Source organism: Halarchaeum grantii (genome assembly GCF_014647455.2).
In the GTDB taxonomy this organism is placed as follows: Archaea; Halobacteriota; Halobacteria; order Halobacteriales; family Halobacteriaceae; genus Halarchaeum; species Halarchaeum grantii.
In genome coordinates this window covers 438,416-494,490 of record NZ_BMPF01000001.1, presented here as the reverse complement: position 1 = coordinate 494,490, position 56,075 = coordinate 438,416, and the positions used below count along the sequence as shown (strand labels likewise).

Here is a 56,075-nt window from a genome sequence, read left to right as displayed (position 1 = left end):
TGCCGGTGACGCCCTGATTCACGAGGGCGTTGTAGATGCCGTTCACGCCGTGGAACGTCGCGGCGGCGAGGAACAGCACCATCGTGACGAAGTAGATGGGGACGCTGTAGCGCCCGGCGCTGCCCGCGAAGGTGATCTCCGGCGCGTGGTTGACGAAGTGGAGGAGGTAGAAGTGGAAGGCGAGCGTGACGACGAGGAACACCGCCGTGACGCGCTGGAGGAACCAGCGGGTGCCGCCGCGGTTGAACGAGGAGTAGCGTTCCGCCATGTCAGAACGCCCCCTCGATGAAGACCGGCACGCTCGCGACGACGATGATCCCGGTGAGGATCAGCGACGCGTAGAAGCTCTTCTCCTGCGTTTCGAGATCGAGACCGACTCCGAGGTCGACGAAGAGGAGTCTGATCCCGTTGAGGATGTGGAAGACGGCGACGGCGAGGAGGCCGATCTCCAACACCCGGACGATCGCGATCGCTTCGAGGCCCTGAAGCGTGTTCGTGTAGGCTGCCTGCCCGCTCAGCGCGGAGCTGAGCACGGCGATGTGGGTGAACAGGTACCCGATGAGTACCCATCCCGTGAATTTGTGGAACACCCAGGCCCACATGCCGGCGGAGAACTCCCGCCACCGGCCGAAGTCCTCGACGAGGCCCCGGTCGTACGACTGACTCATACCGTTCGCACCTCCTTACCGGGCGCACATAGAAGTTTCTAAGCGAGCACGATGGGACGGTATCACGAACGCCGTCGAAACGGCCGCCCTCGGGGTCTATTGCGCCTCGTCTCCGCCGTCGTCGCCCCGTGCGCGTTCGTACGCGCGGATCGACGCGTCGTCGAGCTCGACGAGGTGGCAGAGCGGATTGCCCGGGTAGACGACGGGGTTCTCGAGGACGCCGACGAGCACGCCGTCGAACGGCGCGGTGATGCGCACCGTGTCGGTCTTGAACGGGTTGGTGATGGTGGCGACGACGTCGCCCTCCCGGACGAGGTCCCCGCGGTCGTGGAGGAGCTCGACGATGCCGCCGGCGTCCGCGCGGAGCCACGTCTTCTCGTCGCGGTCGACGACCGTCCGCCAGCCCGGCCAGCGCACGAGGTCCGTGGGGTGGGCGCCGTACTCGGCGAGGACGGACGCGACGCCGTCGAGCGCGCGGTCGATGAAGCCGCGCTCGAAGCGGTGGGCTTGCCCCATCTCGACGGTGATGGTCGGCGTTCCCGCCTCGCAGGCGGCGCCGCGGAGCGACCCGGACGGGCCGGCGCTGTCGATGATGACGTTCGAGCCGAACGCGCGCGCGAGTCGGCCGGCGGCGTCGTCGTCCATGTCCGCGCGGACGTGGAGCATGTTCGTCCGGCCGCGCGTCGACGTGTGGAAGTCGAGGCCGTAGTCGCAGGGCTCGATGAAGTTCGAGAATATCTGGGCGGCCATCCGACTCGCGCTCGTGCCCTCCGCGCTCCCGGGGAACGAACGGTTCAGGTCCCGGTCGTAGACGGGGAGGTAGCGCTGCTGGGCGATGAACCCGGGGACGTTGATAACGGGGAGGCAGACGAGGGTGCCCCGGAGGTCCGCGTGCGACCAGTCCTGTGCGACCGTCCGCACGACCTCGATGCCGTTCAGTTCGTCGCCGTGGATGGCCGCCGAGAGGAAGACGGTCGGCCCGGGTTCCGCCCCGTTCAGGATCGAGACGGGTATCCGGATCGGGTCGCCGAGATAGGTCTCGCTGATGGAGTACCGGAGGTTCTGTGCCTCCCCCGGATCGACCCGGCCGCCCTGATAGGTGAACGCGCCGTCTGCCATACGCGCCTTCGGGCCGGCGTGCGTATAAATGGGGCGGGGAAACCGCCGGAGGCGACGACCGGCGGCGCGGGCGTTCGGCCGTCGCTCGCGCGGCGACGAATCCCGGCACCGTTTTGCCGCGGCGTCCCCGACTGCGACTAATGACTGACGAGCCCGTGAGCGTCGGGGTGCTCAGCCTCCACACGAGCAAGGAGTCGAAAGCCATCCTGAACGCCGTCGAGGACCTCGGCCATCGCGGCGTCTGGCTCCGCGAGGAGAACCTCAGCGTCTCCATCGAGGACGGCGAGGCCGTCCTCGACCCCGACGTCGACATCGTCGCGAACCGGATGTTGCTCTCGAACACCGAACAGCCCTGCGAACTCCTCGGCATCGTGAACACGCTCTCGCAGCTTCGCCCGACGCTGAACGAGCCACAGCACGTGCTGACGGCGTTCCACAAGTTCTCGACGGCGGCGGCGCTCGCCGAGGCCGGCGTCCCGGTGCCGGACGCCCTGCTCGCGCTCGACGCGGACAACCTCAACGGGGGGCGCGAGCGCTTCGGCGAGGAGGCCGTCTACAAGACGGCCATCGGGACGCACGGCGGCGGGACGTGGAAGGTGGGCCGCGACGAGGACGTCAACCCGGTCGTCGGGGAGCGCTATGCCTTCCTCCAGTCGCTCATCGAGCGCGACGGCGAGAAGCACGCTGACCTCCGCATCTACGTCGTGAACGGCGAGGTCGTCGGCGCGATGCGGCGCTACGCGCCCGAGAACGACTGGCGGACGAACGTCGCGCTCGGCGGGAGCGTCGAGGGCGTCCCGGACCTCCCGGAGGAGGTCGAGGAGATGGCGGCCGAGGCCGCCGAAGTCGTCGGCCTCGACTACGCCGGCGTCGACATCGTCGAGGGCGAGGACGGCTGGTTCGTCCTCGAAGTGAACCCGACCGCGGGCTTCAAGGGCCTCTATCAGGCGACCAACATCAGCCCCGCGCCCCACATCGCGAAGCTCGCGATCGAGACCGCCGGCGGCGAGGTGGACGACGCCCGCGTCGAGGAACTCGCGGGCCGTCTCGACACGTCGACGCCGCGCGGGATGCCGCGAAAGGCCACGGAGTCCGTCGAGCCGAATCAGGTCGTCGGCTACACGGAGGAGGTGCTGGTCTCGGGGACGAGCGGCACCGAGCGCATCGTCGCGAAGTCCGACACCGGTGCCTCCCGCACGTCGATCGACACGAAGTTCGCCGCGAAGATCGGCGCCGGCCCGATCAAGTCGATGACGAAGGTGAAGTCGGGGAGCGTGAAATCCGGGAAGTCCCGGCCCGTCGTCGACATCGTCGTCGCCGTCGGCGGCGACCGCCACACCGTCGCCGCGAGCCTCGAGGACCGCTCGCACATGGACTACCCGCTCCTCCTCGGGCGCGACATCCTCAAGCACTACCAGGTGGACGTCACGCGGCGCTTCGAGGAGGCGGAGACGCTCGACGCCGATGAGGAAGAGGAGGAACCGCTGGAGTAAACGCGGCAACCGAGCGCTAGCGAGGGCGCCGCGAAAAGGCGAGCGCTGAACGGAGTGAGGCGCGAGTAACCGTGGTTCCGCAGGAACCACGAAGAAGCGAGCGGCGATAGCCGCGAGTAACGCGATTCCTGTGGAATCGCGGAACGGCGAGCGGGAGCGAACGAACGTGAGCGACCCGCGAGTAACGTGGTGCCGCCCTACTGCGCCTTCCAGACGTAGCGGGTCGCGTAGCTCCGGTAGGGCGTCCAGTTCGCGGCGTGCTCGCGCATCTCCGCGCGCGACTCGTGGCCGTAGAGGGTCTGCATGCCCTTCCGAACGCCCAGATCGCCGACGGGGAAGACGTCCTCGCGCCCGAGCGCGAAGAGGAGGAACATGTCCGCCGTCCAGTCGCCGACGCCGTAGACGTCGCCGAGTTCGGCGCGCACTTCGTCGTTCGAGTGGTCGGCGAAGTCACCGTGGTCGATTCCCTCCGGATAGCGTTCGGCGAGACCGTTCAGCGCGCGGACCTTCGTGTCGCTGAGGCCGGCGTCCCGAAGCGCGGCGTCGTCGGCGGCGCGGATGCTGGCGGGGTCGAAGTCGACGACGTCGCGGAGGCGCTCGCGGACGGCGGCCGCGGAGTCCATGGAGACGGACTGGTTGGTGACGGCGACGACGAGCCGCTCGAAGGGGTCGTCGGCGCGCTCGGGTCCGAGCTCGCCGTGCGTCTCGTAGAGCGGGCGGAGCGCGTCGTCGTCGCGGACGACCGCGTAGGGGTCCGTGGTGTCCGAGTCGGCCATACGGGGCGCAGGCGTCCCAGCGCCCTACGTCTGTCGGACGCCGGAGGAGGCACAACGTTCAGGGTGTCGGGTGGTGAGTGTCCGGCATGGACGCCGAGGACATCGAGCACGTCGCGGTTCTGGGTGCCGGGACGATGGGGCACGGCATCGCCGAGGTCGCCGCACTCGCGGGGTTCGACGTCGCCCTCCGCGACATCAAGGAGGAGTTCGTGCAGGCGGGCTACGAGGAGGCGCGCTGGAGCCTCGAGAAACTCGTCGAGAAGGAGGAGCTGACGACGGACGAGGCGGACGCCGCGCTCGAACGCATCGACCCCGTGGTGGACTTGGAAGCGGCGGTGAGCGACGCGGACGTCGTCGTGGAGTCGGTGCCGGAGAAGATGGACGTGAAGAAGAACGTCTACCGGGAGATGAGTCAGCACGTCCCCGAGGACGCGATCGTCGCGACGAACACGTCCGCGCTCTCGGTGACGGAGCTCTCGGAGGCTCTCGAGCGCCCCGAGCGCTTCTGCGGGATGCACTTCTTCAACCCACCTATCCGGATGCAGCTCGTCGAGATCGTGCCGGGCGCGTCGACGCACGACGGGACGGTGGCGGCGGCGACGGGGCTCGCGCGAGCGATGGGGAAGACCCCCCTCGAGGTCGGCCACGACACGCCGGGGTTCGTCGTGAACCGCGTCCTCGTCCCGCTGTTGAACGAGGCGGCGTGGCTGGTCCACGACGGCGTCGCGACGGTCGCGGAGGTGGATTCGACGGCGCGCTACGGAATCGGCCTGCCGAACGGGGCGTTCCGGCTCGCGGACCGGATCGGCCTCGACGTCGCGACGGACGTCCTCGACTACCTGCACGAGGAACTCGGCGCGGCCTACGAGCCGTGTCCGTCCTTCCACGAGCGCGTGCAGGCGGGCGACCTCGGTCGGAAGACTGGGGCGGGCTTCTACGACTACGGCGCGGAGTCCGGCTCGGACATCCCGACCGACGCGGTGCGCGAGGACGTCGAGCGCCGCTTGCTCGCGGTGATGGCGAACGAGACGGCGAAGCTCGTCGGCGAGGGCGTCGCGACCCCCGAGGAGGTCGACGAGGCGCTGACGCTCGGCGCGGGCTTCCCCGAGGGCCCGGCGAAGCTCGCGGACCGCGCGGGGCTCGTCGACCTCTACGAGGCGCTCGCGGAGCTACAGGGGGAGACGGGCGCGCCCCGCTACGCGCCCGCCGAGGAACTCGTTCGGCGGGCGGGCGGGGGCGAGAACTTCCACCACGAGGTCTCGGAGATCGAGGCGGAGACGGCGTTCAACGACATCGGTCTCGAGATACGGGACCGGGTCGGGCACGTGACGCTGGAGCGCGAGCACCGGATGAACACGATCACGGCCGAGCTCCTCGACGAGCTCGAGGAGGCGATGGACGCGCTCGCGGACGACCCGGAGGTGCGCGCGCTCCTCGTGACGGGCGCGGGCGAGGCGTTCAGCGCGGGCGCGGACGTCCAGCGGATCGCGGGGAGCGCGGACGCCATCGAGGCGGTGGAGCTCGCGCGAGCCGGCCAGCGCGCGTTCGCGCGCTTCGAGGAGTGCGACGTGCCGGTCGTCGCCGGGATCGGGGGCCACTGTCTCGGCGGCGGCATGGAGCTCGCGGCGTGCGCGGACCTCCGGGTGGGGAGCCACGACGCGGAGTTCGGGATGACTCAGCACGAGATCGGCCTCCTGCCCGGGTGGGGCGGCACGCAGCGCCTCCCCGAAATCGTCGGGGAGGGGCGCGCGACGGAACTGATCCTCACCACCGAGCGCTACTCGCCGGAGGAGATGGCGGAGTACGGCTTCCTGAACGAGGTCGTGGAGGCCGACCGCCTCGAGGAGCGGGCGTTCGAGCTCGCGCGCGACCTCGCGGCAGGCCCGCCGGTCGCCCAGCGCTACACGAAGCGCGCGATTCGCGCGGGCCGCGAGAGCCGCGACGCCGGCCTCGAGGTGGAGGCGCAGGCGTTCGGTCAACTGCTGAACACGGAGGACCTCATGGAGGGCATCACGGCGTTCATGGGCGAGCGCGACCCGGAGTTCGAGGGGAACTAACGCTCAGTCGGCGGTCACGGCGTCCTCGGGCGCGGCGACGGCCGCCCGCAGGGTGTCGCCGCGAGCGAGCAGGCCGAGAACCGCGAGGGCGACGGCGCCCGCGCCGAGGAAGAACGGCGTCTCGGCGCCGTAGGTGCTCCCGAGGTAGCCGGAGACGACGGGCGCGAACGCCGCGCCGAACCACCGGAGGGAGTTGTAGGAGGCCGAGGAGACCGAGCGCGAGTACGGGGAGACGTCGATCGCGAGCGTCGTCAGCACGGCGTTCGCGATTCCGCAGAGGAGCCCGGAAGCCACGACGAGGGCGAGCCGGCCTCGCGGGCCGACGACCCCCATCGCGGCGAGGACGAGCACGAAGCCGGCGAGCGTCGCGCCGATAGCGGTGACGGCGCCGTAGCGGGAGACGAGGCGGTGGGAGACGCCGATAGAGCCGACGGCGAGGAGCGCGCCCCAGCCGAAGAAGGTGAGGCCGAGGCCGACGGCTGAGAGGCCGCTGAGCGTCAGCGGCGTGTACGCGAGCACGACGAAGAAGCCGAACGTGTAGAGGAGGCCGACGGTGGCGTTCCCGACGACGGCCCGGTCGCGAAGCGCTCCGAGGACGTCCGCGACGGACTGGTCGCGCTCCTCGCCCTCGGGGGAGTCGACGGCGAAGTAGGTGATGCAGAGGCCGACGGCGGCCATCGTCGCCGCCGCGTAGAAGGGGTAGCGCCAGGAGAGCGACCCGAGGAACCCCCCGAGGAGCGGGCCCGACGCGATGCCGAGGCCGAGCGCGCCCTCGAAGAGCGTGATGGCGGAGCCGGTGTCGCCCCGGGAGAGGCCGACGACGATGGCGAGCGCGGTCGTCGTGAAGAGGGCGTTCCCGAGCCCCCAACCGCCGCGCAGGAGGGCGAGTACCTCGATGTTCGGCGCGAACCCGCAGAGGCCCGCGAAGACGGCGACGAACGCGACGCCGAGCGCCATCGTCCGCTTGTCGCCGATGCGCGTCGCCACCGCACCGGAGGCGAGCATCGCGAGCGACATCACGAGGATGTAGCTGGTGAAGAGCAACTCGACCATGGTGTGCGTCGCGCCCATCGACTCGGCGATGGTCGGGAGGACGGGATCGACCACCCCGATGCCGAGGAACACGACGTACGTCGCGAACGCCGCGGCGAGCACGCCGGGGCGGAACCGTCTGAGAGAGGGGAGAATCGTCATCTATCGGACGGTCCCGCGTGTCGAGTATAGGCCACCCGGAATCGGACGGCCTCGCCCGTTTGACCCACGATAGCGCGGTCCGTGACGCGCGGTGTCGCGGGCGAGAGCGACGTGCCGGACGCGCACACGCCCGAGATGTGGCTCCGTCAGCGCCGCACGCCACAGCCGACGAGACCGACAGCGAGGTCGGCCGCGCCGGGGAGACCCTGTGAACGGCCGACAGGGGGCGGGTCGGTTCGACGGGTTTATCATTTCCCCGGCGGAACAATGCAATGAGCTCGGTTGGTGTAGTCCGGCCAATCATGTTGGCCTTTCGTGGAACTTCAGCCGGCCTGAAACGAACTGGCTGGGTTTCGAAGACAGCCGACGACCAGGGTTCAAATCCCTGACCGAGCATCCATTTCCTCACAGCACTACCGGAGAGCGACGGCGTCGCGACCGTGACCGACAGGGATTAGCGACGGCGTCGTCCATTCACCCGTATGTCGCTGGAGGAGTTGCCCGAGGGGTGGGTGGTGTGGAACGACGACGGGGGTCGCGTCGTCCTCGTCTTCCGGCCGGACGTCTTCGAGGGCGCGACGTACGACGCGGCGCGCCTCCCGACGCTCTACGTCTCGACGCGCTCGCCGGAGGTGCCGATGCGTCGTGGGGACGAGTCTTCGGATGCGTGGCACGTCGCGTGCACGCTCGAACCGGAGGTCCGCGTTCGTGCGTTGGAGTCGACCCACGAGCTGCGCGCGGACGCGGTGGACGCGGCGGTGGCGGCGGCGCGGCGGTTCTCGCGGGGTGACGTCGACTTCGAGGGCGTGTACGCGGCGAATCCCCCGGAGGCGTACCTCCGTCGCCTCGCGGAGTTGACGGGGTGACTGCGCGCGGGGGCGCGACCGGGCGAGCGGTTCCTTCAGGTGACGGGACGCTTAACCCTGCGGAGGCCGAAACCGAGGTATGATCACCCTCCTCGGGACGGCGCTCGCAGAGGCGGGCACCGAGTTCGTCTATCGCGGCGAGTCGGACGCCTGCGCGGGCTGTCCGTACCGGAAGCAGTGCCTGACGCTCTCCGAGGGCGTCCGCTACGAGGTGACGGACGTTCGCGACGGCGGGCAGACGCTCGACTGCGCGGTCCACGAGGGCGGCGTGCGCGCCGTCGAGGTCGAGCCGGCGTCGATCACGGCGCAAGTGCGCTCGAAGGGCGCGTACGCGGGGAGCAAGGGGAAGCTCGCGGGGCCGTGCCCGCACGTCGACTGCCCCGGCCACGAGTACTGCGTGCCGAAGGGCGCGAGCCAGGACGCGGAGTACCAGATTCAGGAGATTCGCGGCGACCCGCCGCAGGACTACTGCGCGCTCGACCGGGAGTTGCGGCTCGTCGAGTTCGCGCCCTCCGAGGGCGACTGACCGATGTTCGGCGCGGGCTCGCCCCGATAGCCGAACTGGTCCTCGTAGCCGTACGGCGAGAAGAGCACCGGCCAGAAGTCCTCCTCGGCGACGAGCACCTCGCCGTCGGCGGCGGCGTACGGCTCGCCCTCCTCCACTTCGGTGAAGTTCTCCGCGAACACCTCGTACTCGTCGGCCTCGGGCTTCGGAATCGGGTCGCCCATCGCGAACGTCGGGAGCTCGCGCGAGACCGTATCGCCGGGGAGCACACCCGCCGCCGTGAGGAACTCGCGGGCGAGCGTGTAGGCGTTCTCGGTGGCGGTCTCCGTCCCCTGGAGGCCCGCCTCCACTTCGACGATGTCGGCATTCGCGGCGAAGAGTCGGCCCTCGCCGAAGTCCGTGGTGTCGACGAGCGCCGCGACCGAGAGCTGTGGGACGTAGCGCTGGACGTGCGCTTCGCGGCCGTCCGAGACCGCGAACGGGTCCGCGTGGCTCTGCGTCGAGTGAATGGAGAGCGCCGTCGTCCCCTCGACTGCCTCGGCGAGCGCCTCGGCGACGCGCCGCTCGTGGGCGTCGGCGGGGGTGTCCTCGCCGAACGCCCGATTCAGGTCGGCGTCGACGTACCGGACGCCCCGGTCGAGCGCGAGTTCGTTCGCGACGACGAGTTTCACCGGTCGCTCGACGTCCGGGTCGTCCGCTTCGAGGCGCTCGATCGCGCGCGCGCTGCACGGCTCGTCACCGTGGACGCCGCCCACGACCGAAATCTCGGGCGTACCGTCGCCCAACTGGACTACGCGCATTCGCCACCGGCTAGGCGGCGCACGCTCAAGTCGGCTTCGGCGGGCGCCGGCGCCGGCGGTGGGGTTAGGTGGGTGCGCCGACAACGCGAACGCGTGAGCGAGCACACCCGCGACGACGCCGTCGCCCCGCCGACGAGCGGGTCGCCGACCGGCTGGCGTCGCGAGCGCGCCGCGTCGAACGGGTGGGCGCACGGCACGCTCCGGCGCGCCGTCGTCCACGGCGTCCGCCTCCACAACGCCCGCGAGTATCACGCCGCCCACGACTGCTTCGAAGCCGAGTGGTACAACTACGGGAGCGGCACCACCGAGAGCGCGTTCTGTCACGGGATGGTGCAGGTCGCCGCCGGCGTCTACAAACGCGTCGACTTCGCGGACGACGCGGGACTGCGCTCGCTCTTCGACACCGCGCGCCAGTACCTCGCGGGCATCCCCGCCGACTACTACGGCGTCGACATCGCGGACGTTCGGGCGACCCTCGAGGCCGCCCTCGACGACCCCGGCGTCGTCGACGACTGGCGCATCACGCTCGACGGCGCGCGCCCCGACGCCCGCGAGCGCGACTACGCGTACGCCGAGCGCGTGGCGTGAGTCACGCCCCGTCCACCGCCGCCTCGACGACCTCGATCTCCGCCTCGGTGAGGTCGTAGAGGTCGTAGACGATCTCGTCGATGAGCCGGTCGGTCTTCTCGATCTTCGCGTCGAGTTCGTCCGCGCGCTCCTTCGTCTCGACGTAGCGCCGGAGGTCGTCGGCGACGTCGTCGGGATCCGGGAGCGTGATCGCCTTCAAGCGGTCCACGAGCGAGTTCGTCTTCGTCGCGTTCTCGCGGAAGCCCGCGAACCCGCCCGCCTCCGCAACCGCGACCGGAACGAACGCCTCGACGAGGGTCGCCTCCTCGGCCGTGAGGTCCGCGAGCGCGAACGCCTCCACGTACTCCGTTTCGGTGTATCCCCACTGGTCCGTCTCGAAGTCGCCCTCCTCTTCGGGCTTGTAGCGCGCCGTCGCCTCGACGGTGACGCGCGCGCCGTCGCGCTCGGTGCGGACGTCCCCCACGCGCAGTTTCTCGTACTCCTCCGTGGTGGCGTCGAGGACGGTCGAACTCGTGGGCTGGAAGAGGCCGACGTCCGGGAGATTCGGGCCTTCGGTGTAGTTGCCGAGGTAGTCGCGGAGGGAGAGATTGAGGGAATGGCGAGATGAACTCATATCCACCATTACACTGGTGATGTGCTCTAAGAAGGGTGCAAGGTTTGAGGAGCTTTCCCGGACTTCTAGGCCTTCCTCAACGGTCCGGTGATACACCTGTTCCGGGGGTAAGCCACTATCTAGTGATTCGCGATAGGAAATTAGTATTTTCTCTTCTACAGAGCCCCCAGATGCAATCATCTTGATTGGTAATTCGTCAAGTTCGCTGACGCGAATCTCTGGAAAAGTTTCCTCGTCTCTATTGAATCGCTTTTTGAAGTAATAGGCCGTAAGCCGACTTCTGAGGAGGGCTGCAACGACCGCATTATTCACTTCTGAAGATGTCGGTTTGACTGTGTGCAGTAGTTGGTCGGCGACTATTGTCTCCGATACCGGACTCAGGATTAGCCGTGAGCCGACGATACGGCGTACAAGAATTCTCTCGTCCTGAAATAGCTCCAGACTACGTGGCTCGGCTAGATGGGGCCCGTACTTCAGCCAACGATCACCAGCATCTACGTGCCATGAGTTCACGTCTCGTCCTCGAACATATGGGTAGTAGTCCTCATCTTCTTCTTTCTCCGACCGAAAGACGTCATTCTCGGCTTCTTCCCCGGTCTGTGGTGGGTCCCCCTTTCCTTTTTGATAGACCTTTACCCCGAATCTACTGACGCAGTGAGCGCTGACTGAGCTGCTATTGCTGTCAATTTTATCTAACAGCTCAAAGTCATTCGCCCGCGTTGAGAGGCTGAACACAGTACCATCGAAAAGCTCCCACGCCGCTGTCGTGGACCACTCCCGCGAAGCATCTGTCGGGGATTGGAATATATCAATCGGAAATTCTCCTGGCTCGGGGGATTTCTTCCGCTCCGCGATAAACACAATTGGAAGGACTGTCGCGTCTGGGAAGACGTTGACCGCCCGAAAGTCCCCGATGCTACGAACCTCTGTCTCGTCCAGCAGCCACTCCCGAAGGACCTCATAGTGACTGTTGTTAAGCCAAGTATTCGGCGTGATGAATCCGAACCGACCGCTGACCTTGACGATCTCGACACCGAGCTGCATGAAGAGAGCATAGAGATCATATTGATCCGACATACAGCTGTATTTCTGTTTAAATAAGGGTCTAGCCTTTCGGAGGTCGTCACTCCATTCTCTCCCCGCGAGATATGGCGGGTTCCCGATCACGGCGTCGAATCCGCTATCCTCCAGTCGCTCGCCGTCGTCGCCGTAGAACGCGACGGGGTACTCGAGTTCCCAGTGGAAGAACCCCTCTTCGGCGGCCATCGCCTGCGCGCTCTCGAACCAGTCCTGGTCCTCGATGTCGGCCCACGAGTCGTTTCGTAAGGCTTCGGCCATGCGTTCCTCGGCGTTGTCGGGGACGTCGAGGCCGAACTCGGAGGCGGTGTGGACGTTCGCCATCGCCAGCAAGTGCTGGTAGAGGTCGTCTTCCCGGACCTCCTCGTAGACCTCCTCCATCTCCTTGATGTCGTCGAGGGTCTCGTTGTCGATGCTGAGGAGGTCGGTGAAGCGCTCCATGACGTGCTCGAGGGCCTGCTGGCGCGTGTGGTCGAAGGACTGCTGGAGGGTGAGCTGGCCGTCGCCGGCCGTCGCGTCCTCGCCCTGGTCGAGAACGTCCTCGATGTCGCTCCCGACGAGGGAGTTCCCGGCCTTGAGGTGGTGGTCGAGGAACGCGAGCGGTTGCTCGGCGGCGAGCGTGCGCAGCCAGAGCGAGACTTTCGCGAGTTCGACGGCGAGCGGGTTCACGTCGACGCCGTAGATGCAGCGCTGGGCGACCTTCCGGCGCGCCCAGTTGATGTCGTGGTCCTCGTCGATGGTTTCGACGCCCTGCTGGGCGGCCTGCTTCTCCTGGGCGTCGATGATCTCGCGCGCGAGGTAGTCGACGGCGCTCGTGAGGAAGTGCCCGGACCCCATCGCGGGGTCGAGGACGGTGAGGTCGAAGACGCGCTCGGCGAACTCCGCCGCGAACCCGCGGTCGCCGCGCGCGCTCCGGCCCGCGAGGTCCTCCCGGATGTCCTCGACGAGCGGGCCGAGTGTCTCCTCGACGATGTACTCGACGACGTACTCGGGCGTGTAGTACGACCCCGTCGCCTTGCGCTCGCCGCTGTCCGTCGTCAGGTAGACGTCGCCCACCTCGACCGCGACGTCGTCGCCCTCGTCGGCCGGGGCGTACTCGCCGTCGTCGAGTGAGAGGTCCTCGTCCGCGACGTTGAGTTCGTACTCCAGCAGGCCCTCGTAGACGGAGCCGAGGTGCCGGACGCCGAGCGAGGAGTAGTCGACGAACGTCTTCGTTCCCGCCTCGTCCTCGCTCCGCGCGAGCAGGTCGATGACGCGCGCGAGGTAGGCGTCGCCGACCCTGTGGGACGCGAGAAAGACGGCTTCGCGACTCCCGTCCGCGTCCGGGTTCGTCCGGAAGAGCCCACCGTTGTACGCGGGGACGTGGAGGTCGTCCTCGGGGATGCCGCGCGACTCGCTCCCCTGGTCGATGAGTTCGAAGAGGTCCTCGAGACGCGACCAGAGGTCGTCCTGCCATGCCCGATAGCTCGGGTCCGTTCGGTCGAGTTCCGTCGCGACCTCCTCCTTGAGCGTGTTTAGGCTGTATGATTCTTCGTAGATCTCGTTGCTCGTGTCGAGGAGGTCGCGTCCCTCGCTCTCCGCGTAGAGCACGAAGATGAGTCGGTAGAGGTAGATGAGCGAAGAGTCGTGTATCCGCTCGAGGTCGCCCCGGTCGAGATCGTTCTCGGGATACTGGAGGAAGCCCTCGGCGAGGACCTTGATCGCCTCGTAGATGTTGTCTTGGAGGTCCTCACCCAACGCTTGGGCGAAGACGTTCGACTGGTCGTAGACGTCGTCGAGGAAGGAATCCCCGCTCGCGTCCGGGAGGAACGCCTCGTGGCGGAAAAAGAGGTAGAAGTACTTGAACGCCTCCAGGTCGCCGCTTTCGAGGACGGTCGGGAGGTCGATCTCGTAGTAGGAGTCGAGACGGTGACTCGTCGGTGCGTAGTAGAGGCGCCACTTCTTCCCGTTCGTCAGGACAGCCCAGCGAGCAGGCGTCTCCTGGAGGTAGACGTGGATCTGGTAGGAGGGATTCTCGAAGTCGCGCTCGTGCTCGCCGCTCCCGCGCGTGTCGAGCGCACGACCCCAGCGTTTGGCGTCCGCGACGGCGACGGCGTTCTCGTAGAAGTCACCGCCCTCCTCGCGCCGGTCGAAGGCATCGCGGGCGGCTTGATCGGTCTCGAAGAAGCCGTAGTCGGGCCGGCGTTGCGTCCGACTCGTGCTCTCTTCGACTTCGAAAGGGATACCGAGCGCCTCGAACATCGGGCGGATGAACGCCCGCTCGAGTTGCGATTCGTTACGCTTTGGCGCCGTCTCCTTTTCGCGCTCCCAGAGGTCTCGGATTTCGGCGCGCGCTGCCTCGAGTTCGGCGTCGCTCACCGCCTCCCAGGCCTCCGTCTCCGGCAGGTGCTCTTCGAGGTAGTGATTCGAGAACAGGTCGCGGTTCGTGCGGTAAGTGAGTGCGGTCTGCATGAGTGTCTCCAAGTGGTCGACGAGTGCCGCCGCCGACGAGAGCGGCGCAGGTGACACGCTGACGCCGGCACGCGCCATTGCCGACCGCGAGTCCGCGTCCCGTGAACACCCGCGCTCGTCGCCCGATATCCGGTCTATCTCACTACTGTCAGTCGAGCGGTAAAGCCTTTTTCTCGACGGCATAGAACCACCACCTGACCCCGAAGCCGTCTCCCGACATCGGCGCGCGCCCCGGGCTGTGCGGCCGACGCCGCCGCGCCATGTCGAGTCGTCGTCGCCGTCTCCCGCTGTGGCGGGCCGGTCGCTTTCGAAGAGCTTTATTTGGCCATGCGTCGTACGGTCGGGTGGACACCGGCCCGAGTCGCGTCGGTGTCGAGAACGACGAGACGCGCGAGGGTAGCCAAGCTCGGCCAACGGCGACGGACTCAAGATCCGTTCCTGTAGAGGTTCGAGGGTTCGAATCCCTTCCCTCGCACGTCACGGCGCGCGTTCGCGGGTTCGAACGCGGCGCGCGCCCATCGTGCGGAAGTCCAGGACGGACTTCCCTCGCACAACCTTCCGACTGTGTGTCACTCGCGTAGTGACGACGCCGGGGACGGCGCCGTCGAGCGGTGGCGTCCGTTGTGCGGACCCGAACACTTTCGAGACGGGGTGCCGATTCACGGGTATGGACGAACGCGCACGTGTCGCGGAGACGGCGGCGACGGCGGGGGCGGAGGTCGCCATCGGGGGGTTCCGCACCGAGATGGACGTCGAGCAGAAGAGCTCGAAGACGGACGTGGTGACGACGTTCGACAAGGAGGCCCAACGGGCGGTGATCGGCGTGGTGCAGGAGTCCCACGCCGGGCACGCGGTCGTCGGCGAGGAGGAGGACGAGCTGAAGGAGATCCCCGACTCGGGTGCGTGCTGGGTCATCGACCCCATCGACGGGACGAGCAATTTCGTGAGCGGGGTGCCGCTGTGGGCGACGAGCGTCGCGGCCGTCGAGGACGGCGAACCGGTCGCGGCGGCGAACGTCCTGCCGGCGGTCGAGGACGTCTACGTGACGGACGGCGAGTCGGTGACGCTGAACGGCGCGCCGGTGTCGGTGAGCGAGGCCACGGACCCGGAGACGTTCACGGTGGCGCCGACGCTGCGCTGGTCGCGCGCGAAGGCGGACCGGCTGGGCGAGCTCTGCGCGGACATCATCGCGGACTTCGGCGACCTGCGGCGCTTCGGGAGCGCGCAGGTGACGCTCTCGATGCTCGCGGCGGGCCAGATCGACGCCGCCGTGTCCGCGGAGGAGAGCCACCCGTGGGACACGGTCGCGGGCGTCGCGCTCATCCGCGCGGCGGGCGGGACGGTGACGGACGTCCACGGGGAGCGCTGGACGGCGACGAGCGAGGGTCTCGTCGCGTCGAACGGCGAGGCACACGACGCCCTCGTGGCGACGGCGCGGACGGCGCTGGAGGGGTGAGGCGCCGCGACGGCGGGGTGGACCGGAATTAGTAAGGGAAGCCTCGCCCGTTACTCGGGCATGAGGTTTCCCGAGTCGGACGCGGAGCGGGCGTGGTCGGTGGCACTCGCCGTCGCGCTGGTCGCGCTGGTCGGCGGGTCGCTCGCCTTCCCGAACCGCGTCTATGGGGGGTTCGTCTGGCACTACTTCTGGGGGCCGGTGTACGCGGACGCCCACAGCGCGAGTTGCGCGGTCTGGAACGGGGGCGCACAGACCCTCCTCTACGGCGCGTCGGAGTGCGCGGCGGCGTCGGGTATCGTCGCCGAACCCGGCTACACGCTCGTCTCGGAGGCGGGGTACGCGCTCACGCTCGTCTTCATGGTCATCGGCGTCGTCTTCCTCCTGCGTCGCCTCCGCGTCGGCGAGTCGTACAGCTTCCTCTACGCGCTCTTCCCGTTCATGCTGCTCGGCGGGGCGCTCCGCGTCGTCGAGGACGCGAACGACGCAGTCACGGGCGCGTTCGTCAGCTATCCGCTGAACGCCCTCCTCATCAGCCCCATCATCTACTTCACGGTGTTCTTCGTGACGCTCGCGTCGCTCCTGCTCGCGGTGTGGCTGGCGCGCTCGGGCTACACGGACGGCTACGACCGCCCGCTCTTCGCGCTCGGCGCGGGATGGCTCGCTCTCACGCTCGCCTACCTCTGCGTGCTCGTCGTCGTGGACGCGAACGTCGCGTTCCACCCGGTTTTCACGGTGTTGACGGTCGTCATCGCGGGCCTCGTGACGGCGGCGGACTACTGGCTCCTCACGCGCTACGCGCCCGACGTCCTCTCGGGGACCGGGTTCGCGGGCGTCGTCGTGATCTTCGGACACGCCATCGACGGCGCGTCGAACGTCCTCGGCCTCGATTTCGGGAAGGAGCTCGGCCTCGCCTACGACCTCTACCCGAAGCATCCCGTGAACAAGTTCGTCGTGGACGTGACGAGTCAGTACGTCCCGGCGTCGGTGACGCAGGTGACGGGCGACGCGTGGCCGTTCCTCCTGTTGAAACTCGTCGCCGCGACGTTCGTCATCTCGCTCTTCGACGACCAGATGTACGAGGAGAACCCGCGCTATACGGTCCTGCTCCTCGTCGCCGTGCTCGCCGTCGGCCTCGGCCCCGGGACGCGCGATATGCTGCGCGCGACGTTCGGGGTGTAGTCCGACGCTCTGCGCCGGAGGAACGACCGAGCGGGGAGGAACGAGCCGCGAGCGCAGAAGGCTTATCACCGAACCGCCTGAACTCCGGGCGCATGCCCTCCACACGAACGCTCGCCACCGTCGGGGTCGCCCTCCTCATCGTCGGTGGCGTCCTCGGCGCGACCGGGTACGTCGAGACGCAGACACCCTCCTGCGAGTCCGGCTCCGGGCTCTCCATCGACCGACTCGACGCGGGCGCGGACGCGCCGAGCGGCTACGAGGCGACGGCGTTCGAGAACCTGACGCCGACCGGCCAGCGCGTCTTCCTCGAGGCCTACACGGACGACAGCGGGCTCTCACGGCTATACGAGTCGGCCGCCCCGGACGCCGCGAGCGGCCGCGTCGTCGCGTATCGCGGCGAGCGCTACGTCACGAACGCCATCGTGAGCGACTGCGTCACGCCGCTCGGGGACGTCGCGGCGTTCGGCGGCGCTGCCCTGTCGCTCGTCGGCCTCCTGCTCGCGCTCGCCGCCGGCGTCCGCGCGTGGCGGCCGTGACGGTCAGGGGAAGGGGTGGTGTCGCCGTTCGAGGTCGGCCTCGAAGCCCAACTGCGCGGGGACGTCGCGGGCGCGCTCACCGAAGTAGGCGTCGCCGAAGAAGAGCGGTTGCGCCTCGGGGACGAGGACGCGGACGGCGCGGAAGCCGACGCTCGCGACGTCGCGCGTCGTGAGGTCGCTCGCGTAGGCGTCGAGGCCGGCGTCCGCGAGGCGGTCCAGCACCGCGTCGAGTTCGTCGGTGCCCTCGGGGACCGCGTCGGGACCGACGTCTTCGAGCGACACCGACGCGTCGGCGTCGACGAACGCGCGCGCCTCGGGGGGGAAGGCGGCGTACTCGCCGATGGCGCCCTGCTCGTTCGTCGCGCGCTCGCGGCCCATGTCCCGGAGTTCGATCCAGTTCTGGATGGCTTCGCAGAGCGCGCCCGTCGCGGCCGCGCCCGCGTCGAGGCTCGCGGCGCTCCCGAGCGCGAAGCGGGGCCACTCGTCCTCGCGGTGGACGGCGACGGCGACGACGGGCACGTCGACGTCCTGCGTGCAGAGGAGGGCGGTCACCTCCAAGCCCTCGGCGCCGGCGCGTCGGGCGAGCGTCTCGTAGGCGTCGTCGGCGACGTCGAGCGCGAGCGGGTCGAACGTCGAGTACCACGCGAGCATCGTCGCGTCGCGCTCGACCGTCTCGTAGAGGCCCGACAACAGGGCCTGTGTCGCGTGGTTCCCGAGGCCGAGGCCGGTGGTGAGCGCGGGCTTCAGGGACTCCTCGGGCGGCGGGAAGTGGACGAACTCGGCGGGGAGGAGGGCCTCCTCGCGAGTCGAGAGGTCGACGCCGGAGACCCACCGCATCGTCGCGTCGCGCTCGACGCGGGGCGCATCCGCGGGTCGGACGAAGGCGTCCGGCGAGAGCGCGTCCGGGTGGGTGGGCTTCGCGACGTCGAAATCGCTTCCTCGGTAGACGGCAGCGGCGTAGCGTTCGAGGCCCTCGCCGACGGCTTTCACGAACGCGTCGTCCCAGTCGCGACCGACGCCGGCGGCGAGGCCCTGACTCGACTGCTCGCCGACGGCGGCGGTGTCGGCGGTCGTCGCCATGTAGTAGGGCGCGGGGTAGGTCTCGCGCTCGCCGACGTCTGTGACGACGCCCGCTCGCGCGTCGACGGCGGCCTCGGCTTTCGCGGTCGCGTCCGCGAGCGACGTCTCGGCGTGGTCGCGTCCGGGGTCGCCGTAGCGCTCGTGACTCCCGCAGTCGCAGAACGGCGCGGGCGTGAACGCGTGTTCGGCGTGCGGGACCTCGGTCGTGGTCCCGCCGAGCGACGGATCCTCGAGCAGGTCGAGCGCGCGCTTGCCGGCGAGCGCGCCCGCGTAGCGGACGCTGGAGCGTGCGGCGCTGGGTGTGTCGGCGCGCTCGGGATCGGTCGCGGCGACGCGTCGGTGGAGGCAGGCGAAACAGCCCGAGTCGGGCGTGAACGCGGAGACGGCGGCGTCCACGTTCGCGAGCGGGTGGCCGCCGAGGCCGCCGACTTCGCAGGCGACCCACGGCGTCGCGCCGTCGCGCGCGCGACCGCTCGCGGCGGCGAAGCCGTCGCTCCCGGTGAGGCCGACGACGACGGCGACGTCAGTGTCGGCGACGGCGGTGAGGTCCGCGCCGGCGTCCTCGAGGGCGGCGTCGTCGAGCGCGGCGCGTGCGGCGTCGGCGGCCGCGCCGCTACCGACGACGGCGTAGGTTCGTGACATGGCACTCACTGGGTGCGAGCGGGTGAAAAAACGGCCGGATTCCTCAGCTGAGAACGGTCTGCGCGACGCTCGCGAGCTCGGACGGCGGGGCGTCCTGGAGGCGGTCGTCGGCGAGCTTGAGGCGGAGACGCGGGCGGCCGACGTCGATGGGGACTTTCTCGGTGTCGATGAGGCCCACGTCCTCGAGCTTGGTCTTCGTGCGGCTGAACGTCGCTTTCGAGGCGATGCCGACGTCCTCGCCCCACTTCGAGATGTCGTAGAGGAGGACGCGGTTCTTCGCGGCGACGAGCAGGCTCACGGTGACTTCGTCGAGGCCGTCCCCGTCGCCGCGCGCGGTTTCGAGGGAGGCGAGGACGTCCGTGAAGTCGGCCTCGACGTCGGCGCCGATCTCGTCGTCGAGCGTCTGCCGGACGCGCGAGATGGCGGGCGTGCGGAGCGTGTACTCCTCGGCGGCCGCCCAGTCGGCCTCGACGGCGTCGCGGGCGGCGGGGACGAACGTCTCGTCGTCGGTGACGAGGCCGGCGGTCTGCTCGCCCGCCGTGACGAGCGCGACGACGCGGTCGTCGGTGACGAGGAGCGAGGAGCGCGAGAGGTCGTCGCTCGTGCGGAGCGCGAGCGCCCCCGACTCGATGAGGTCGGCGGTGTTGCTCGCGACGAGGAAGTCGCCCATGACGTCCTTCAGGAGGCGGTCGTCGGCGAGCAGGCGGGTCTCCGGGAGCGCACCGTCAAACTCCGTGGCGGCGTCGACGACGCTCTCGATGGCGTCCGCCGACGGGTTGACCACGAAGAGCTCGTCGGGCTCGGCGTCGAAGACCTCCCCCAGGATGTCCCCGACGCTGGTACCGAGTAGATTCGCTGTCATACGTACGTACGACTAAGACTGCTCGACATATATAATTTTATCAGATAAAGTTTGAACTCAAAGCAGACGGAGTCGGATAATCGTCTCGGAACGGGAGTCTCTCACCTATTCCGGGCGCTCCTCGCTGAGCATCGAGCGAACCTCGTCCGACCAGTAGAAGGCACCGTCGTAGATGGTCGGCACGTCGACGTGTTCGAGGAGCGAACAGACGTCCGCCCGCGAGAGCTCGACCGTCGACTCCGCCCCGCAGAGGCGCGCCGCGACGTCGTCCGCCGCGAGCGCGTGGTAGGTCGCGCCGTGCGACCACGGCGACCCCGACTCGTACGTCACCGCGAAGCGCTCGGCGTCGACGCGGTCGACGGTGAGCGTCGCCGGCGTGCGGGCGTCCGACTGCGTGAGCACCTGCGTGCCGTCGCCGACGACGGCGTAATCCTTCCCCATCCGGATGCGGCGGCGCGCGAGTCGGAGCGCGCGCTCGATGCTGAATCCGTTGACGAGCAGTCGCGCGAACGCCGTCCCCACCTTCGCGGCCTGCTCGTCGAGCACCGTCCGGAACGTCACCGCGCCCGCGATACTCCCCTTCTCCACGAGTTCGAGGCCCTCGTGGTAGGAGCCACACGCGTTCAGGAAGAACGTCTGCGCGTTCGACTCCTCGACGGCCGAGGCCGAGAGGGTGCCGTCCGCACACCGTAACCCGCCGACCTCGCAGTGGCCGATGTAGTGGACGAAGTCGTTCGGCTCGGCGAGCACGGCCGCGAGTTCCGCGCGCGTCACGTTCTCGCGGAGCGTCACCTCCATCGGGACGTCGGCGGCGCGCTCGCGATAGAGGTCGGCGACGCACGCGTGCTCCTCCGCCATCCCCGCGTCGTTCAAGACCACGGTGACGGAGAGCGCATCGTCGTCGGCGTCGAGGTAGTCGAGTCGGTTCTCGTAGGCCGCCGGCCGGGCCTTGAAGACGTCGATGGGCGTCCCCTCGGCGAGCCAGCCGTGCACGCGTCCGCGCCGGAGGCGTGGCTTCACGGTGTCGACGCTCGCGACGGGGCCGGTCTGCGCGCGGTAGAAGGCGTCGAGCGAGCGCGCCATCAGCTCCTCGCCGTCGAGCGCGGTCGTCTCCGGGGGATAGACGTGTGCGAGCCGGTCGATGAGGTAGGGGAGCGAGCGCGCGTGCTCGACGGACGGCTCGACGTACATCGCGAGATGCCACTCCGGGAGGTCGGCCGCGATGCGCTCGTAGGGCGTGGCGAGATACGTTCGGAGGCGCTCGGCGACCGATTGGTCGTAGACGCGCTCGGCGTCGAGTCCGATGTCGGCGAGGAGGTCGCGCTCCGCGACGTCGACGGCGTGCGGGCCCGCGCCGCGAACGAGCGCGTCCAGCCAGAAGCACCGCTCGAGGAGCGCCGGGGCCTGTCTCTCGGGGTCGGTGAGGTCGTGGCGCACGCCGACGCCGTCGGCGCGGACGTGCGGCGTGACGCCGTCCTCGATGCGGACGGTCGCGGAGAGGTAGAAGGCGAGCGGCGCGGCGACGAACAGCGTCTCGTAGTCTGCCGGGAGGACGAGCTCGACGCCGGTCTCGGGGATTCGCTCCGCGAGCGCGTCGGGGACGCGCGTCGTCTCGCCGAACTCGAGCGTCGGCGGGTGGCGGCGCATCGTCCGGAGCGTCCGGTCGGGCGTCGTCGTCCGGTGCGCGGCGCCGAACGCGGTGAGCGCGGTCGCGAGGCCGCGCGCCGACTCCGGGACGGTGAGCGTCTCGTTCGGCGAGCGAACGAAGCTCCGGAAGCCGAGCGTCACCGAGCGCTCGGCGGGGAACGCGACTTCGACCTCGTGGCGCTCGCCGTGGCGGACGACGGTCGCCGGGCCCTCGAAGCGCGCGTACGCCTTGACGCTGGCGTCGACGTCGAGGACGTACGTGCCGTCGTCGAGTTCGAGGCGGCCGCACGCGCCGTCGACGTCGTGGGTCTCGCCGGCCGCCTCGTCGTGGACGGCGGCGACGGTCGCGGGCAGAACGAGCGCGCGCGTCCGACCGGTGGCGGTCGCGTCGGCCGGTCGGGTGAGCGGGTGCCGTCGGCCGCCCGGGCGCCAGTCGCGGGCGCGCACCAGCAGGTCGCGTTTCGCGCCGTCGACCGCGCGCACGCCCTCCTCGGTCTCTTCGCACTCGATCACGCGATGTGTGGGGTACAGTCACGGGCCATATATTCCTGTCGAGGGCGAGCGCCGCGACGGCGCCGCCGTGTGTCAGTCCCGTGCTCCGACGGCGGTTTCGGCCGGAGTCAGGTGGGTTTAAGCCCGACGCGGGGCCTGTTCTCGAACATGAGCTACGACCGGGTTCGGGCAGTAGACGAGGACGTCGCGGACGCCCTGACGGGCGAGCGCGAGCGGCAGAACGACACCCTCGCGATGATCGCGAGCGAGAACCACGTCAGCGAGGCGGTGCTCGAGGCGCAGGGCTCGGAGCTGACGAACAAGTACGCGGAGGGCTATCCGGGCGAGCGCTACTACGGCGGCTGCGAGTACGCGGACGACGTCGAGGAACTCGCCATCGAGCGCGCGAAGGAGCTCTGGGGCGCCGAGCACGTCAACGTCCAGCCCCACTCCGGCTCCTCCGCGAACATGGGCGTCTACTTCTCCGTGCTCGAACCCGGCGACAAGATCCTCTCGCTGGACCTGACGCACGGCGGCCACCTCTCGCACGGCCACTCGGTGAACTTCGCGGGCAAGCTCTACGACGTCACGCACTACGAGGTCGACCCGGAGACGGGCCGCCTCGACTACGAGGCGCTCGCCCGGCAGGCCGAGGAGGTCGAGCCGGACATGATCGTCTCCGGCTTCTCCGCCTATCCGCGAACGGTGGACTGGGAGGCGATTCAGGAGGCCGCCGACGCGGTGGGCGCCTACCACATGGCGGACATCGCGCACATCACGGGGCTCGTCGCCGCCGGCGAGCACCCCTCGCCCGTGGGCGTCGCGGACTTCGTCACCGGCTCGACGCACAAGACGATCCGCGCGGGTCGCGGCGGCATCATCATGTGCGACGAGGAGCACGCGGACGCCGTCGACACCGCCGTCTTCCCCGGCGCGCAGGGCGGTCCCCTCATGCACAACGTCGCGGGCAAAGCGGTCGGCTTCGGTGAGGCCCTCGACCCCGAGTTCAAGGAGTACGCCGCGCAGGTCGTGACGAACGCGGAAGTGCTCGGTGAGACCCTCGAAGAGCACGGCTTCTCGCTCGTTTCGGGCGGCACCGACACGCACCTCGTGCTCGCGGACCTCCGCGAGTCCCACCCCGACGTCACGGGCGGGGAGGCCGAAGAGGCCCTCGAGGAGGTCGGCATCGTCCTGAACGGCAACACGGTGCCGGGCGAGACGCGCTCGGCGTTCAACCCGTCGGGCATTCGTGCGGGGACGCCCGCGCTCACGACGCGCGGCTTCGAGGAGGCGGAGATGCGCGAGGTCGGCGACCTCATCGCGCGCGTCATCGACAACCTCGGCGACGAGGAGGTCTACGCGGAGGTCGCCGCCGACGTGCAGGAACTCTGCGACGACCACCCGCTGTACGAGTAGCGAGGCTCCCCCAGAGCCTCGGGGACACGAGCGGGGAACCTGCGACCGGCGCGGCCCGAGCGTTCAACGAGGGGGCGAACCGGTGTGCGTGGGTGCGTGCTCGGCGACCGCCTCTACGGCGTCGACGGCCTCGCCCCCCGCCGGCGCCGTCCCGAGCGGCGTATCCCAACGCGCGCTCGCGGAGACGATAACCCACGTCCGTGTACACTTATCGCCGTATCTCGGCGGATATAGGCACGTATCCGTGGTGTTAAAGGAGGGCGGGGCGGAACTACGGGTATGACGCACGTCGTAGACGGGAACGCGGTCGCCGCCGACGTCCGGAGCGGCCTCGAGGACGCGATCGAGACGCTGAACGACGCGGGCGTCCAGCCCGGGCTCGCCACGGTGCTGATGAGCGACGACGACGCCTCGGCCACCTACGTCTCGATGAAGCAGCGCGACTGCGAGGAGGTCGGCATCAACGGCATCCACGTCGAGATCGACCCCGACGCGCCCGCCGAGGAGCTCTACGAGACCATCGACGAACTGAACGCGGACCCCGACGTCCACGGCATCCTCGTGCAGCTGCCCGTCCCGGACCACGTCGACGACCGGGAGGTCCTCCGCCGGATCGACCCGGCGAAGGACGTCGACGGCTTCCACCCGGAGAACGTCGGGCGCCTCGTCGCGGGCGACGCGCGCTTCAAGCCCTGCACGCCCCACGGCGTCCAGAAGCTCCTCGCGTCGGCGGACGTCGAGATGGCGGGGAAGGACGTCGTCGTCGTCGGGCGCTCGGACATCGTCGGCAAGCCGCTCGCGAACCTCTTCCTCCAGCGCGACGAGGGCGGGAACGCCACCGTGACGGTCTGTCACTCGCGAACCGACGACCTCGAGGCGCACACGACGCGCGCGGACGTCGTCGTCGCCGCCGCCGGCGTCCCCGAGTTCATCGACGGCTCGATGCTCAAGGAGGGCGCGGTGGTCGTCGACGTCGGGACGAACCGCGTGGACGCGGACACCGAGAAGGGGTACCGGCTCACCGGCGACGTGGACTTCGAGAGCGCGAAGGAGAAGGCGGACGTCATCACGCCCTCGCCGGGCGGTGTGGGGCCGATGACGCGCGCGATGCTCCTCTACAACACCGTGAAGGCCGCCGGCGACCTCGCGGACGTCGACGTCACGCTCCCGTAGGCCGGCGGCTCAGTCGCCGCCCACCGCCGCACGCTCGCGGACGTCGGCGGCGAGTCGGTCGGCGTGTTCGAGGCGGACGGCGCGCGCGTCCTCGCGGGCGAGCGGGTCGTCGTCCTCGAGTCGGTGGGTGACGGGGTCGTAGGCGTCCACGTCGAAGCCCATCCGCTCGAGGTAGCTCTCGACGGCGGTGGAGTCGAGGCCGTCCTCGATGGCGGCGTCGACGTAGCCGAGCACGACGTCGAACTCGGGGAGGACGACGTCGCCCTCGCCGACGCGCCCGGCGTCGCCCTCGATGCGGACGTCGGCGTCGCGGAGGCGGTCGGTCGTCTCGGCGAGTCGGTCGGCGAGGCGGACGACGTCGGCGGGGAGCGCGGCGTCCGGGGAGCGCCACTCGACGGTGCCGAACTCCTCGCGGAGTTGAACGGGCGTCCAGACGACGCTCTCGGGCTCGAAGCAGCGCTGGACGACGCGCCGGTCGACGCCGGCGTCGGCGGCGGCGTGGACGAAGTCCTCGTAGCGGCGTTCGAGGCGCCGGACCCACTCCTCGCGGTCCTCGACGTACGGCCAGAGCCACCCCTGATGGGGGACGTCGGCGTAGGCGAGACGCCGATAGAGCTTCGAGCGCGCGCCGGCGGCGAGACGTCGCCCGCGATAGTACGGCGAGGAGTTGCAGAGCGCGAGCGCGGGGTCGAGCGCGATGAAGGTGTTCAACTGGTCGATGGCGCGCTCGGGGAGCTGCTCGACGTGGACGTGCGTCCCGGCGCAGTGCCGGACGTACGCGAAGTCGTCGCCGACGACGCGGTTCTGGACGCGCGTCCGCTCGCTCGTGTGCTCGGCGATTTCCTCGTCGCTGATCGGTGTCGCGAGCGGGACGAGTTTCTTCCCGTCCTCGGCGGCGCGCCGGAGCACGCTCCCGACGCGGTCGTACAGCTCGGCCCGCAGCTCGTCGGTCGTCTCGCACGGCGTCGTCTTTATCTCGAGGAGCGGCTCGACGAACTCGCGCTCGACGCCGGGCGCGGCGTCCGCGAGCCCGTCCGGCACGGCGAGTCGGCCCTCCTCGTCGACGACCCAGTACTCGACCTCGATGCTCCGACGTATCGGCTCTGTGTCTGGCGGTGTCACTGGCTACGTGGCGACCCGGTGGGTGGTGGACGAAGCGACGCGACCTGTGCCATGTTATGTTATACCATCCGACCGTTGCCGATGCGGGTATAAGAAACTTATCGCTTGTCGACTCCAGAGCGGGCAGGTGGAGTCGGGTGTCGGTGCCCGAACGTTCGCTTATCTCGGATTTAATATCTTGAACTCTAGGTACCGACCCCAGAATACCGGGTCGTACGCTCAGTTTTCGAGCGCCGCGAGCGTCTCGCGGGCGTCCTCCCGGGCGCTCGCGTCGCCGTCGCGGGCGTACCGACCGATAGAGCGCGCCGCCGCGACGAGCGCGTCCGCCTCGGCCGGCGGGACCTCGCCGTCGAGCGCGTGCATCCGGCGGACGTGGTCGTCCAGCGACTCGAGGAGTCCCGCTATCCCCTCCCACTCCGGGCCGTCGTCGAGGTATCGTCGGAGGTCGTCGCGGTAGTCGGCGACGGCGTCCGCGTAGCCGTTCCCGCGCGCGGCGCGCATCGACTCCGGAACCTCGCTCGCCGGTGGACGCTCGCCGTCGGGGGCGCCGCGCAGCAGCGAGACGAAGTAGAAGGACTCCGCCTCGGTGTGGTCGAAGGCGCGCGCGAACGCCGAGGCGACGTAGCGCAGTTCCCACGCCGCGAGCACGGTGTCGTCGAGGTCGAGGAGGTCGCCGCCCCGGAGGAACCCCCGACCGTGCGTGTATCGGCGCGCGGCCTCGCGGGCGCGCTCGGCGGCCGTCCGGTAGTCGTCGTCGCCGGCGGCCGCGACGGCGTCGTCCAGTTCGAGCGTCGGCGCGAGGTCGGTCTGCTCGCGGCGCTCCGCCTCCGTCGCGACGCTCTTGATGCTCCCGCACGACGGGCAGGCGATGCTCCCCGTCTCGTAGTACGACCACTCCGTCCCGCAGGCCGTGCACTCGCGTTCCCCGCGTACTTCCATACGGACACGTGGGGGAGACGCGCGAAAAAGCGTGTCCCGTTCGGACGCACACCGGCGCGAACGTTTTTGTCACCCACCGCGTTTGGTACGATGAACCATGGACAAGCTCATCAACGAGCCGACAGCGTACGTCGACGAGATGCTGGACGGGATGGTCGCGGCACACGACGGCCTGCGACGCCTCGACGGCACCGACGTCCTCGTCCGCGCGGACGGGCCCGTCGAGGGGAAGGTCGCCGTCGTCACCGGCGGTGGGAGCGGCCACGAACCGACCCACGCGGGCTACGTCGGGGAGGGCATGCTCGACGGCGCGGCCGCCGGCGCGGTGTTCACCTCGCCGACCGCCGACGAGTTTTCGGCACTCATCGACGCCGCCGACGGCGGCGCGGGCGTCCTCTGCGTCGTGAAGAACTACGAGGGCGACGTGATGAACTTCGACACCGGCGCGGAGATGGCCGGTATGGAGGGCGTCGAGGACGTCGAGCAGGTCGTCGTCAACGACGACGTCGCCGTCGAGGACTCCCTCTACACGAGCGGGCGGCGCGGCGTCTGCGGGACCATCCTCGTCCACAAGTGCGCGGGCGCGAAGGCCGCCGCGGGCGCGGACCTCGATGAGGTGGCGCGCGTCGCCGAGAAGGTCGTCGACAACGTCGGGACGATGGGGATGGCGCTCACCTCCTGCGTCACGCCCGAGAAGGGCGAGGAGACCTTCGACCTCGCGGACGACGAGATGGAACTCGGTATCGGCATCCACGGCGAACCCGGCGTCGAGCGCACGGAGACGGCGTCCGCGGACGAGGTGGCGGACACCCTCCTCGACCACGTCCTCGATGACCTCGACGTCGCGGCCGGCGAGGAAGTCGTCACGATCGTGAACGGGATGGGGGGGACGCCGCTCTCCGAACTCTACATCGTCCAGCGTCGCGTCGCCGAACGCCTCGACGAGGCGGGCGTCGACGTCCACGACGCGTGGGTCGGCGACTACATGACCAGCCTCGACATGAAGGGCTGTTCGGTGACTGTCTGCCGGGTCGACGACGAACTGAAGGAACTGCTCGCGGCGCCCGCCGAGACGCCCGCGCTCACGGTGGGCGAATGAGCGCGGACTCGGATACCGAGGCGCTGCTCGACGCGCTCGAGCGCATCGACGAGCGCCTCCACGACGAGCAGGCGTACCTCACGGAACTCGACTCCCGAATCGGCGACGCCGACCACGGGAACAACCTCGCGCGCGGCATCAGCGCCGTCACCGAGAAGCGCGACGAGCTCGCGGGGAAACCCATCGACGAGGCCGTGAAGACGGTCGGGACGACGCTCGTCTCCGAGGTCGGCGGCGCGGCCGGTCCGCTCTACGGCGGCTCCGTGCTGTCCGCCTCACAGGAACTCGAGGGCGGCCTCGACGCCGAGAGCGCGGTCGCGTTCGCCGAGGCCTACCGCGAGAAGCTCACCGAGCGCGGCGGCGCGCGCCCCGGTGACAAGACGATGGTGGACGCGGTGACGCCCGCCGTCCACACCTTCCAGCGCGCCGTCGAGGAGGACGACCTCCCGTCCGTGGATGCGCTCGCGAAGGCCGTCGACGCCGCCCGACGCGGCGTCGAATACACGGTGCCGTTGCGCGCCTCGAAGGGTCGGGCGTCCTATCTCGGCCTGCGCGGGGTCGGCCACCGCGACCCGGGCGCGACGAGCACCCTCTTCGTCCTCGAGGAACTGCTCGCGACCGCCGAAGACCGACTCGGCGAGGCGTCGGTCGACGACGCGAGCGCGGCCGACGCCGCCGTCCACGGCGACGCCGGGGACGGGGGGGACGCGTAGATGGTCGGCTTGCTCGTCGTCTCGCACAGCGCGACGGCCGCCGAGGGAATCGTCGAGGTGGCCGCGCAGATGGCTCAGGAGGTATCGCTCGTCGCGGCGGGCGGCGACCCGGACGGGGGCATCGGGACGGACGCGGACGCCATCGCGGCCGGTGTCGAGGAGGCCGACGACGGCGAGGGCGTCGTCGTGCTCGTCGACCTCGGGAGCGCGGTGATGAACGCCGAACTCGCCGTCGAGATGGCGGACGTCGAGGCGGTGCTCGCGGACGCGCCCGTGCTCGAGGGCGCCGTCAACGCCGCCGTTCACGCGGCGGGATCGAAGGCGACGCTCCACTCGACGCTCGACGCCGCCGAGGAGGCGCGGGGGATGTCGAAACTGTAGGTCGCTCTCGCAGAACGGACGCGACGCTATCGAGTGGTAGTATTCGAAAAGCGAGCGACGCAGAACGTCGCTCACGGGTAAACGCAACGGAATGGAAGCGGCCGACCGGGAACAGCCCGGTCGGCCGCTGCCGCCCTGAATTGGTCCCCGCTGACGCTTCGGCCCTCCAAAGCGAAGCGTCACCTGTACCCAATGCCCCTGTGGTAATAAATGTGTCGTCAAAAGTGAGTGGTGCCGCGACCCGCGCTGGCGGTCACGTGCACAGACACATCAGTTTATTTTTATTACATTATATCGGGCGCGACTACACCACAATTATAGTACCGACCCGCATACGGACAATCGGCAGTAGTAACATGAACGACCTGACAGGGTTTCAGCGAGATCTGATGTACGTCATCGCGGGTGGGGACGAACCGCACGGGCTGGCGATCAAGGAGGAGCTCGAGGAGTACTACGAGAGCGAGGTCCACCACGGCCGACTCTACCCGAACCTCGACACGCTCGTCGACAAGGGGCTCGTCGACAAGGGACAACTCGACCAGCGAACGAACTACTACACGCTGACGCGTCGCGGGCGACGCGAACTCGAAGCGCGTCGCGAGTGGGAGGACGAGTACGTCGACCTCTGAGTTACCAGAGGACGACCGGCCAGAGGAAGGTGAACAGCGCGTAGATGAGGACGGTCAGCACGGCCGTCATCACGAGGTTCAGGACGACGCCCGCGCGCATCATGTGTTTCTGCTCCAGGTAGCCGCTGCCGAAGACGATGGCGTTCGGCGGGGTCGCGACCGGGAGCGCGAACGCGAAGGAGGCAGCGACGGCGCCGGAGACCGCGAGGAAGATCGCGGCCGCGTAGTCCGCGAGTCCGAGCGTCGCCGCGAGCACGCCGCCGAGGCTGATGAGCACGGGGACGATGATGGTCGCGGTCGCGGTGTTCGACGTCATCTCCGTGAGGAAGATGATGAGGAGGACGACGACGGCGACGATGAGGACGATGGGCGCGCCCGTCAGCGCGTTGAACACCGTCTCCGCGATCCACTTCGTCGCGCCGGTCTCCGCGAACCCGGCGGCGAGCGAGAGGCCGCCGCCGAACAGCAGGATGGTGCCCCAGTCGATGTCCTCGAGCTCCTCCCACTCCATCGTGTCGAAGAGGACGAGCGCGGGGATCGCGTAGAGGCCGACCATCACGTAGTAGAGGAGCCCCTGATGGCCGTTCGTCGTACCGAGCAGCGTCTCACCGGAACCGCCGAAGACCGTCGTGTACGTCACGGCGCTCATGTACGGCTGGAGGAAGTCGCCGAGGCCGCCGAGCACCCAGAGGAGCGCCGTCGCGCCGAAGATGCCGGCGACGATCCGGCCCTCGCGCGGGAGGTCGCCCTCCTCGCGGAGGTAGCGACGGGCCTCGGCGCGCGCGTCGCTCACGTCGTCGACCTCCGGCGGGAAGAGGACGTACGTGAGCACGAACCAGACGATGGGGAGCGTGACGACGACGATGGGGATGCCGATGAGGAGCCAGTCGAAGAACGTGATCTCGTAGTTGAGGAGCTGCTCGAGTTGGCCGGCGACGATTGCGTTCGGCGGCGTGCCGATGAGGGTGCCGACGCCGCCCACCGAGGCGGCGTACGCGGTGCCGAGCAGCATCGCGACCTGCATGTTCGTGAAGGAGCCCTCGTCGCCCTGCTCGCGCAGGTCCTCGCGGCCGATGACCTGCGTGAGGACGCCGACGGCGATGGGCGCCATCATCGCGGACGTCGCGGTGTTCGACACCCACATCGAGAAGAACGCGGTGGCGATCATGACCGCGCCGATGAGCTTCCGCGGCGAGGAGCCCATCGTCGCCATGAGCCAGAGCGCGACCCGGCGGTCGATGTCGTACTTCTGGAGCGCGTTCGCGAGCATGAAGCCCGCGATGAAGAGGAAGATGAGGTGGTCGGCGAACGGCGCGAGCGCGGCGTCGATGTCGCCGTAGATCCCGAACGCGGTGAGCAACACCGGAATCGAGAGCGCCGTGACGGCGAGCGGGAGCGCGCCGCTGACCCAGCAGATCGCCGCGAAGATGAGCGTCGCGACGGCGTACTTCCCGGCGAGCGAGAGCCCTTCGGGGGTCGGTGCGAGTGCGATCAGCACGGTGGCGAGCGCCGCGAACGCGACGACGGCGAGTCGGCCGCGCTGGGTCGATAGATCCGGTCGTATCATTGATTCAGACCACCATTCCCAATTCTTCGGTTAATGATTAACGATCTTCGACCGGCCGGTTCGCGGACGTGACGGCCCACGAACACGTCGGTCGCCGCGCAACCGCCGTCCGGAACCGACAACCACCGCCTCGGCGTAGACGCGTGTATGCAGTCGCGACACGCCACCGCGCTCGTCGGCCTGCTCGCCTCGCTCGCCGCCAGCGCCGCGATCTATTACTACACCGGGTGGGTCCTCTGCTTCCTGCTCGTCCCGTTCGTCCCCCTGCTCTTTCGCGGACGCGACGACGAACGTGAGTCGCTCACGCGCCGCGCCTGCCCCGAGTGCGGGTACGCGACGAGCGACCCCGAGGTCCGCTACTGTCCCCGGGACGGCACCGAACTCGACTAGTCCTCCTCGTCCGACCGCACGGAGGCCGTCACGTCGGCGAGCGACGTCTGGACGGTGTCGGCGGTGACCATGGACGGCCCGACGGCCTCGGGTTCGATGCGCGCGCCCGCGAGCAGCTCCGGGAGGACGAGGCGGACGAAGTGGACGACGAGCACGAGGAGCATCGGCCCGAGGAAGATGCCGTGCCACCCGAAGAGCAGCGGCCCGAACGTGTACGCGAGCATCACCATCCCGAGGTGGAGGTTCCGCCCGGAGACGTACGGGCGCAACACGAGGTCCGGGATGACGTCCACGATGACGAAGGAGACGGCGACGAAGACCGCCGGGAACCAGAACGCGCCCGGCGCAGCGCTCGACGCCCGGAAGAGCAGGAGGAGGCTCACCGGGACGTAGACGAGTTTGATGCCGACGACGGGGACGAGGCTCGCGATGCCGACGAGCAGGCCGACGAGCGCCGGATACGGGATCCCGACGCCTGCGGGCGCGGCGTAATCGAGGAGGCTGTAGGAGATGCCGCCGATCGCCGCCGTCATCACCGCGTTCAGGATGTTCCCGAAGAAGATGATCGAGAAGTCGCGGTCGATGCGCTTCGCGTACGCGTGCACGACGCCGTCCGCGTCGTCGAAGCGCCGGTGGAACCACGACGCGAGGCGCTGGTCGTCGCGCAGCAGGTAGAAGACGATGATGAGCATCATGAACGCGTGGATCGCGACGCTCCCGAAGAAGCCGAGGTAGCCCTGTGCGGCCTCGAGTATCTGCCGCACCGCCGCGAGCGCGTCCGGCGAGTCCAGTATCGACTGGGGGTCTTGGACGATGCTCGAGACGTCGATGTACGGCTGGAGCATCGCCTCCAGCTGCTCGAAGCTGTCCGGATGCGCGGTCAGGTAGGCGTTGAACTCCTGGAGGCCGATCGCGGAGACGTACGCGAGGAGGAGGAGCGCCGGGAGCGCGAACGCGACGATGCTCACCGCCGCCGCGAGCGACGGCGGGCGGATACGCGTCCGTAACTGCCGATAGACCGGCCGGATGGCGTAGTAGATGAAGAGGCCGAAGACGAACGTCCCGATGAACGAGTAGACGACGTAGGCGAGGACGCTCGCAAGCGCGAGCCCCGTCACCCACCAGCCGAGTCGGGCGCGGTCGATGTCCCACCTCGAGTCCATACGGACACGTCACCCTCGGGTGGCAAAAACCCACCCACACCCGTGTCTTTTTTCGTGCGACCCGTGGTACGGTGGTCGTGGCCGACCTCGCGAGCACACTCGCCGCCGCCCCTATCGACAGCCGCGTCGTCCGCCTCGGCGTCGCCGTCGGCCTCGGACTGTTCCTCGGCCTCGAACGCGAGTGGTCGCAGAAGGCCGCCGGCATCCGGACGTTCGCGCTCATCAGCGTCCTCGGCACCGTCTTCACCACCTTCGACGCCGCGACGTGCGGCGTCACCCCGGTCGACGGCGCCATCGGCGCGGGCTGTCTCCCCCTCCTCTCCGCCGTCGGCGCGGGCTTCGTCGTCGTCCTCGCGGGCGTCCTGATGCTCGACGGCCTGCGTCGCGGCTCCGGCGGGGCGGAGACGAGCCTCCACCTCACCACCGCCGTCAGCCTCCTCGTCGCGTACGGCGTCGGCCTCCTCGTCGGCCTCGGCGAGATACTGCCCGCGACCGTCGTCGCCGTCACCTCGTCGCTCCTCCTCGTCTTCAAGCGCGAGCTCCACGAGCTCGCGTGGGGCCTCTCCGCCGAGGAACTCCGCTCGACCGCCGAATTCGCCATCATCGCGTTCGTCGTCTACCCGCTCCTCCCCGCCGGCACGTACACGCTCGGCGTCGCGAGCTACGGCGTCCAGATCGAACCCCGCGTCGTCTGGCTGATGGTCGTCTTCGTCGCCGGCATCGGCATCGCGAACTACGTCGTCGTGAAGGCCTACGGGAGTCGCGGCATCGCCGTCACCGGCTTCTTCGGCGGCCTCGCGTCCTCAACGGCGGTCGTCGGGACGATGCTCGACCACGTCTCCCGGGACGAGGACGCCGCCGACTACGCCGTCGCGGGCGTCCTCCTCGCGAACGCCGCGATGGCGCTTCGCAACCTCGTCATCGTCGTCGTCTTCACACTCGGCTACGCCGACCCGCCGCTCGTCGCCGTCGGCGTTCCGCTCGCCGTCGTCGTCCTCGGGAGCGTCGCCGTCGCCTACGCCGTCGCCGACTGGCGGACGACCGTCGACGTCGAGCTCTCCAGCCCGTTCTCGCTGCGGAACGCCCTCGGCTTCGGCGCCATCTTCCTCCTCATCGTCGCCGGGAGCGGCCTCGCGAGCGGCGCGTTCGGCGCGCTCGGCTTCTACGTCACCGCCGTCGGCTCCGGCCTCGTCTCCTCCGCCGGCGTCGCCACCTCCGCCGTCGTCCTCTACCGCACCGGCGAACTCGCCGCGAACGAGGCCGCCGTCGCCGTCATGCTCGCCACCGGCGCGAGCATCGTCGTGAAGGCCGGGCTCGCCGCCGCGAGTTCGAACCGGGCGTTCGCTCGCGGCGTCGTCACCGCGAGCGCCGGCCTCCTCGTCGCCGCCGGCGTCGCCGTCCTCCTCGTGTAGCGCGGTCGCGGTCTTTAGGAGGGCGCCGGCCCCAGACGGGGTATGGACAGGGACACCGCCGAGGTCCGCGTCGACTCCTTCCCCGGGGAGCGCGCCCGCGAATGGGTCGAGCGCCACCACGAGCACGCCGCCCCGAGCACCTACGTCTACGACTTCGTCTGGGACATCACCGAGGACGCCGTCGGCCCCTTCTGCACGGACGTCGACGGGAACGTCCTCCTCGACTTCACCGCGCACGTCGCCTCCGCGCCCCTCGGCTACAACAACCCGAAGATACTCGAGAAGCTCGAGTCGTTCGACCTCGTCGACCCCATGAAGATCGCCGGCCAGGACTTCTACGTCAGCGGCGGCGGGAGCGTCGAGGACCCCGACCTCCCCGGGCCCACCCAACTGCTCGACCGGCTCACGGACGCCACGAGCCACTACGCCCTCGACACCGCGTTCCTCTCCAACTCGGGCGCCGAAGCCGTCGAGAACGCCATCAAGATCTGCTACGCCGAGCGCGGGCACCGCGGCGTCACCTTCGATGGGGCGTTCCACGGCCGCACTCTCGGCGCGCTCTCGCTCAATCGCTCGAAGGCCGTCCAGCGCCGCGGATTCCCGGAAGTGCCGGGCGTCCTCAGCCTCCCCTACTGCGCCTGCGAGGGCGAGTGCACCTGCGGGTGGAAGACGGACGGCCCCGGTGGGAACCGCCTCGCGGACGCCCTCCACCCCACTCGCGGACCCGTCCCCGCCGACGAACTCGCGTTCGTGATCCTGGAGCCACAGCAGGGCGAGGGCGGCTACCGCGTCGCGAACGACGAGTTCGCCCGCGACATCGCCGCCGCCAAAGAGGAGCACGGCTTCAAGGTCATCAGCGACGAGATCCAGTCCGGCCTCGGCCGCACCGGCGAGATGTGGGGCATCGACCACCTCGACCTCGACCCGGACGTCATCACGTCCGCGAAGGGGCTTCGGGTGGGCGCGACCGTCGCGAACGAGGACCTCTTCCCCGAGGAGACCGGCCGGCTCTCCTCGACGTGGGGCGCCGGCGACCTCCTCGCGTCCGCGCAGGGCGTCGCCACCATCGAGGCAATCCACGAGCACGACCTCCTCGCGAACGTCCGCGAGCGCGGCCGCCAGTTCACCGACCTCCTCACCGACCTCGATTCGGAGTACGTCACCGACGTTCGCGGGCGCGGCCTGATGCTCGCCATCGAGCTCGACTCGAAGGAACGACGCGGCGCGCTCATGAAGGCCTGCCTGACGCGCGGCCTCCTCACGCTCGGCTGCGGGCACAAGACCCTCCGACTCCTCCCGCCGCTCGACGCCACCGAGCGCGAGATCGACCTCGGGTTCGCCATCCTCGCGGACGCCCTCGACGACCCGCGCGTCACGCAGGCCGGCGCGGGCGGCGACGTCGTCTGAGAGCGGGTCCCGACGCGCCCTCGCGGCCGTCGCCGCCGTGGCGGGCGCGCTACTCCAGCGTCGCGTCGAAGCCGACCCACTCGCGGGACTGCCCGGAGAGGCCGCGAACGCGGAACTCCGCGCCGTCCTCGCCCTCCCGAACGTCGATGCGACCCGAGCAGAACTGCGAGAGCGTGCTGAGCGCGCGCTCGTCGTGCATCGCCGGATCGACGAGGAAGACGCCGAGGCCGTCGACGCTGTCGACACGGCCGACGAGCGTGTGCACGAAGCGCGAGACGGACTGGAGTTCGCCGAACGAGAGCAGCGTCGAGAGCGAGCAGACGCCGGTCCGCACGCCGTCGACGCCCGCGCGCTCGAAGGAGCGATGGACGTCCGAGAAGCGCATCCCGATTCCCGTGAGGTCCGAAGGGCCGGAGACCGGGAGGACGCGAGCGGATACGTCCGCGTCCTCCCCGCCGACGCAGTCGATGATCGCGGTGCGCTCCGCGTCCATGGCGATTCCGGCGCGCTCGCAGTCACCGGCGAGTCGCCCCGCGCGGCGGTTCGTCGTCACGACCACCGTCCCCTCCTCGGCCGCCCCCGCGAGCATGCGGAGCGCGAGCGTCCGCGCCCCGCCGTGGGGCGGTCCAGCGATCAGGACGCTCGACCCCGCCTCGACGTCCGCGAGCGGCAGCCCCTCGAAGCCGTAGGCGCCCTCACGCATCGGCACCACCCCCGTTCTCGGCGCGCTCGCGCCGGAGCTCGAGTTGCTCCATCGCCTCGTCGGCGAGCATGGTGAGGAGTTCGCGCTCGCGCTCCCCGAACGACCGGGGTTCGTCGTCGTAGACGCAGAACGTCCCGATCGCCTGCCCGTCCGGCGTGACGAGCGACGCGCTCGCGTAGAACGCGATACCGGCCGCGCGCAGGCTCTCGTTCGCCTCGAAGCGCGGGTCCTCGCTCACGTCCTCGATCACCGTCACGTCCTCGTCGAGGAGCGCGTACGTGCAGACCGTCTCCTCGCGCTCTATCGGGTCGAACGCGATGCCGTGGCAGGCGAGAAAGCGCTGCTCGTGGGCGTCGATGAGGCCGATCGCGGCCGCCTCGACGTCGAAGAGCGCGGTCGCGAGTTCCCCCAGTCGGTCGAGGGCGCTTCCGAGCGCGTCGGCGTCCAGCGCGTACCGCTCGAGCGCCGCGAGACGCGCGTCCTCGTCCTCCGGGAGCGGGTAGGCGGTCTGGCACTGGAACGCGATCGCGTGCTCGAGGACGTCGCGGAGCTCCGCGCGGGACTCCGGGTCGTCCTTCGCGATGTAGTCCGCGATGACGTCGCCGAACGCGGCGGTGTCGACGTCCGTGACGGGCGTCGAGGTGAAGAGGATACAGGTGGTGTCCGGTGCGCGCTCGCGAACCCCGCGAACGAGTTCGAGGCCGGTGCCGTCCGGCAGTTCGTACTCGGTGACGAGCGCGTCGAGAGTGGTCGAGTCAGTCGCCTCGAGCGCGTCGTACGCCTCGGCGGCCGTCCCCGCCGTCGCCGTCTCGTACCCGGCGTCCGCGAGCGCGTCGCGGGTCGCCGCGAGCGCGTCCGCGTCGGGGTCGACACAGAGGATCATCGCTCGCACTTCGCCGCCGGGGCTGTTGAATGGTGGGGCTAGTACTGGTAGCGGCGCCCCTCCTCCTCGTTCTGCGGGAGGCCCTGGCTCCCCGCGCCCGCCATCTCGTCGTAGCTCATCCCCGCGAGGTACTCGTCGTACGTCGTGTCGTACTCGCTGCGGAGGTTGAAGTCGAGCTTGCCGGACTGGACGTAGGAGTCGAAGAGCGCGTGGATCGCGCGCCGGACGAGCTCGTCCGAGTCCTCGGGGTCGAGCGCAGCGACGAGCATCGCGAGTTCGGTGCGCGCCTCTCGGTCGAGCGCGAACTCGGCCGTCTTCAGCGCGCTGTTCGCGTCCTGCACGTCGTCGACGAGGTCGTCGAGACTCATACGACCGTGTTCTCGCGGCGGCGGGAAGGGGGTTTCGACGGCGCGATTTCGACTCGTGTCGCCACCCCTAAGCGCGCGCCACCCCGAGGGCGGGACATGACGGACGCGGACGCCGAGACGGGCGACACCGCCGCCGACCCGCGGGACTGCCTCCCCGGGGACGTCGCGGCCGTGCAGGACGCGCTCGTCTCGTGGTACGAGGACGACCACCGCTCGTTCCCGTGGCGCGAGACGACGGACGCCTACGAGATACTCGTCTCCGAGGTGATGAGCCAGCAGACCCAGCTCCAGCGCGTCGAGACGGCGTGGCACGAGTTCCTCGAGCAGTGGCCGACCGTCCACGACCTCGCCGCCGCGCCGCGTTCCGAGGTGGTGGGGTTCTGGACCGGCCACTCGCTCGGCTACAACAACCGCGCGCGCTACCTCCACGAGGCCGCCCAGCAGGTCGTCTCCGAGTACGACGGCGCGTTCCCCGAGGACCCCGACGAGCTCGAGGAGCTGATGGGCGTCGGCCCCTACACCGCGAACGCCGTCGCCTCCTTCGCGTTCGACAACGGGAACGCCGTCGTGGACACGAACGTCAAGCGCGTGCTCCATCGGGCCTTCGGCGTCCCGGACGACGACGACGCCTTCGAGGTCGTCGCGGGCGCGCTCATGCCCGCCGGCGAGTCGCGCGTCTGGAACAACGCCATCATGGAGCTCGGGGGCGTCGCCTGCGAGAAGACCCCGAAGTGCGACGAGGCGGGCTGCCCGTGGCGGCCGTGGTGTGACGCCTACGAGACCGGCGACTTCACCGCGCCCGACGTTCCCGAGCAGCCGACCTTCGAGGGGTCGCGCCGACAGATGCGCGGGCGCGTCGTGAAGGCGCTCTCCCGACACGGCGAGCTCGCGCTCGACACGCTCGGCCCGCGCGTCCGCGTCGACTACGCGCCCGGGGGAGAGCACGGCCGCGAGTGGCTCCGGGGGCTCGTGAACGACCTCGCGGACGACGGCCTCGCCGAGGTCACGGAGCGCGACGGCGAGACGGTCGTCCGGCTCCGGGAGTGAGGGAGAGAAACCGTTTTGCCCGTCGCCCGTCTCCCGTCGTGGCGTGCACGCCATCACGAACAGCGGCTGGGTGGAGGTCATCACGGGGTGTATGTTCTCGGGGAAGACCGAGGAGATGCTCCGCCGCCTCCGCCGCGCCGAGATCGCCGGGCAGGAGGTCGCGGCGTTCTCGCCCGCCATCGACGACCGCTACGGCGAGGAGTCGCTGGGCTCGCACGCGGGGTCGACGTGGCGCGCGACCGTCGTCGAGAACACCGTCGCGGGCGTCCGCTCGATTCCGGAGCACTTGAACGGCGAGCAGGTGGTCGCCATCGACGAGGCGAACTTCTTCCCGGGCGAACTCGTCGACGTCTGCGAGGAACTCGCCGCCGACGGCCGGCGCGTCGTCGTCTCCGGCACGGACCAGACCTTCCGGGGCGAACCCTACCACCCCGTCCCCGAGCTCGTGGCGGTCGCTGAGTACGTCGAGAAACTGCAGGCGATCTGCACGCAGTGCGGCGAGCCGGCGACGCGGAACCAGCGCCTCGTCGACGGCGAACCCGCGCACTACGACGACCCGACGGTGGTCGTGGGCGCCGAGGAAGCCTACGAGGCGCGCTGTCGGAACTGCCACGAGGTCAGACGCGACGCGCCGGTCGACGCCGCGACGCGCGAGCGGTGAGCGGTGCCGCGCCGTCCATGGACGGGCGCGAGCGCACGCCGGTGGCGGCCACGGTTTTCGCGCGGCTGACACGCGCGCGTTTTCGACAGTCGTTTAGGGAAGGGGGACTTGTCTCCGCTAAATGGGTTCGTGTATCATCTGCGGCGTCTCCACCGACGGTCATATCTGCGAGACACACGAGGAGGACGCCGTCTTCGAGTTCCGCGGTTCGCAACCTGAGCAGCTCACAGCCGGACGCTACTACGAGGGGAGCGTCGACGGATTCGCCGAGTTCGGCGTCTTCGTCGACCTCGGTGAGAACGTCACCGGCCTCCTCCACAAGAGCGAGATCCCCCAGCGCCTCGACGCGCTCGACTGGGAGCCCGGCGACACCGTCTACGTGCAGGTCGACGACGTCCACGGCAATGGGAACGTCGACCTCTCGTGGTCGATCCGCCAGTCCGAACGCGAGTTCCGCGGGATGCTCATCGACGACCCGGACGCACCGACGAACGCCGAGCTCCCCGACGACGAGTCCGAGGCACCGCCCGGCGCGACCGACTCAGTGGAGACGGAGGCCGAGACGCACGACGAACCGGCCGCGGAACCCGAGGAATCGGAGTCCGACGAGCCGGCGTCCGAACCGGAGCCCGAGACGGACGACGAGACGGGGGCCGACGCCGCCGACGAACCGGTTGCGGAGCCGGAGGAGCCGGAAGCCGAGGAGCCAGAGACCGAGACGGACGCCGAAGAGGCCTCCGAGGACGACGACGGCGACGGCGCGGACGTCGCGCGCGTCCCGATCGACGCCCTCGACGAGCACGTCGGCGACGACGTCGCGCTCGAAGCCGAGGTCACGGGCGTCCGCCAGACCTCCGGCCCGACGGTCTTCGAGCTGACGGACGAGACGGGGACGGTCGACGCCGCCGCGTTCGTCGAAGCGGGCGTCCGGGCCTACCCCGAGGTCGAGGCGGGCGACGTCGTCCACCTCGTCGGCGAGGTCGAGCGCCACCACGGCGAACTGCAGGTCGAGACGGAGGCCCTCGACGTCCTCACGGGCGCCGAGGCGCAGGCCGTTCAGGACCGCCTCGAAGCACAGGTGACCGAGCGCGCGAGCCCCGAGGACGAGACGCTGCTCGTGCAGGACGCCGAAATCGACGTCGTGCACGACGACCTCGTCGCGGCCGCGACGGAGATCCGCCGCGCCGTCATCGAGTCCCGCCCCGTCATCGTCCGCCACACCGCGGACGTCGAGGGCTACGTCGGTGGCTCCGCGATCGAGCGCGCCGTCCTCCCGCTCGTCCGCGAGGAACACACCGCCAGCGACGCCGAGTACCACTACGTCGACCGCCGGCCGCTCGACGACGGCTTCTACACGCTCGACGACGCGACGAAGGACGTCACGTCGATGCTGGAGGCCGCGGACCGCCACGACGAGAAGCACCCGCTGTTCGTCCTCGTCGGCTCCGGGAGCACCCGCGAGTCCGTGGACGGCCTCGGCCTGCTCGACATCTACGACGCGCCGACGGTCGCGCTCGACGGCGGCTACGCGGACGGCGAGGCGGCCGACGCGGCGGACGTCCTCGTCTCCCCCACGCAGCACGGCGAAACGCCGGTCTCGACGGGCGTGCTCGCCACGCACCTCGCGGGCATGGTGAACGCGGACGTCCGGGCGGACATCGGCCACCTCCCCGCGATCCCGTTCTGGGGGGAGACGCCGGCCGTCTACGCTGACCTCGCCGCCGAGGCGGGCTACGAGGCGGAGACGGTCGCGGACGTCCGTGACGCGCTCGCCCTCGAGGCGTTCTATCAGGCCTACGAGGACAAGCGCGAAATCGTCGCGGACCTCCTCTGGGACGAGGCGGACACGAGCCTCGTCGGCCACATCGGCTCGCAGTTCCGCGAGAAACTCGAGACGGAGTTCGAGACCGCCGAACCGCACCTCGAAGCGCGCGACGCGGGCGCGGCGACGGTCGAGGTCCTCGACGTCGACAGCTACACCCACCGCTACGACTTCCCGCCCGTCGACCTCCTGCTCGACGCGCTCTATCGGGAGCGCGCCGACGGCGAGTACGTCCTCGTGGGCGCGGACAGCGACGAACTCCGCGTGCGCTCGACGGGCGACGTCGACGTGCGCGCGGTCGGCGAGACCCTCACGTCGGAACTCCCGGACGCGGGCGTCGTCCCGCGCGGCGCGCAGGACGGCCGGGTCGAGTTCCTGAGCGGCGAGCGCGACGCCGTCGTCGAGGCGGCCGTCGACGCCATCGTCGCGCAGCTCGAGTAACGCGGAGCCGACGGTTCCGCGAAAAACGAGCGGGAGGGGGCGAAGCGACCGACACGCGGGTAAGCGCCTTCACGTCGGCGTCTCGGTACCCAACGACATCCTTTTGCGTCGTGGCCGGCTGATTCACTCCCAATGAGTAGCGAGGCCGAGAGCGGCGAGAGCGAGGCGTTCGCGGCGGCGTGCGAGGCCCTCGTCTCGCGCATCCTCTCGGGCGATGTCGGGCAGGACGACGTGGAGAGCGCGAAGCTCGAGGTGTGCTCGGAGTACTCGGTCGCACGGGTGCCCAAGCACACCGACCTGCTCGATCACGCGCCCGACGGCCGGCGCGAGGAGTTGGAGGAGGTCCTCCAGCGCAAGCCCGTCCGCACCGCCTCGGGCGTCGCGCCCGTCGCGGTGATGACGAGCCCGCACCTCTGCCCGCACGGGAAGTGCCTCTACTGTCCGGGCGGGCCCGCCTCCGAGTTCGGGAGCGCCCAATCATACACCGGCCACGAGCCGGCGGCGGCGCGCGGCGAGCAGAACGACTACGACCCCTACGGGCAGGTGACGCTCCGACTCAATCAGCTCCGCGAGATCGGCCACCCCGTCGACAAGGTGGAGCTCATCGTCATGGGCGGGACGATGACGGCGCGCAGTCACGACTACCAGGAGTGGTTCGTGAAGCGCTGTCTCGAGGCGCTGAACGACCACGACCTCGACGTCGAGCCCGCGCCGGCACAGGGCGTCTCCTTCGCGCAGGACCGCGAGGAGTACGAGTTCCGGTATCTGGAGGACGTGAAGACGGAGAACGAGTTCGGGGAGATTCGCAACATCGGGACGACGTTCGAGACGAAGCCCGACTGGTGCGACCCCGAGCAGGTGGACAGGATGCTCGACCTCGGCGGGACGAAGGTCGAGGTGGGCGTCCAGACGACGTACGAACGCATCAATCGGGAGATGCATCGCGGGCACGGGAATCAGGCCTCCATCGACGCGAACCGCAACCTGCGGAACGCGGCGTTCAAGGTGGGCTTCCACATGATGCCCGGCCAGCCCGGAATGACGGAGGCGATGGTGGAGGAGGACTTCCGCCGGCTCTTCGCGAACCCCGAGTGGCGCCCCGACTACCTGAAGATCTATCCGACGCTCGTCGTGCGCGGCACGCGCGTCTACGACCAGTGGCGCCGCGACGACTTCGACCCCCTCCAGAACGAGCAGGCCGCCGAGCTCGTCGCGCGCGTGATGAAGGACCTCCCGCGCTACGTTCGGCTCCAGCGCGTCCAGCGCGACATACCCGCGGACTTCATCGACGCGGGCGTCTGGAAGTCGAACCTCCGCCAGCTCGCGTGGCAGAAGATGGACGAGCACGGCTGGGAGTGCGAGTGCATCCGCTGTCGCGAGGTCGGGATGAACGACGCGGAGCCCGAGACCGTCGAGATGGGGACCATCGAGTACGAGGCCGCCGGGGGCCAAGAGCAGTTCATCAGCTTCGAGGACTTCGATCAGGACCTGCTGGTGGGCTTCGCGCGCCTGCGCTTCCCCGGCGAAGTGGCGCGCGAGGAACTGGAGAACGCCGCGCTCCTGCGCGAACTCCACGTCTACGGGGACGCGGTGAGCGTCGGCGAGGAGAGCGGCGAGGGCGACCAGCAACACCGTGGGTACGGCCGACGGCTAATGTGCGAGGCCGAGGAGCGCGCCCGCGACGCCGGCTACGAGAAGCTCGCCGTCATCTCCGGCATCGGCGCGCGCCAGTACTACAAGCGGAAGCTCGGCTACCACCAGGACGGCCCCTACGTCTCGAAGCGCCTCTAGTCCGGCCACGGGCGACGGGAGCACGCGCCCGTCGCGGTCTCGGCCTCCTCAGCCGTCGTTCGGGGCGGCTTGGGGCGCGAGAATCGCGTAGACGGCGTCGTTCGCGGGGACGTCGATCCCGTGCTCGCGCGCGTGCCGGACGACGCTCCCGTGGAGCGCGTCGAGCTCCATGCGCTTGCCGTGCGTGAGGTCGTAGTGGAGACTCGAGTAGTTCCCCTCGTTGTCCATCGCCTCCATCGCGTCCAACCACTTGCTCACGGGGTCCCACTCGAAGCGGACGCCCTCGGCGTGCGCCACCGAGACGACCTCCTCCATGACACGCCGGTAGAGTCGCCACGACGCCTCGTTCTCGCGGATGTCGCCGAACGGCCGGCGCGTCGTCGCGGTGAGGCCGGCCTGCGCGCAGATGAGCGCGAGCTTGTCCCAGAGCGTCCCGTGGACGTTCTCGGTGTAGTCGACGGTCATCCCCGTCGCGCTCTCGCAGGCGTCGAGAAAGGCGTCCGCGAGCGACGAGCGCGCCGGCGGCTCCGCCGCGACGTCGTGGTACCGCCCGAAGACGATTTTCGCGGGCCCGCCTGTGTGCTCGACGACGCCGGGTTCCTTGATGGTCGAGAAGATGTAGGCGACGCCGCCCCAGACGCGATTCGTGCCGACCGCGTCCGCGAGCGTCTCCTCGTTCTCGACGCCGTTCTGTAGCGAGAGCACGGCCGAGTCCTCCCCGAGCAACGCGTCGAGGTGCGCGGCGACCGCCTCGGTGTCGAAGGACTTCACGCAGACGAGCACGACGTCGACTTCGCCGATTTCCTCGGGGTCGTCCGTCGCCGGGAGGTCGAGCGCGAAGTCGCCCGCGACGCTCTCGACGACGAGCCCGTCCCGCTGGAGCGCGTCGAGGTGGTCGCCGCGCGCGATCAGCGTCACGTCGTGGCCCTGCTGGGCGAGGCGGCCGCCGTAGTACGCACCGACGCCGCCCGCGCCGTAGACAGCGATCTCCATACGCGAGTGCAGGACGCCGTGGACCAAAGGGCTGCGGGAGTCGGCGGCACCCGTCGGCACTCGCGGGTCGTTACACCCCCGCTCCCGTCGGTCGCTCCCGCTCGCGTTCGCGTGGTCGCTCCGGGACCACGTAGCTCGCGTCTCACTTCGTTCGCGCTCGCTCGTTCCGCGCCTCCGTCGGTGGCGCGGGCTCGCGTGTCGCTCCCGTCGGTCGCTCCCGCTCGCGTTCGCGTGATCCCTCCGGGACCACGTAACCACAGTGCAAAAGGGTGGGAGACTGTTAGGACCGGTATCATGGACGAGAAGCGGGAACTGACGAGCGTCGACCTCGTCGCGCTCACCGCGGAACTGAACGGCTACGCGGGCGCGGTGGTCGACAAGGCCTACCTCTACGGCGACGACCTCGTCCGCCTGAAGATGCGGGACTTCGACGAGGGTCGCGTCGAACTCCTCGTCGAGGTCGGGGAGACGAAGCGCGCGAACGTCGCGCGCCCCGAGCACGTGCCGAACGCGCCCGGTAGACCCCCGAACTTCGCGAAGATGCTCCGCAACCGCCTCTCCGGCGCGAACCTCCACGAGGTCCGCCAGCACGGCTTCGACCGCATCCTCGAGTTCGAGTTCCGCCGCGAGGACCAGGACACCACCATCATCGCCGAGCTGTTCGGCGACGGCAATATCGCGGTGCTCGACCAGAACGGCGAGGTCGTGGACTCCCTCGATACGGTGCGCCTCAAGTCCCGGACGGTCGCGCCGGGGAGTCAGTACGGCTTCCCGCAGTCGCGACTCGACCCGCTCGACCTCGACTACGAGCGCTTCGCCGAGCGGATGCGCCAGTCCGACACCGACCTCGTGCGGACGGTCGCCACGCAGTTGAACTTCGGCGGCCTCTACGGCGAGGAGCTCTGCACGCGCGCTGGCGTCGAGAAGACGAAGGACATCGAGGAGGCGGGCGACGAGGAGTTCGAGGCCATCTACGACGCGATGGAACGCCTCCTCGACGACGTGAAGGCCGGCCGCACCGACCCACGGGTGTACTACGCGGAGGAGGACGACGCCGAACGCCGCGTCGACGTGACGCCGCTCCCCCTCGAGGAGCGCGCGGACCTCCGCTCGGAGGCCTTCGACTCGTTCAACGACGCGCTCGACGACTACTTCACGAACCTCGAGACGGAGGCCGACGAGGGCGGCGAGGAGACGACGTCGAAGCCCGCCTTCGAGGAGGAGATCGCGAAGCGCGAGCGCATCATCGAGCAGCAGGAGGGCGCGATAGAGAACTTCGAGGAGCAAGCGGAGACGGAGCGCGAGAAGGCCGAACTCCTCTACGAGCGCTACGACCTCGTGGACGAGGTGCTCTCGACGGTCCGGCAGGCCCGGCGCGCGGGCTACGGCTGGGACGACGTCGAGGCGCGCTTCGAGGAGGGCAAAGAACAGGGCATCGAGGCCGCCGAGCACGTCGCCGGCGTCGACCCGGAGAACGGCCTCGTCCGCCTCCGAATCGATGGGCACACCATCTCGCTCGATCCCGAGGCGGGCGTCGAGAAGAACGCGGACGGCCTCTACACGGAAGCCAAGCGCATTCAGGAGAAGAAGGAGGGCGCGCTCTCCGCGATCGCGGACACGCGCGAGGAACTCGAGCAGTGGCAGCGCCGCCGCGAGGAGTGGAGCGAGGAGGAGCACGAACCCGAGGACGAAGAAGAGGAGGAGGAACCCGAGGACATCGACTGGCTCTCGCGGGCGTCCATCCCCGTGCGCAAGCAGGAGCAGTGGTATGACCGCTTCCGCTGGTTCCGAACGAGCGACGGGTTCCTCGTCATCGGCGGCCGGAGCGCCGAGCAGAACGAGGAGATCGTCGAGAAGTACATGGACGGCTACGACCGCTTCTTCCACGCGCAGGCCCACGGCGGCCCCGTGACCGTCCTCAAGACCTCGGCGCCGAGCGAGCCCTCCCAGGACATCGAGGTCCCCGAGAGCTCGCTCGAGGAGGCCGCGCAGTTCGCGGTGACGTACTCCTCGGTGTGGAAGGCCGGCCGGGGCGCCGGCGACGCCTACATGGTGATGCCGGAGCAGGTGTCAAAGACCGCCGAGTCCGGCGAGTACCTCTCGAAGGGCGGGTTCACGATTCGCGGCGACCGGACGTACTTCGAGAACACGCCCGTGGGGTGCTCCGTGGGGATCACCTGCGAGCCGTCGACGCGCGTCGTCGGCGGGCCGCCGTCGGCCATCGAGGGAGAGGCGGAGACGACGGTGTCCCTCGAACCCGGGAAGTTCGCGCAGGGCGACGCCGCCAAGCGCGTCTACCGGGAGTTCCGCGAGCGCTTCACGGACGAATCCTTCGTCCGCAAGGTCGCCTCGCCGGACGAGATCCAGAAGTTCATGCCGCCGGGCGGGAGCCGCATCGCGGAGGAGTAGGGCGGTCCCGCAGAGACCGCCGACCACCGAACGCGGAGCGCCGGAAGGCGCGATGCGTGAGGAATAGGCGTCGCGTAGCGACGCCGAAAGCCGGGCGATAGCGAGACGCGAAGTGCCGGTCGCGAGCGAGCGCGGGCGAGGACGCCACCGCCGTCCGAACGCTGTCCGAGATGCTGCGCGCCTCGGCGTTCCGGAATCGCGACGGTCGACCACGGCGGAGCGGGCCCCACGCTTTTCACGTCGCCCGGCGTCGTCTCACGTATGCTCGAAGACGCCCTGAAGTATCCGCTACGCGGTGAGGAGTCGACGGCGACGCTCCTCATCGGCGGCGGTCTCGCAATCGCGGCGCTCGTCGCCGCGGTCCTCGGTGTCCTGCTCTCGTTCGTGTTCGTCGGCCTGCTCGTGTTGCCGTTCGCGCTCGTTCCGGGCGTGTTCGTTCAGGGCTATCTCGTCGACGTGGTGCGCCACCGCCTCGACGGCGATCCGGACCCGCCGACGTTCGAGGACTGGTCGGCGCTCTTCGTCGACGGCCTGAAAATGGTGCTCGTCGGCGTCGTCTACACGATTCCGGTCGTCATCGGCGGCGTGTTCTTCGCCATCATCGCCGTCGCCCTCACGTACGCGATGCAGGGGTCGCCGAACACGGGTTCGGCCCTCGGGTTCGCGCTCACCGCACTCGTGTTCCTCGCGCTCGCCGTCTACGGCGTGCTCGTCGGCTACGTCTACCCGGCGGCCGTCGCGAACTGGGTGCGCGAGGACGACGTGATGGCGGCGTTCTCGATAGCGACGTTGAAGGAGGCGACGCTGAACACGAGGTATCTCGTCGGGTGGCTGCTCGCGCTCGTCGTCGCCGTCGTCGGGAACGCCGTCGGACAGGCCCTCCTCGTCCTCTTCTTCGTCGGCGTCTTCGTGATATTCTACGCGCAGGTCGTCGCGTGGTACTGCTACGCTGAAGCGTATGCGGACGCGATGGGGCTCGACCGTGAGGACGGTGGCGCATCCGACGACGCGGACGGCGGCGCGGGCGACGATGGCGACGGCGACCGCCAGCAGGGCTACGGGGCCCTCTCCTACGAGGCGAAGGCGCAGTCGGTCGCGGACGACAGCGAGTCGAACGACGCCGAGGAGAGCACGCCCCCCACGGACGCGGTCGAGCGCGTCGAGGACGGACCCGACGCGAGCGACGATGACGACGGCGAGGAACGGCGCGAGTAGCGCAGGAAGACCGTTCCTGATGACCCACGCATCACAGAGTGGCGCGTGAGTAGTGCGAGACTTCCGCCTCGCTGACGAACGCGTCGCGTAGCGACGCGTGAGTAGCGCAGGAAACCCGCTCCTGCTGACGAACGCACCACTCGGTGGCGCGTGAGTAGCAGGACACAAGGCCCGCCGACCCCGAGTTCGACGCATGCAGATAAAGGACCGCGAGGCGCGCGAGGGCGGGCGTGAGAAGATCACGCTCCTCCCGGAGAGTCTCGACGACCTCTGGCACCTCGCGTACGTCCTCGAACCCGGGGACCGCGTCGCGGGCGACACGACGCGGCGCATCCAGCGCAACGACGACCAGATGCGCGACACCGGCGGGCAGCGCGAGCCGATGTGGATCGCGCTCGACGTCGAGGAGGTCGAGTTCCACAAGTTCGCGAACCGCCTCCGCGTCTCCGGCGTCATCACGGACTGCTCGCGCGAGGACCAACTCGGCCTCCACCACACGCTGAACGTCGAGGAGTTCGACGAGATCGAAGTGACGAAGCGCTGGAAGCCCGACCAGATCGAGCGGGTCGAGGAGGCCGTCGAGACCGCGGACCAGCCCGAGGTCGCCATCGCCACCGTCGAGGAGGGCGAGGCCTACATCCACACCGTCCAGCAGTACGGCGTCGACGAGTCCGGGTCGTTCACCGGGACGACCGGGAAGGGCGAGTACGCCCGCGGGCGCGAAGAACTCTTCTCGGAACTCGGCCGCGCCCTCGAGCGCATGGACCCGGACGCCGTCATCCTCGCGGGCCCCGGCTTCACGAAGCAGGACGCGCTCGACTACTTCGAGGAGGAGAACATGGCGTTCGTCGAGCGCGTCACGACCGTCGACACGTCCGCGGCGGGCGGGCGCGGCGTCCACGAGGTCCTGAAGCGCGGCGCCGTCGAGGAGGTGCAGGCCGAGACGCGGATCGCGGAGGAGTCGGAGCTGATCGACGAGCTGATGGAGCGCCTCGGCACCGACGAACCCGTCGCGTACGGCATCGAGGAGGTCGCGAAGGCCGCCGACTTCGGCGCCGTCGAGACGCTACTCGTCCTCGACGAGCGCCTCCGCAAGGAACGCGCCGGCGAGGGCGATTGGGACGTCGACGTCAATGACGTCATCACTACCGTCGAACAGCAGGGCGGCGACGTGACGGTGTTCAGCCACGAGTTCGCGCCCGGCGAGCGCCTCCGCAACCTCGGGGGGATCGCGGCGCTCCTCCGGTATCGGCTGACTTAGCCGAGGTCGAGTCGCTCGCCGTCGACGGCGACGGAGACGGCGCCGTCGTACCGGTCGCGGACGGCGGCGAGCAGTGACTCGCGGCGCGCGTCGGCGGCCGGGTAGAGGTGCGTGAGGTAGACGTGGGGGTAGTCGTGGCCCGCGAGGGCCGCCCCGAGTTCGGCGGGCGTCGGATGGGCGTCGCTTCCCGCGCCGTCCGGGTGCGCGCAGTCGTGGACGAGCGTCGTCCCGTCCGCGAACGCCGCGAGGCCGGGGTCGGCGGGCGTGTCGCCGCTCACCGTGAGCGCGTCGCCGAGGCGGTACGCGAACGAGCGCATCGACGCGGAGTGCGCGGTCTCGTAGGGCTCGATATCGACGCCGGCGAGCGAGAACGACTCGGGTGCGTGGTCGCGCGCGTCGACGGCGACGCGTCCGGCGAGGTAGTCGTGGACGTCGAGCAGGCCGTCGAGGAGGTCGCCCGTTCCGGGCGGGCCCGCGACGGGGAGGGCCGCGGCGCGCTCGTCCGCGAGCCAGCGCGCCTTCAGCACGGGGAGGAGGTCGCTCACGTGGTCGAGGTGGGGGTGCGTGAGGAGGACGGCGTCGAGGCTCGTGGGGGTGACGCCCGCGCGGGCGAGCGCGCCGAGGAGCGCCGCTCCCGCAGTCGACGAGCAGGCGCGTGCTCCCGTCCTCGAGGAGGAGGCCGGTCTGTGCGCGCTCGCCGGTCGGAACCGCGCTCCCCGTCCCGAGGACGGTCGCCCTCATCGACGCGCCCAGTCGAGCATCCGCGCGTAGAAGTCGTCCGTGCCGAGCGCGGCCGCGTCGCCGACGAGGACGAGGCTCTTCTTCGCGCGCGACATCGCGACGTTCAGGCGCCGGTAGTCCTCGAAGATGGGACCGTCGAGGGCGCCGGTCGCGACGAACGACACGAGAATCACCTCCTTCGAGGAGCCCTGGAAGCGGTCCACGGTGTCGACCGCGCCCCCCTCGGGGACGCGGCGGCCGATCTCGTCGACCTGCGCGCGGAACGGCGCGATGACGCCGATGTCCGCGCGGTCGAGGCCGGCATCGAGATAGGACTCGACGATCTCGGCGACGCGCGCGGCCTCCACGGGGTCGACGTGCGCGTCCGTCGTGCCCGTGACGTCGACGAAGCCGACGCCGTCCACGACGTCCGGCCGCGAGGAGTCGACGCCGAGGTCGGCGAGCGACTGGGTCGCGACCTCGCCGGTCGCCGGGCGGAGTCTGCCGTCGTAGAACTCCGTCGAGGAGAACGCCTGAATGCGCTGGCGCATCCGGTACTGGCTCTCGAGGAGGACGCCCGCCTCCGGGTACGTCTCGATGAGGCGCTCGAAGAGCGATTCGGCCAGCCGTCCCTCGGACTGCGTCACCGGCGGGAGCTGGTGGTGGTCGCCCACCAGAACGAACGTCGCGCCCCGGTTGATGGCGGCGAGCGTCCCCGGCTCGGTGAGCTGGCTCGCCTCGTCCACGAGCACGACGTCGAACTCCTGGGAGCGCATCACGCGCGAGCCACACGAGGAGGTGGTGGCGGCGACGAGCGGCGCGGCGCCCAGTTCCTCGGCCTGCTCGTGGGGCCCGCCGACGTTCTCCAGCCGGTAGTCCTGCATGTCCTCGCGCACCCCGGTCTCGGTGCCGACGCGGACGAACGACTCGAAGCCCTGCTCCTCGATGGCTTCGAGGGCGTTGTCGACCGCGCGGTTCGTGAACGCGGAGAGCAGCACTCTATCGCCGCGCTCGACGAACGCGCGGACGAGCGTCGCGATCGTGTACGTCTTCCCGGTGCCGGGCGGGCCGTGCACGAGCGCGAAGTCCTCCGCGTTCAGCGCGCGGCTCACGGCCGCGTTCTGCGCGTCGTTGTTCGGGACGACGTCGTGCTCCTCGTCCCGGAACGTCGGCTCCTCGCGGCCGAAGAGGACGTCCTTCCGGCGCTCGTCGCCCTTCAGGACGAAGTCGTGGAGCGCGGTGAGCATGCCGTCCACCGAGTACTCCGAGGGGTAGACGTCGAGGCGCCGGAGGGTGAGCGGTTCGTCCGTCGTGACGACCACCTCCGACTCGTCGAGGCGAGTGAGGCGCCCCATCTCGGCGTCGCCGTGGACGGGGTCGCCGTCGCTCGCGAGCACGCGGTCGCCCTCGCGGATCTTCGAGGACGCCGCCGACGGCCGGGTCGCGCGCAGACGCCAGCGGCCGTCCGCGAGTTCCTCGCGGCCGTCGGGTTCGAGGCCGATGACGGCGCGGTCGTCGGCCGCGCGCTCCTCGGGCGTCTGCTCCCAGAGCTTCACGTACTCGCGGTGGATCTCGCGGCGCTCGGCCTCGACGGCCTCGTAGAGCTCCTCGAAGTAGTCGCGCTCGGCCTCCGGGAGCAGGCTCCCGATCTGGCCGGCCTTCGACTCCTGTCCGAGGCGCCCGGAGACCACCATGCAGGCGTCCTGCGAGAAGCAGTACTCGCACTTCGCGTTCGCCTCCTTCCCCGTCGGCACCGACATCCCGTGCTCCATCGCCGCAAGGCGGTTCCGCGAGCGCACCACGAACTCGAGGAGCCCGGCGCCGATGGAGAACTCCTTCGCGGGCGAGAGGTCGCCGCCCTCCTCCGAGCGGTCGACGGCGGCGTTCTTCGTGTAGAGGAGCGTGCCCGTATCGGCCTCGATGCCGCGCTCCTCGAGCATGAGCGCGTAGCACGCCGCCTGAATCTTGTCGTGGAAGCGCGGGTCGCGCTTCGTGTTCTTCCCGGTCTTCAACTCGACGGGCATCCCGCGCCGGATGGCGTCACAGCGGCCCTTGATGCCGAACGTATCGGAGATGAGCGTGTACTCCGAGCGCCAGTCGTCGTCTTCGGTCAAGAGGCCCTGATTCAGCCACCCCTCGATGGCGGAGGCGTGCTGGCGCACCTCCTCGCGGACCGACTCGGGGTCCTCGCCCAGCAGGCCGAGCTCGAGGCCGGCGTCGTCGACGGCGTCGTCGATGGCGTCGTCGAGGTCCCGTCCGCGCAGGAGGTCGCCGAACACCTCGTGGACGAGCGTCCCCTTCGTCACCGGATACTTCAGCGGGAGGCCGGAGAGCTTCGAGAGGTAGTACTGGCGCGGACACTGCACCCACTCCCGGATGTCCGTCACGTCGACGAGGTAGTCGGGTTCGACGACGACGTAGGAGTCGCCCGAAGTCGCGTACTGCGTCTCGCCGTTCCACTCCTGCTCCTCGGGGTTCGTGAGGAGGAGGTCCATCCCGGCGTCGAGGTACTCCGCCGTCTCGCTCCACTTCCCCCAGAGCGTCAGCGTCCGGTCGGGAGCGGCGCCGGGGTCGAGCGTCACCTCCGCGAGGTCGCGCTCGCCGTACTGCGTGCTCACCGCGCGCACGTCGCCGACGTCCGTCACCGTCCCCCGGATAGTCACGCCCGTCGGTAGTCGCGGACGGCGAAAAACGCTGTCGCCTCTAGTCGTCGAAGACCCGCCAGCGGTACTCGTCGGCCGAGTCGGCGACGAGTCGCTCGGTGCCGTCGTGGGCGGCGACGTCCCCGCGCCCTATCGCCGTCTCGTGGACGCGCTCGCCGGCGAACACCGGCCGTCGCTTGAGCATTGCCGTTCTCCCCGCTCACCCCGTCGTGTGCCGGTGACGTACCGCTTAAGCCTCTCCGCGGTGTACCCGCTCGCGTATGCGAGTCAGGGACTGGCAGGACATCCTCTCGGACGTCACCGACGCCGATGCCGACCCCGACGGGTGGCGCGCCGTCGCCGGCGACCGGGCGCGCGGCCTCGGCGAGGACTTCTACCTCGGCCATCCCTCGATGGGCGTCTACCACCTGAAGACCTACGCGAAGAACCCCTTCGAGGTGAAGGGCGCCGGCGCGCGCGTCGCCCGCCGCGTCGACGACGAGCTCGACCCGCTCTTCCCGGACCGCGACGACGGCGGCCGATTCGCCGTGAGGCAGGGCGTCGCAGACGAGGACGAGGCGGAGACGAAGGCCCGCCGACTCGAGGAGGTGCTGAAGGTGCACGCCGACGCACCGACCTCACCGAGCGACCTCTTCGACGACGTGATGGACGTCGTCGAGAGCCCGGCGTTCGGCCCCATCGAGTACGACAGCCACGGCCGCCCCGACGAACTCGACGACCTCTCCGAGACGTTCGAGGAGGCTGAGGAGCTGTTGAACGCCGAACTCGACGACCTCATCGAGGACGACGACGTCGGGAAGGGGTTTCAGTAGACTGCGGGCCGCACCGAGACGAACGCTCCGCTGTTCGGCCGGTCGTGTTCCGGTATTCGGCTCTCCGTGTTCAGCGGCTATGCGGGGACTCGTGGACTCGACCGGCCGGCTATTCGGGGATCCGGGCGAGCCACATCGCGGGGTCGTCGAGCTCGGCGTCGGAGGGCAGCGTCTCCGGGGAGTGCCAGACCGCGCCCGCGCCCTCGACGCCGCGGGCGTCCGCGACGGCCTCGAAGAACTCGCGCCCGCGCTCGTACTGCTCGCGCTTCAAGTGGAAACCGAGGAGACGGCGGACGAGGCCGCCGAGCGGGCCCTCCTCGTCGCGGCGCTCGTCGAGTTTCCGCCGGAGGTCGTCGTAGTCCTCGTCGAACGCGCGGTCCATGAGGAGCTCGGCGTACCCCTCGACGGCGGTCATCGTCGTCATCAACTCGGCGAACGCCTCGCGCTGGAGGGTCCCCTCGGAAAGCGCGGCGACGCCTTCGCGGAGGCCGGACTCGAGGTGGTCGGAGAGCCACGGCGCGGCGCCGAACTCCGCGGCGTGCGTCACCTCGTGGAAGGCGATCCAGCGCCGGAAGCGCTCGAAGTCGGCGTCGAGGCTCTCGGCGGCGCTCGCGATGTTCGGGTGGACGAAGTAGAGCCGGTGGTCGTCGGCGTCCGCGAGGAGGAGCGGGTCGTACTGCCCGAGGACGCGGCGGGCGACGAACGCCAGCGCGCCCGCCGTCGTCGCGGTGTTGACGGTTCGCGCGACACCGGGGAGCGCGCCGCCCTGTTCGAGCGGTTCGAACGCGCGGCGGAACGTCGAGACGTTCGCGTCGATCCAGTGGTGGCGGTTCTGGATCTCCACCGTCTCGGGGACGTCGAAGGCGAGCCCGGAGACGTCGCGGATGCGCGAGCGCGCGGCGCGGACGTCGGCGGCGTACCCCTCGCGCTCGCGTCGCGTGAGGTCGAGCGCACCGGGGTCGGTCGCGCCCTTCGCGGCCGTCGCGACGGCCGACCAATCGACCGCCTCGGAGCCGGAGGCGCCGGCGACCGCGCGGGCGCTGTCGAGGAGGTTCATACGCGAACTGCGCGCCGTACCGGGAAAGGCCTTGTCCTCAGATAGCGTCGCGGCGCGGCGCTCAGGCGTCGATGTCCTCGAGTTCATCGCGCTCGTCGACGGGCGCGTCCTCGCTCCCGCCGAGCGTGCGCTTCACGAGGAGGCCGGTGGCGACGAGGAAGCCGAGGACGACGACGAGCCCGAGCGCGGCCAGTTTTGGCGACCCACCGCTCGACGCGGCGTCGTTACCGGCGACCGGCGACTCGTCCCTGGTTTCCACGGGCGCGGGCGCGATGCCCGCCTCGTCCGTCTCGCTCGACTCGCCCTTCGAGAAGTCCCAGCGGAAGAGGCTGAGGTCGGTCTCGTCGAGGCCGTGAACGTGGATGTCGATGAATCCCATGGTCGCGTGTTCTCGCGGGCGACACAAGACGGTTCCGGCGGCGGGGGCCGTCGGAGACGAGAGGGGCGTGTGGGCGCGGGCGGTTTGAGGCGGTCGTCTGCGGGCGCGGTCGTCGTGCGGTCGCTGTGGGCGGCGTTCCCGGGTACCGTTGGGTTCTTGCCGTCGCCGGTCGCCGGGTGACGTATGCACGAAGACCAGCGCCGCTTCCTCGACGACCTGCTCGCGACGGCGAGCCCCTCGGGGTTCGAGACGCCCGCCCAGCGCGTCTGGGTCGAGTACGTCGAGCCGTTCGCGGACGAGGTCCACACCGACGAGTACGGGAACGCCGTGGCCGTCTACGACGGCGGCGACGGCCCCGAGTTCGCGTTCACCGGGCACGCCGACGAGATCGGCTACATGGTCGCCGCGATCAGCTCGGAGGGCTACCTCCACCTCACGCCCGTCGGCGGGAGCGACAAGTCCGTCTCGAAGGCCCGTCACGTCCACGTCCACACCGACGGCGGCCCCGTGAACGGCGTCGTCGGGCAGGCCGCGATTCACGTCCGCGGCAAGGAGGACACCGAGTACGACGACATCGAGACGATGACCGTCGACATCGGCGCGGAGGACGAAGCGGACGCCCGCGACCTCGTGACCGTCGGCGACCCCGTGACGATCGCGCAGACCCCCCACCCCCTCCAGGGGTCGCTGCTCTCCGCGCGCGGCCTCGACAACCGCGTCGGCGTCTGGGTCGCCGCCGAAGCCCTCCGACGCGCCGCCGAGCGCGGCGCCGAATCGACCGTCTACGCCGTCTCGACGGTCCAAGAGGAGGTCGGGCTCTCCGGGGCGAAGATGGTCGGCTACGACCTCGACCCGGACGCCGCCGTCGCCGTCGACGTCACGCACGCCTCCGACCACCCCGAGTTCCCGAGCGACAAACACAACGAGGTGGGCCTCGGGGACGGCCCCGTCATCGCGCGCGGCGCGGGCAACCACGGCGCGCTCGTCGACGCGGTCCGGGACGCCGCGAGCACGGACGGGATCGACGTCCAGTATCAGGCGACCGGCATTCGGACGGGGACGGACGCGGACGCCTTCTACACGACCCGCAGCGGCATCCCGTCGCTCAACCTCGGCCTGCCGAACCGCTACATGCACACGCCCGCCGAAGTCGTCGACCTCGACGACCTCGACCGCGCCGCCGACCTCCTCGCCGCGCTCGCCGCCCGCGAAGCCGGCCGGGAGTCGTTCGCCGTCGAGTTCTGAGCGCGCGCCGTCCGCGTGTGGGGCGCGAGTGCGGTCCGTGAGGGAGGGCTTTCGTTCGGGCCGCGAGTCGGTACGTTTAAGCGTGAGACG

At 69.8% G+C, this 56,075-nt stretch carries 48 protein-coding genes, 2 tRNA genes and 1 pseudogene (1 of these 51 cut by a window edge); 28 read left to right on the top strand and 23 right to left on the bottom strand.

Translation table 11 applies throughout. The features are described 5' to 3' along the window. From IEY12_RS02565 to IEY12_RS02555, 3 genes are all read right to left on the bottom strand, one after another. Positions 1-268: the 5' portion of a succinate dehydrogenase hydrophobic membrane anchor subunit gene (locus IEY12_RS02565; RefSeq protein ID WP_188878243.1), read on the bottom strand. Its footprint begins 95 nt before the window's first position; only the first 268 of its 363 coding nucleotides appear in the window; its start codon is at positions 266-268; its stop codon lies beyond the left edge, outside the window. A gap of 1 nt (position 269) precedes the next feature. Continuing rightward, positions 270-668 carry a succinate dehydrogenase, cytochrome b556 subunit gene (gene sdhC, locus IEY12_RS02560; RefSeq protein ID WP_123075830.1) on the bottom strand — a complete coding sequence of 133 codons (399 nt, stop codon included), beginning with the start codon at positions 666-668 and terminating at the stop codon, positions 270-272. A 96-nt stretch (positions 669-764) separates the two neighbouring features. Then, on the bottom strand, positions 765-1,787 hold the full coding sequence (locus IEY12_RS02555; protein WP_188878241.1) for a succinylglutamate desuccinylase/aspartoacylase family protein: 1,023 nt from the start codon (positions 1,785-1,787) through the stop codon (positions 765-767). Positions 1,788-1,927: 140 nt separating this feature from the next. Between IEY12_RS02555 and IEY12_RS02550 the strand changes: the two genes are divergently transcribed. Continuing rightward, positions 1,928-3,280: a RimK family alpha-L-glutamate ligase gene (locus IEY12_RS02550; protein ID WP_188878239.1), complete on the top strand. Its 1,353-nt coding sequence runs from the start codon at positions 1,928-1,930 to the stop codon at positions 3,278-3,280. Positions 3,281-3,477: 197 nt separating this feature from the next. On the opposite strand, the gene IEY12_RS02545 is transcribed toward IEY12_RS02550, so the two are convergent. After that, on the bottom strand, positions 3,478-4,056 hold the full coding sequence (locus IEY12_RS02545) for a DNA-3-methyladenine glycosylase family protein (RefSeq protein ID WP_188878234.1): 579 nt from the start codon (positions 4,054-4,056) through the stop codon (positions 3,478-3,480). An 86-nt stretch (positions 4,057-4,142) separates the two neighbouring features. Between IEY12_RS02545 and IEY12_RS02540 the strand changes: the two genes are divergently transcribed. Then, positions 4,143-6,113: a 3-hydroxyacyl-CoA dehydrogenase/enoyl-CoA hydratase family protein gene (locus IEY12_RS02540; RefSeq protein ID WP_188878230.1), complete on the top strand. Its 1,971-nt coding sequence runs from the start codon at positions 4,143-4,145 to the stop codon at positions 6,111-6,113. A 3-nt stretch (positions 6,114-6,116) separates the two neighbouring features. Here the strand turns inward: IEY12_RS02540 and IEY12_RS02535 are convergent, their stop codons facing one another. Further along, entirely contained in the window at positions 6,117-7,307 is a 1,191-nt protein-coding gene (locus IEY12_RS02535) for an MFS transporter (protein ID WP_188878225.1), read from the bottom strand. A gap of 276 nt (positions 7,308-7,583) precedes the next feature. Here IEY12_RS02535 and IEY12_RS02530 point away from each other — a divergent pair. From IEY12_RS02530 to IEY12_RS02520, 3 genes are all read left to right on the top strand, one after another. Then, positions 7,584-7,703 (top strand) — tRNA-Glu (locus IEY12_RS02530). 86 nt (positions 7,704-7,789) lie between these two features. Next, the gene (locus IEY12_RS02525) at positions 7,790-8,173 is read left to right on the top strand and encodes a DUF5820 family protein (RefSeq protein ID WP_188878224.1); all 384 of its coding nucleotides are present in this window, start codon (positions 7,790-7,792) and stop codon (positions 8,171-8,173) included. Between the two features lie 79 nt (positions 8,174-8,252). Further along, positions 8,253-8,699, top strand: a complete 447-nt coding sequence (locus IEY12_RS02520) for a UPF0179 family protein (protein WP_123075844.1) — start codon at positions 8,253-8,255, stop codon at positions 8,697-8,699. Here IEY12_RS02520 and IEY12_RS02515 read toward each other — a convergent pair. Then, positions 8,639-9,478 carry a M14 family metallopeptidase gene (locus tag IEY12_RS02515; protein WP_188878219.1) on the bottom strand — a complete coding sequence of 280 codons (840 nt, stop codon included), beginning with the start codon at positions 9,476-9,478 and terminating at the stop codon, positions 8,639-8,641. The two genes, IEY12_RS02520 and IEY12_RS02515, sit on opposite strands and share 61 nt — an antisense overlap. A gap of 93 nt (positions 9,479-9,571) precedes the next feature. Here IEY12_RS02515 and IEY12_RS02510 point away from each other — a divergent pair, with 93 nt between their 5' ends. Then, complete coding sequence (locus IEY12_RS02510) at positions 9,572-10,066, top strand: DUF309 domain-containing protein (protein WP_188878218.1); 495 nt, start codon at positions 9,572-9,574, stop codon at positions 10,064-10,066. 1 nt (position 10,067) lies between these two features. Here IEY12_RS02510 and IEY12_RS02505 read toward each other — a convergent pair whose 3' ends face one another. Continuing rightward, on the bottom strand, positions 10,068-14,207 hold the full coding sequence (locus tag IEY12_RS02505; protein ID WP_188880334.1) for an Eco57I restriction-modification methylase domain-containing protein: 4,140 nt from the start codon (positions 14,205-14,207) through the stop codon (positions 10,068-10,070). 390 nt (positions 14,208-14,597) lie between these two features. Between IEY12_RS02505 and IEY12_RS02500 the strand changes: the two genes are divergently transcribed. The 4 genes from IEY12_RS02500 to IEY12_RS02485 all read left to right on the top strand — a co-directional run bounded on the left by IEY12_RS02500 (position 14,598) and on the right by IEY12_RS02485 (position 17,378). Then, positions 14,598-14,682 (top strand) — tRNA-Leu (locus IEY12_RS02500). 192 nt (positions 14,683-14,874) lie between these two features. Continuing rightward, a complete protein-coding gene (locus IEY12_RS02495; RefSeq protein WP_188878215.1) occupies positions 14,875-15,663 on the top strand; it encodes an inositol monophosphatase family protein in 789 nt (262 codons plus the stop codon). A 60-nt stretch (positions 15,664-15,723) separates the two neighbouring features. Further along, the gene (locus IEY12_RS02490; protein ID WP_188878214.1) at positions 15,724-16,842 is read left to right on the top strand and encodes a DUF63 family protein; all 1,119 of its coding nucleotides are present in this window, start codon (positions 15,724-15,726) and stop codon (positions 16,840-16,842) included. 92 nt (positions 16,843-16,934) lie between these two features. After that, entirely contained in the window at positions 16,935-17,378 is a 444-nt protein-coding gene (locus IEY12_RS02485; protein ID WP_188878210.1) for a DUF7979 domain-containing protein, read from the top strand. Between the two features lie 3 nt (positions 17,379-17,381). Here IEY12_RS02485 and IEY12_RS02480 read toward each other — a convergent pair whose 3' ends face one another. The 3 genes from IEY12_RS02480 to IEY12_RS02470 form a co-directional block, all read right to left on the bottom strand. Further along, positions 17,382-19,100, bottom strand: a complete 1,719-nt coding sequence (locus IEY12_RS02480; RefSeq protein ID WP_188878207.1) for a YcaO-like family protein — start codon at positions 19,098-19,100, stop codon at positions 17,382-17,384. A 43-nt stretch (positions 19,101-19,143) separates the two neighbouring features. Then, on the bottom strand, positions 19,144-19,962 hold the full coding sequence (tbsP, locus tag IEY12_RS02475) for a transcriptional regulator TbsP (protein ID WP_188878205.1): 819 nt from the start codon (positions 19,960-19,962) through the stop codon (positions 19,144-19,146). A 105-nt stretch (positions 19,963-20,067) separates the two neighbouring features. After that, on the bottom strand, positions 20,068-22,122 hold the full coding sequence (locus IEY12_RS02470) for a CHAT domain-containing protein (protein WP_188878203.1): 2,055 nt from the start codon (positions 22,120-22,122) through the stop codon (positions 20,068-20,070). Positions 22,123-22,269: 147 nt separating this feature from the next. Between IEY12_RS02470 and glyA the strand changes: the two genes are divergently transcribed. Both glyA and IEY12_RS02460 read left to right on the top strand, forming a co-directional pair. After that, positions 22,270-23,517, top strand: a complete 1,248-nt coding sequence (gene glyA, locus IEY12_RS02465; RefSeq protein WP_188878201.1) for a serine hydroxymethyltransferase — start codon at positions 22,270-22,272, stop codon at positions 23,515-23,517. 279 nt (positions 23,518-23,796) lie between these two features. After that, positions 23,797-24,690: a tetrahydrofolate dehydrogenase/cyclohydrolase catalytic domain-containing protein gene (locus tag IEY12_RS02460; RefSeq protein WP_188878197.1), complete on the top strand. Its 894-nt coding sequence runs from the start codon at positions 23,797-23,799 to the stop codon at positions 24,688-24,690. Between the two features lie 9 nt (positions 24,691-24,699). Here IEY12_RS02460 and IEY12_RS02455 read toward each other — a convergent pair whose 3' ends face one another. Beyond that, positions 24,700-25,812, bottom strand: coding sequence for a glutamate-cysteine ligase family protein (locus tag IEY12_RS02455; protein ID WP_188878183.1), 1,113 nt, complete (start codon positions 25,810-25,812; stop codon positions 24,700-24,702). A gap of 219 nt (positions 25,813-26,031) precedes the next feature. Then, entirely contained in the window at positions 26,032-26,751 is a 720-nt protein-coding gene (locus tag IEY12_RS02450) for a DUF7117 family protein (protein ID WP_188878179.1), read from the bottom strand. Positions 26,752-26,848: 97 nt separating this feature from the next. Here IEY12_RS02450 and dhaK point away from each other — a divergent pair, with 97 nt between their 5' ends. The 4 genes from dhaK to IEY12_RS02430 all read left to right on the top strand — a co-directional run bounded on the left by dhaK (position 26,849) and on the right by IEY12_RS02430 (position 29,576). Beyond that, positions 26,849-27,850 (top strand): dihydroxyacetone kinase subunit DhaK, encoded by a 1,002-nt coding sequence (dhaK, locus tag IEY12_RS02445; protein ID WP_188878177.1) that lies wholly within the window; start codon positions 26,849-26,851, stop codon positions 27,848-27,850. Beyond that, the gene (gene dhaL, locus IEY12_RS02440) at positions 27,847-28,563 is read left to right on the top strand and encodes a dihydroxyacetone kinase subunit DhaL (RefSeq protein WP_188878175.1); all 717 of its coding nucleotides are present in this window, start codon (positions 27,847-27,849) and stop codon (positions 28,561-28,563) included. The genes dhaK and dhaL overlap by 4 nt, the downstream gene beginning before the upstream one ends. Further along, a complete protein-coding gene (dhaM, locus tag IEY12_RS02435) occupies positions 28,564-28,944 on the top strand; it encodes a dihydroxyacetone kinase phosphoryl donor subunit DhaM (protein WP_188878173.1) in 381 nt (126 codons plus the stop codon). A gap of 356 nt (positions 28,945-29,300) precedes the next feature. Continuing rightward, on the top strand, positions 29,301-29,576 hold the full coding sequence (locus IEY12_RS02430) for a PadR family transcriptional regulator (protein WP_123075872.1): 276 nt from the start codon (positions 29,301-29,303) through the stop codon (positions 29,574-29,576). A 1-nt stretch (position 29,577) separates the two neighbouring features. Here the strand turns inward: IEY12_RS02430 and IEY12_RS02425 are convergent, their stop codons facing one another. Then, positions 29,578-31,143, bottom strand: a complete 1,566-nt coding sequence (locus IEY12_RS02425; RefSeq protein ID WP_188878158.1) for an SLC13 family permease — start codon at positions 31,141-31,143, stop codon at positions 29,578-29,580. Between the two features lie 147 nt (positions 31,144-31,290). On the opposite strand from IEY12_RS02425, the gene IEY12_RS02420 reads away from it, so the two are divergent. Beyond that, entirely contained in the window at positions 31,291-31,533 is a 243-nt protein-coding gene (locus IEY12_RS02420; protein ID WP_188878134.1) for a hypothetical protein, read from the top strand. Here IEY12_RS02420 and IEY12_RS02415 read toward each other — a convergent pair. Then, positions 31,530-32,696 carry an AI-2E family transporter gene (locus tag IEY12_RS02415; protein WP_188878131.1) on the bottom strand — a complete coding sequence of 389 codons (1,167 nt, stop codon included), beginning with the start codon at positions 32,694-32,696 and terminating at the stop codon, positions 31,530-31,532. The genes IEY12_RS02420 and IEY12_RS02415 overlap by 4 nt on opposite strands. A gap of 77 nt (positions 32,697-32,773) precedes the next feature. On the opposite strand from IEY12_RS02415, the gene IEY12_RS02410 reads away from it, so the two are divergent. Further along, positions 32,774-34,108, top strand: coding sequence for an MgtC/SapB family protein (locus tag IEY12_RS02410; protein ID WP_188878127.1), 1,335 nt, complete (start codon positions 32,774-32,776; stop codon positions 34,106-34,108). A 42-nt stretch (positions 34,109-34,150) separates the two neighbouring features. Next, a complete protein-coding gene (locus IEY12_RS02405; RefSeq protein ID WP_188878114.1) occupies positions 34,151-35,515 on the top strand; it encodes an aminotransferase class III-fold pyridoxal phosphate-dependent enzyme in 1,365 nt (454 codons plus the stop codon). A gap of 49 nt (positions 35,516-35,564) precedes the next feature. On the opposite strand, the gene IEY12_RS02400 is transcribed toward IEY12_RS02405, so the two are convergent. From IEY12_RS02400 to IEY12_RS02390, 3 genes are read right to left on the bottom strand one after another with little or no spacing between them, the layout of a single operon-like run. Next, entirely contained in the window at positions 35,565-36,218 is a 654-nt protein-coding gene (locus IEY12_RS02400) for a DUF7504 family protein (protein ID WP_188878108.1), read from the bottom strand. After that, positions 36,211-37,101 carry a GAF domain-containing protein gene (locus tag IEY12_RS02395; RefSeq protein WP_188878103.1) on the bottom strand — a complete coding sequence of 297 codons (891 nt, stop codon included), beginning with the start codon at positions 37,099-37,101 and terminating at the stop codon, positions 36,211-36,213. The genes IEY12_RS02400 and IEY12_RS02395 overlap by 8 nt, the downstream gene beginning before the upstream one ends. 38 nt (positions 37,102-37,139) lie before the next feature. Continuing rightward, positions 37,140-37,469, bottom strand: a complete 330-nt coding sequence (locus tag IEY12_RS02390) for a ribbon-helix-helix protein (protein ID WP_188878100.1) — start codon at positions 37,467-37,469, stop codon at positions 37,140-37,142. Positions 37,470-37,565: 96 nt separating this feature from the next. On the opposite strand from IEY12_RS02390, the gene IEY12_RS02385 reads away from it, so the two are divergent. The 4 genes from IEY12_RS02385 (at position 37,566) to IEY12_RS02370 (ending at position 43,231) form a co-directional block, all read left to right on the top strand. Further along, the gene (locus IEY12_RS02385; protein ID WP_188878097.1) at positions 37,566-38,516 is read left to right on the top strand and encodes an HhH-GPD family protein; all 951 of its coding nucleotides are present in this window, start codon (positions 37,566-37,568) and stop codon (positions 38,514-38,516) included. Between the two features lie 43 nt (positions 38,517-38,559). Continuing rightward, positions 38,560-39,177 carry a thymidine kinase gene (locus tag IEY12_RS02380; protein WP_188878095.1) on the top strand — a complete coding sequence of 206 codons (618 nt, stop codon included), beginning with the start codon at positions 38,560-38,562 and terminating at the stop codon, positions 39,175-39,177. A 121-nt stretch (positions 39,178-39,298) separates the two neighbouring features. After that, positions 39,299-41,440, top strand: a complete 2,142-nt coding sequence (locus tag IEY12_RS02375; RefSeq protein ID WP_188878081.1) for an OB-fold nucleic acid binding domain-containing protein — start codon at positions 39,299-39,301, stop codon at positions 41,438-41,440. A 132-nt stretch (positions 41,441-41,572) separates the two neighbouring features. Continuing rightward, complete coding sequence (locus IEY12_RS02370) at positions 41,573-43,231, top strand: tRNA uridine(34) 5-carboxymethylaminomethyl modification radical SAM/GNAT enzyme Elp3 (protein ID WP_188878072.1); 1,659 nt, start codon at positions 41,573-41,575, stop codon at positions 43,229-43,231. 48 nt (positions 43,232-43,279) lie between these two features. On the opposite strand, the gene IEY12_RS02365 is transcribed toward IEY12_RS02370, so the two are convergent. After that, positions 43,280-44,224: a 2-dehydropantoate 2-reductase gene (locus tag IEY12_RS02365; protein ID WP_188878069.1), complete on the bottom strand. Its 945-nt coding sequence runs from the start codon at positions 44,222-44,224 to the stop codon at positions 43,280-43,282. A gap of 294 nt (positions 44,225-44,518) precedes the next feature. Here IEY12_RS02365 and rqcH point away from each other — a divergent pair, with 294 nt between their 5' ends. The 3 genes from rqcH to IEY12_RS02350 all read left to right on the top strand — a co-directional run bounded on the left by rqcH (position 44,519) and on the right by IEY12_RS02350 (position 49,109). After that, a complete protein-coding gene (gene rqcH, locus IEY12_RS02360) occupies positions 44,519-46,633 on the top strand; it encodes a ribosome rescue protein RqcH (protein ID WP_188878066.1) in 2,115 nt (704 codons plus the stop codon). 261 nt (positions 46,634-46,894) lie between these two features. Further along, positions 46,895-47,848, top strand: coding sequence for a DUF4013 domain-containing protein (locus tag IEY12_RS02355; RefSeq protein ID WP_188878064.1), 954 nt, complete (start codon positions 46,895-46,897; stop codon positions 47,846-47,848). A 193-nt stretch (positions 47,849-48,041) separates the two neighbouring features. Continuing rightward, positions 48,042-49,109 carry an mRNA surveillance protein pelota gene (locus IEY12_RS02350; RefSeq protein WP_188878061.1) on the top strand — a complete coding sequence of 356 codons (1,068 nt, stop codon included), beginning with the start codon at positions 48,042-48,044 and terminating at the stop codon, positions 49,107-49,109. On the opposite strand, the pseudogene IEY12_RS02345 reads toward IEY12_RS02350, so the two are convergent. From IEY12_RS02345 to IEY12_RS02335, 3 genes and pseudogenes are all read right to left on the bottom strand, one after another. After that, positions 49,106-49,850: pseudogene (locus IEY12_RS02345) on the bottom strand (MBL fold metallo-hydrolase). The gene IEY12_RS02350 and the pseudogene IEY12_RS02345 sit on opposite strands and share 4 nt — an antisense overlap. Next, positions 49,847-52,492: an AAA domain-containing protein gene (locus IEY12_RS02340; protein WP_188878034.1), complete on the bottom strand. Its 2,646-nt coding sequence runs from the start codon at positions 52,490-52,492 to the stop codon at positions 49,847-49,849. The pseudogene IEY12_RS02345 and the gene IEY12_RS02340 overlap by 4 nt, the downstream one beginning before the upstream one ends. A gap of 40 nt (positions 52,493-52,532) precedes the next feature. Next, entirely contained in the window at positions 52,533-52,676 is a 144-nt protein-coding gene (locus tag IEY12_RS02335) for a hypothetical protein (protein ID WP_188878032.1), read from the bottom strand. Between the two features lie 76 nt (positions 52,677-52,752). On the opposite strand from IEY12_RS02335, the gene IEY12_RS02330 reads away from it, so the two are divergent. Continuing rightward, positions 52,753-53,304: a hypothetical protein gene (locus IEY12_RS02330; RefSeq protein WP_188878019.1), complete on the top strand. Its 552-nt coding sequence runs from the start codon at positions 52,753-52,755 to the stop codon at positions 53,302-53,304. Between the two features lie 109 nt (positions 53,305-53,413). Here IEY12_RS02330 and IEY12_RS02325 read toward each other — a convergent pair whose 3' ends face one another. Both IEY12_RS02325 and IEY12_RS02320 read right to left on the bottom strand, forming a co-directional pair. Beyond that, positions 53,414-54,361 carry a zinc-dependent metalloprotease gene (locus IEY12_RS02325; protein ID WP_188878016.1) on the bottom strand — a complete coding sequence of 316 codons (948 nt, stop codon included), beginning with the start codon at positions 54,359-54,361 and terminating at the stop codon, positions 53,414-53,416. A gap of 61 nt (positions 54,362-54,422) precedes the next feature. Then, positions 54,423-54,740 carry a hypothetical protein gene (locus IEY12_RS02320; protein ID WP_188878014.1) on the bottom strand — a complete coding sequence of 106 codons (318 nt, stop codon included), beginning with the start codon at positions 54,738-54,740 and terminating at the stop codon, positions 54,423-54,425. A gap of 183 nt (positions 54,741-54,923) precedes the next feature. On the opposite strand from IEY12_RS02320, the gene IEY12_RS02315 reads away from it, so the two are divergent. Further along, on the top strand, positions 54,924-55,985 hold the full coding sequence (locus IEY12_RS02315) for a M20/M25/M40 family metallo-hydrolase (protein WP_188878011.1): 1,062 nt from the start codon (positions 54,924-54,926) through the stop codon (positions 55,983-55,985). Positions 55,986-56,075 lie beyond the last annotated feature (90 nt).

What these genes read in the sequence shown, in the direction of transcription:
- sdhC (WP_123075830.1), bottom strand. Translation starts at nt 668, where the DNA reads ATGAGTCAGTCGTACGACCGGGGCCTCGTCGAGGACTTCGGCCGGTGG.
- IEY12_RS02555 (WP_188878241.1), bottom strand. Translation starts at nt 1,787, where the DNA reads ATGGCAGACGGCGCGTTCACCTATCAGGGCGGCCGGGTCGATCCGGGG.
- IEY12_RS02550 (WP_188878239.1), top strand. Translation starts at nt 1,928, where the DNA reads ATGACTGACGAGCCCGTGAGCGTCGGGGTGCTCAGCCTCCACACGAGC.
- IEY12_RS02545 (WP_188878234.1), bottom strand. Translation starts at nt 4,056, where the DNA reads ATGGCCGACTCGGACACCACGGACCCCTACGCGGTCGTCCGCGACGAC.
- IEY12_RS02540 (WP_188878230.1), top strand. Translation starts at nt 4,143, where the DNA reads ATGGACGCCGAGGACATCGAGCACGTCGCGGTTCTGGGTGCCGGGACG.
- IEY12_RS02535 (WP_188878225.1), bottom strand. Translation starts at nt 7,307, where the DNA reads ATGACGATTCTCCCCTCTCTCAGACGGTTCCGCCCCGGCGTGCTCGCC.
- IEY12_RS02525 (WP_188878224.1), top strand. Translation starts at nt 7,790, where the DNA reads ATGTCGCTGGAGGAGTTGCCCGAGGGGTGGGTGGTGTGGAACGACGAC.
- IEY12_RS02520 (WP_123075844.1), top strand. Translation starts at nt 8,253, where the DNA reads ATGATCACCCTCCTCGGGACGGCGCTCGCAGAGGCGGGCACCGAGTTC.
- IEY12_RS02515 (WP_188878219.1), bottom strand. Translation starts at nt 9,478, where the DNA reads ATGCGCGTAGTCCAGTTGGGCGACGGTACGCCCGAGATTTCGGTCGTG.
- IEY12_RS02505 (WP_188880334.1), bottom strand. Translation starts at nt 14,207, where the DNA reads ATGCAGACCGCACTCACTTACCGCACGAACCGCGACCTGTTCTCGAAT.
- IEY12_RS02495 (WP_188878215.1), top strand. Translation starts at nt 14,875, where the DNA reads ATGGACGAACGCGCACGTGTCGCGGAGACGGCGGCGACGGCGGGGGCG.
- IEY12_RS02490 (WP_188878214.1), top strand. Translation starts at nt 15,724, where the DNA reads ATGAGGTTTCCCGAGTCGGACGCGGAGCGGGCGTGGTCGGTGGCACTC.
- IEY12_RS02485 (WP_188878210.1), top strand. Translation starts at nt 16,935, where the DNA reads ATGCCCTCCACACGAACGCTCGCCACCGTCGGGGTCGCCCTCCTCATC.
- IEY12_RS02480 (WP_188878207.1), bottom strand. Translation starts at nt 19,100, where the DNA reads ATGTCACGAACCTACGCCGTCGTCGGTAGCGGCGCGGCCGCCGACGCC.
- tbsP (WP_188878205.1), bottom strand. Translation starts at nt 19,962, where the DNA reads ATGACAGCGAATCTACTCGGTACCAGCGTCGGGGACATCCTGGGGGAG.
- glyA (WP_188878201.1), top strand. Translation starts at nt 22,270, where the DNA reads ATGAGCTACGACCGGGTTCGGGCAGTAGACGAGGACGTCGCGGACGCC.
- IEY12_RS02460 (WP_188878197.1), top strand. Translation starts at nt 23,797, where the DNA reads ATGACGCACGTCGTAGACGGGAACGCGGTCGCCGCCGACGTCCGGAGC.
- IEY12_RS02450 (WP_188878179.1), bottom strand. Translation starts at nt 26,751, where the DNA reads ATGGAAGTACGCGGGGAACGCGAGTGCACGGCCTGCGGGACGGAGTGG.
- dhaK (WP_188878177.1), top strand. Translation starts at nt 26,849, where the DNA reads ATGGACAAGCTCATCAACGAGCCGACAGCGTACGTCGACGAGATGCTG.
- dhaL (WP_188878175.1), top strand. Translation starts at nt 27,847, where the DNA reads ATGAGCGCGGACTCGGATACCGAGGCGCTGCTCGACGCGCTCGAGCGC.
- dhaM (WP_188878173.1), top strand. Translation starts at nt 28,564, where the DNA reads ATGGTCGGCTTGCTCGTCGTCTCGCACAGCGCGACGGCCGCCGAGGGA.
- IEY12_RS02430 (WP_123075872.1), top strand. Translation starts at nt 29,301, where the DNA reads ATGAACGACCTGACAGGGTTTCAGCGAGATCTGATGTACGTCATCGCG.
- IEY12_RS02425 (WP_188878158.1), bottom strand. Translation starts at nt 31,143, where the DNA reads ATGATACGACCGGATCTATCGACCCAGCGCGGCCGACTCGCCGTCGTC.
- IEY12_RS02420 (WP_188878134.1), top strand. Translation starts at nt 31,291, where the DNA reads ATGCAGTCGCGACACGCCACCGCGCTCGTCGGCCTGCTCGCCTCGCTC.
- IEY12_RS02415 (WP_188878131.1), bottom strand. Translation starts at nt 32,696, where the DNA reads ATGGACTCGAGGTGGGACATCGACCGCGCCCGACTCGGCTGGTGGGTG.
- IEY12_RS02405 (WP_188878114.1), top strand. Translation starts at nt 34,151, where the DNA reads ATGGACAGGGACACCGCCGAGGTCCGCGTCGACTCCTTCCCCGGGGAG.
- IEY12_RS02400 (WP_188878108.1), bottom strand. Translation starts at nt 36,218, where the DNA reads ATGCGTGAGGGCGCCTACGGCTTCGAGGGGCTGCCGCTCGCGGACGTC.
- IEY12_RS02395 (WP_188878103.1), bottom strand. Translation starts at nt 37,101, where the DNA reads ATGATCCTCTGTGTCGACCCCGACGCGGACGCGCTCGCGGCGACCCGC.
- IEY12_RS02390 (WP_188878100.1), bottom strand. Translation starts at nt 37,469, where the DNA reads ATGAGTCTCGACGACCTCGTCGACGACGTGCAGGACGCGAACAGCGCG.
- IEY12_RS02385 (WP_188878097.1), top strand. Translation starts at nt 37,566, where the DNA reads ATGACGGACGCGGACGCCGAGACGGGCGACACCGCCGCCGACCCGCGG.
- IEY12_RS02375 (WP_188878081.1), top strand. Translation starts at nt 39,299, where the DNA reads ATGGGTTCGTGTATCATCTGCGGCGTCTCCACCGACGGTCATATCTGC.
- IEY12_RS02370 (WP_188878072.1), top strand. Translation starts at nt 41,573, where the DNA reads ATGAGTAGCGAGGCCGAGAGCGGCGAGAGCGAGGCGTTCGCGGCGGCG.
- IEY12_RS02365 (WP_188878069.1), bottom strand. Translation starts at nt 44,224, where the DNA reads ATGGAGATCGCTGTCTACGGCGCGGGCGGCGTCGGTGCGTACTACGGC.
- rqcH (WP_188878066.1), top strand. Translation starts at nt 44,519, where the DNA reads ATGGACGAGAAGCGGGAACTGACGAGCGTCGACCTCGTCGCGCTCACC.
- IEY12_RS02355 (WP_188878064.1), top strand. Translation starts at nt 46,895, where the DNA reads ATGCTCGAAGACGCCCTGAAGTATCCGCTACGCGGTGAGGAGTCGACG.
- IEY12_RS02350 (WP_188878061.1), top strand. Translation starts at nt 48,042, where the DNA reads ATGCAGATAAAGGACCGCGAGGCGCGCGAGGGCGGGCGTGAGAAGATC.
- IEY12_RS02335 (WP_188878032.1), bottom strand. Translation starts at nt 52,676, where the DNA reads ATGCTCAAGCGACGGCCGGTGTTCGCCGGCGAGCGCGTCCACGAGACG.
- IEY12_RS02330 (WP_188878019.1), top strand. Translation starts at nt 52,753, where the DNA reads ATGCGAGTCAGGGACTGGCAGGACATCCTCTCGGACGTCACCGACGCC.
- IEY12_RS02325 (WP_188878016.1), bottom strand. Translation starts at nt 54,361, where the DNA reads ATGAACCTCCTCGACAGCGCCCGCGCGGTCGCCGGCGCCTCCGGCTCC.
- IEY12_RS02320 (WP_188878014.1), bottom strand. Translation starts at nt 54,740, where the DNA reads ATGGGATTCATCGACATCCACGTTCACGGCCTCGACGAGACCGACCTC.
- IEY12_RS02315 (WP_188878011.1), top strand. Translation starts at nt 54,924, where the DNA reads ATGCACGAAGACCAGCGCCGCTTCCTCGACGACCTGCTCGCGACGGCG.